This window comes from Paraburkholderia sp. J41 (assembly GCF_905220235.1).
GTDB lineage: Bacteria > Pseudomonadota > Gammaproteobacteria > Burkholderiales > Burkholderiaceae > Paraburkholderia.
Genome location: NZ_CAJMZE010000004.1, coordinates 115,344 through 170,977 on the forward strand (window position 1 = coordinate 115,344; position 55,634 = coordinate 170,977).

The 55,634-nt window shown below is 66.7% G+C and carries 52 protein-coding genes and 1 pseudogene (2 of these 53 cut by a window edge); 21 read left to right on the plus strand and 32 right to left on the minus strand.

Going from position 1 to position 55,634, the window contains the following annotated elements; genetic code table 11:
* Positions 1 to 248: the 5' portion of a hypothetical protein gene (locus U5805_RS05585; RefSeq protein ID WP_322102452.1), read on the minus strand. 112 nt of this gene lie to the left of the window's left edge; 248 of the gene's 360 nt are visible here — the first part of the coding sequence; the start codon lies at positions 246 to 248; its stop codon lies beyond the left edge, outside the window.
* A 407-nt stretch (positions 249 to 655) separates the two neighbouring features.
* Positions 656 to 1,411, minus strand: coding sequence for an NAD(P)-dependent oxidoreductase (locus U5805_RS05590; RefSeq protein ID WP_322102453.1), 756 nt, complete (start codon positions 1,409 to 1,411; stop codon positions 656 to 658).
* 105 nt (positions 1,412 to 1,516) lie between these two features.
* Between U5805_RS05590 and U5805_RS05595 the strand changes: the two genes are divergently transcribed.
* Positions 1,517 to 3,010, plus strand: a complete 1,494-nt coding sequence (locus U5805_RS05595) for a PLP-dependent aminotransferase family protein (RefSeq protein ID WP_322102454.1) — start codon at positions 1,517 to 1,519, stop codon at positions 3,008 to 3,010.
* 248 nt (positions 3,011 to 3,258) lie between these two features.
* On the opposite strand, the pseudogene U5805_RS05600 reads toward U5805_RS05595, so the two are convergent.
* Positions 3,259 to 3,638 (minus strand): annotated as a pseudogene (locus tag U5805_RS05600) (BON domain-containing protein).
* Positions 3,639 to 3,898: 260 nt separating this feature from the next.
* Here U5805_RS05600 and U5805_RS05605 point away from each other — a divergent pair.
* On the plus strand, positions 3,899 to 5,173 hold the full coding sequence (locus tag U5805_RS05605; protein ID WP_322102455.1) for a lactonase family protein: 1,275 nt from the start codon (positions 3,899 to 3,901) through the stop codon (positions 5,171 to 5,173).
* 100 nt (positions 5,174 to 5,273) lie between these two features.
* Here U5805_RS05605 and glgA read toward each other — a convergent pair whose 3' ends face one another.
* Together glgA and U5805_RS05615 are read right to left on the minus strand one after the other, a co-directional pair.
* Entirely contained in the window at positions 5,274 to 6,866 is a 1,593-nt protein-coding gene (gene glgA, locus U5805_RS05610; protein ID WP_322102456.1) for a glycogen synthase GlgA, read from the minus strand.
* 507 nt (positions 6,867 to 7,373) lie between these two features.
* Positions 7,374 to 7,565 (minus strand): hypothetical protein, encoded by a 192-nt coding sequence (locus U5805_RS05615; protein ID WP_322102457.1) that lies wholly within the window; start codon positions 7,563 to 7,565, stop codon positions 7,374 to 7,376.
* Between the two features lie 220 nt (positions 7,566 to 7,785).
* On the opposite strand from U5805_RS05615, the gene U5805_RS05620 reads away from it, so the two are divergent.
* Both U5805_RS05620 and U5805_RS05625 read left to right on the plus strand, forming a co-directional pair.
* Positions 7,786 to 8,343 (plus strand): phasin family protein, encoded by a 558-nt coding sequence (locus U5805_RS05620; RefSeq protein ID WP_322102458.1) that lies wholly within the window; start codon positions 7,786 to 7,788, stop codon positions 8,341 to 8,343.
* Positions 8,344 to 8,848: 505 nt separating this feature from the next.
* Positions 8,849 to 9,430, plus strand: a complete 582-nt coding sequence (locus U5805_RS05625; RefSeq protein WP_322102459.1) for a lipocalin family protein — start codon at positions 8,849 to 8,851, stop codon at positions 9,428 to 9,430.
* A 132-nt stretch (positions 9,431 to 9,562) separates the two neighbouring features.
* Here U5805_RS05625 and U5805_RS05630 read toward each other — a convergent pair whose 3' ends face one another.
* From U5805_RS05630 to U5805_RS05670, 9 genes are all read right to left on the minus strand, one after another.
* Positions 9,563 to 11,782 (minus strand): xanthine dehydrogenase family protein molybdopterin-binding subunit, encoded by a 2,220-nt coding sequence (locus tag U5805_RS05630; protein ID WP_322102630.1) that lies wholly within the window; start codon positions 11,780 to 11,782, stop codon positions 9,563 to 9,565.
* Between the two features lie 158 nt (positions 11,783 to 11,940).
* On the minus strand, positions 11,941 to 12,405 hold the full coding sequence (locus tag U5805_RS05635) for a (2Fe-2S)-binding protein (protein ID WP_322102460.1): 465 nt from the start codon (positions 12,403 to 12,405) through the stop codon (positions 11,941 to 11,943).
* The gene (locus U5805_RS05640) at positions 12,402 to 13,718 is read right to left on the minus strand and encodes a cytochrome c (RefSeq protein WP_322102461.1); all 1,317 of its coding nucleotides are present in this window, start codon (positions 13,716 to 13,718) and stop codon (positions 12,402 to 12,404) included. The genes U5805_RS05635 and U5805_RS05640 overlap by 4 nt, the downstream gene beginning before the upstream one ends.
* Before the next feature lie 174 nt (positions 13,719 to 13,892).
* Positions 13,893 to 14,111: a DUF2945 domain-containing protein gene (locus U5805_RS05645; protein ID WP_322102462.1), complete on the minus strand. Its 219-nt coding sequence runs from the start codon at positions 14,109 to 14,111 to the stop codon at positions 13,893 to 13,895.
* 65 nt (positions 14,112 to 14,176) lie between these two features.
* A complete protein-coding gene (locus U5805_RS05650; RefSeq protein WP_322102463.1) occupies positions 14,177 to 14,968 on the minus strand; it encodes a GGDEF domain-containing protein in 792 nt (263 codons plus the stop codon).
* 14 nt (positions 14,969 to 14,982) lie between these two features.
* Entirely contained in the window at positions 14,983 to 15,369 is a 387-nt protein-coding gene (locus U5805_RS05655) for a DUF1987 domain-containing protein (RefSeq protein ID WP_322102464.1), read from the minus strand.
* 20 nt (positions 15,370 to 15,389) lie between these two features.
* Positions 15,390 to 15,953, minus strand: a complete 564-nt coding sequence (locus U5805_RS05660; protein ID WP_322102465.1) for a SiaB family protein kinase — start codon at positions 15,951 to 15,953, stop codon at positions 15,390 to 15,392.
* Between the two features lie 14 nt (positions 15,954 to 15,967).
* Entirely contained in the window at positions 15,968 to 17,083 is a 1,116-nt protein-coding gene (locus tag U5805_RS05665) for a SpoIIE family protein phosphatase (RefSeq protein WP_322102631.1), read from the minus strand.
* Between the two features lie 191 nt (positions 17,084 to 17,274).
* A complete protein-coding gene (locus U5805_RS05670; protein ID WP_322102466.1) occupies positions 17,275 to 17,691 on the minus strand; it encodes a hypothetical protein in 417 nt (138 codons plus the stop codon).
* Between the two features lie 190 nt (positions 17,692 to 17,881).
* On the opposite strand from U5805_RS05670, the gene U5805_RS05675 reads away from it, so the two are divergent.
* From U5805_RS05675 to U5805_RS05705, 7 genes are all read left to right on the plus strand, one after another.
* On the plus strand, positions 17,882 to 19,303 hold the full coding sequence (locus U5805_RS05675) for an RAD55 family ATPase (protein ID WP_322102467.1): 1,422 nt from the start codon (positions 17,882 to 17,884) through the stop codon (positions 19,301 to 19,303).
* A 49-nt stretch (positions 19,304 to 19,352) separates the two neighbouring features.
* Complete coding sequence (locus tag U5805_RS05680; RefSeq protein WP_322102468.1) at positions 19,353 to 19,739, plus strand: response regulator; 387 nt, start codon at positions 19,353 to 19,355, stop codon at positions 19,737 to 19,739.
* Between the two features lie 204 nt (positions 19,740 to 19,943).
* Positions 19,944 to 20,813, plus strand: coding sequence for a hypothetical protein (locus U5805_RS05685; RefSeq protein ID WP_322102469.1), 870 nt, complete (start codon positions 19,944 to 19,946; stop codon positions 20,811 to 20,813).
* 170 nt (positions 20,814 to 20,983) lie between these two features.
* On the plus strand, positions 20,984 to 21,871 hold the full coding sequence (locus U5805_RS05690) for an SDR family oxidoreductase (RefSeq protein ID WP_322102470.1): 888 nt from the start codon (positions 20,984 to 20,986) through the stop codon (positions 21,869 to 21,871).
* Between the two features lie 477 nt (positions 21,872 to 22,348).
* Positions 22,349 to 23,599 carry an MFS transporter gene (locus U5805_RS05695; RefSeq protein WP_322102471.1) on the plus strand — a complete coding sequence of 417 codons (1,251 nt, stop codon included), beginning with the start codon at positions 22,349 to 22,351 and terminating at the stop codon, positions 23,597 to 23,599.
* Between the two features lie 210 nt (positions 23,600 to 23,809).
* A complete protein-coding gene (locus U5805_RS05700; RefSeq protein ID WP_322102472.1) occupies positions 23,810 to 24,679 on the plus strand; it encodes a hypothetical protein in 870 nt (289 codons plus the stop codon).
* A gap of 831 nt (positions 24,680 to 25,510) precedes the next feature.
* On the plus strand, positions 25,511 to 26,185 hold the full coding sequence (locus tag U5805_RS05705; RefSeq protein ID WP_322102473.1) for a helix-turn-helix transcriptional regulator: 675 nt from the start codon (positions 25,511 to 25,513) through the stop codon (positions 26,183 to 26,185).
* 266 nt (positions 26,186 to 26,451) lie between these two features.
* Here U5805_RS05705 and U5805_RS05710 read toward each other — a convergent pair whose 3' ends face one another.
* Positions 26,452 to 27,318, minus strand: a complete 867-nt coding sequence (locus tag U5805_RS05710; RefSeq protein ID WP_322102474.1) for a LysR family transcriptional regulator — start codon at positions 27,316 to 27,318, stop codon at positions 26,452 to 26,454.
* A gap of 129 nt (positions 27,319 to 27,447) precedes the next feature.
* On the opposite strand from U5805_RS05710, the gene U5805_RS05715 reads away from it, so the two are divergent.
* Entirely contained in the window at positions 27,448 to 28,326 is an 879-nt protein-coding gene (locus tag U5805_RS05715) for an NAD(P)-dependent oxidoreductase (RefSeq protein ID WP_322102475.1), read from the plus strand.
* Between the two features lie 215 nt (positions 28,327 to 28,541).
* On the opposite strand, the gene U5805_RS05720 is transcribed toward U5805_RS05715, so the two are convergent.
* Entirely contained in the window at positions 28,542 to 29,093 is a 552-nt protein-coding gene (locus U5805_RS05720; protein ID WP_322102476.1) for a winged helix DNA-binding protein, read from the minus strand.
* Positions 29,094 to 29,174: 81 nt separating this feature from the next.
* On the opposite strand from U5805_RS05720, the gene U5805_RS05725 reads away from it, so the two are divergent.
* On the plus strand, positions 29,175 to 30,290 hold the full coding sequence (locus U5805_RS05725) for an LLM class flavin-dependent oxidoreductase (RefSeq protein ID WP_322102477.1): 1,116 nt from the start codon (positions 29,175 to 29,177) through the stop codon (positions 30,288 to 30,290).
* Complete coding sequence (locus tag U5805_RS05730; protein WP_322102478.1) at positions 30,280 to 30,828, plus strand: flavin reductase family protein; 549 nt, start codon at positions 30,280 to 30,282, stop codon at positions 30,826 to 30,828. Before U5805_RS05725 ends, U5805_RS05730 begins: the two co-directional genes overlap by 11 nt.
* A gap of 7 nt (positions 30,829 to 30,835) precedes the next feature.
* Here the strand turns inward: U5805_RS05730 and U5805_RS05735 are convergent, their stop codons facing one another.
* Positions 30,836 to 31,204 (minus strand): DUF4148 domain-containing protein, encoded by a 369-nt coding sequence (locus tag U5805_RS05735; RefSeq protein ID WP_322102479.1) that lies wholly within the window; start codon positions 31,202 to 31,204, stop codon positions 30,836 to 30,838.
* 264 nt (positions 31,205 to 31,468) lie between these two features.
* Between U5805_RS05735 and U5805_RS05740 the strand changes: the two genes are divergently transcribed.
* Together U5805_RS05740 and U5805_RS05745 are read left to right on the plus strand one after the other, a co-directional pair.
* Complete coding sequence (locus tag U5805_RS05740; RefSeq protein ID WP_322102480.1) at positions 31,469 to 31,816, plus strand: non-heme iron oxygenase ferredoxin subunit; 348 nt, start codon at positions 31,469 to 31,471, stop codon at positions 31,814 to 31,816.
* Positions 31,816 to 32,817 (plus strand): 2Fe-2S iron-sulfur cluster-binding protein, encoded by a 1,002-nt coding sequence (locus U5805_RS05745; protein WP_322102481.1) that lies wholly within the window; start codon positions 31,816 to 31,818, stop codon positions 32,815 to 32,817. The genes U5805_RS05740 and U5805_RS05745 overlap by 1 nt, the downstream gene beginning before the upstream one ends.
* Here the strand turns inward: U5805_RS05745 and U5805_RS05750 are convergent.
* From U5805_RS05750 to U5805_RS05765, 4 genes are all read right to left on the minus strand, one after another.
* Complete coding sequence (locus U5805_RS05750; protein WP_322102482.1) at positions 32,814 to 33,422, minus strand: response regulator transcription factor; 609 nt, start codon at positions 33,420 to 33,422, stop codon at positions 32,814 to 32,816. The genes U5805_RS05745 and U5805_RS05750 overlap by 4 nt on opposite strands.
* Positions 33,423 to 33,576: 154 nt before the next feature.
* A complete protein-coding gene (locus U5805_RS05755; protein ID WP_322102483.1) occupies positions 33,577 to 33,918 on the minus strand; it encodes a hypothetical protein in 342 nt (113 codons plus the stop codon).
* 21 nt (positions 33,919 to 33,939) lie between these two features.
* Positions 33,940 to 35,142 (minus strand): aromatic ring-hydroxylating dioxygenase subunit alpha, encoded by a 1,203-nt coding sequence (locus tag U5805_RS05760; RefSeq protein WP_322102484.1) that lies wholly within the window; start codon positions 35,140 to 35,142, stop codon positions 33,940 to 33,942.
* Positions 35,143 to 35,184: 42 nt separating this feature from the next.
* Positions 35,185 to 36,528, minus strand: a complete 1,344-nt coding sequence (locus U5805_RS05765) for an acetamidase/formamidase family protein (RefSeq protein WP_322102485.1) — start codon at positions 36,526 to 36,528, stop codon at positions 35,185 to 35,187.
* Positions 36,529 to 36,701: 173 nt separating this feature from the next.
* Between U5805_RS05765 and U5805_RS05770 the strand changes: the two genes are divergently transcribed.
* The gene (locus U5805_RS05770; RefSeq protein WP_322102486.1) at positions 36,702 to 38,174 is read left to right on the plus strand and encodes a PAS domain S-box protein; all 1,473 of its coding nucleotides are present in this window, start codon (positions 36,702 to 36,704) and stop codon (positions 38,172 to 38,174) included.
* Between the two features lie 35 nt (positions 38,175 to 38,209).
* On the opposite strand, the gene U5805_RS05775 is transcribed toward U5805_RS05770, so the two are convergent.
* Positions 38,210 to 38,806, minus strand: coding sequence for a nuclear transport factor 2 family protein (locus U5805_RS05775; protein ID WP_322102487.1), 597 nt, complete (start codon positions 38,804 to 38,806; stop codon positions 38,210 to 38,212).
* 214 nt (positions 38,807 to 39,020) lie between these two features.
* Here U5805_RS05775 and U5805_RS05780 point away from each other — a divergent pair, with 214 nt between their 5' ends.
* From U5805_RS05780 to U5805_RS05790, 3 genes are read left to right on the plus strand one after another with little or no spacing between them, the layout of a single operon-like run.
* On the plus strand, positions 39,021 to 40,499 hold the full coding sequence (locus U5805_RS05780; protein ID WP_322102632.1) for an aldehyde dehydrogenase family protein: 1,479 nt from the start codon (positions 39,021 to 39,023) through the stop codon (positions 40,497 to 40,499).
* Positions 40,496 to 42,100 carry a GMC family oxidoreductase gene (locus U5805_RS05785; RefSeq protein WP_322102488.1) on the plus strand — a complete coding sequence of 535 codons (1,605 nt, stop codon included), beginning with the start codon at positions 40,496 to 40,498 and terminating at the stop codon, positions 42,098 to 42,100. Before U5805_RS05780 ends, U5805_RS05785 begins: the two co-directional genes overlap by 4 nt.
* A 28-nt stretch (positions 42,101 to 42,128) precedes the next feature.
* Positions 42,129 to 42,878, plus strand: coding sequence for an aspartate/glutamate racemase family protein (locus U5805_RS05790; protein ID WP_322102489.1), 750 nt, complete (start codon positions 42,129 to 42,131; stop codon positions 42,876 to 42,878).
* 71 nt (positions 42,879 to 42,949) lie between these two features.
* On the opposite strand, the gene U5805_RS05795 is transcribed toward U5805_RS05790, so the two are convergent.
* From U5805_RS05795 to U5805_RS05825, 7 genes are all read right to left on the minus strand, one after another.
* Positions 42,950 to 44,020 carry a porin gene (locus U5805_RS05795; protein WP_322102490.1) on the minus strand — a complete coding sequence of 357 codons (1,071 nt, stop codon included), beginning with the start codon at positions 44,018 to 44,020 and terminating at the stop codon, positions 42,950 to 42,952.
* Positions 44,021 to 44,214: 194 nt separating this feature from the next.
* Positions 44,215 to 45,630, minus strand: a complete 1,416-nt coding sequence (locus tag U5805_RS05800; RefSeq protein WP_322102491.1) for a purine-cytosine permease-like transporter — start codon at positions 45,628 to 45,630, stop codon at positions 44,215 to 44,217.
* 392 nt (positions 45,631 to 46,022) lie between these two features.
* Positions 46,023 to 46,559 (minus strand): flavin reductase family protein, encoded by a 537-nt coding sequence (locus tag U5805_RS05805; RefSeq protein WP_322102492.1) that lies wholly within the window; start codon positions 46,557 to 46,559, stop codon positions 46,023 to 46,025.
* A complete protein-coding gene (locus tag U5805_RS05810) occupies positions 46,556 to 47,701 on the minus strand; it encodes an LLM class flavin-dependent oxidoreductase (RefSeq protein WP_322102493.1) in 1,146 nt (381 codons plus the stop codon). Before U5805_RS05810 ends, U5805_RS05805 begins: the two co-directional genes overlap by 4 nt.
* Before the next feature lie 68 nt (positions 47,702 to 47,769).
* Positions 47,770 to 48,888: an Ldh family oxidoreductase gene (locus U5805_RS05815; protein ID WP_322102494.1), complete on the minus strand. Its 1,119-nt coding sequence runs from the start codon at positions 48,886 to 48,888 to the stop codon at positions 47,770 to 47,772.
* Positions 48,889 to 49,027: 139 nt separating this feature from the next.
* Entirely contained in the window at positions 49,028 to 50,503 is a 1,476-nt protein-coding gene (locus U5805_RS05820) for an NAD-dependent succinate-semialdehyde dehydrogenase (RefSeq protein WP_322102495.1), read from the minus strand.
* Between the two features lie 26 nt (positions 50,504 to 50,529).
* Positions 50,530 to 51,891 (minus strand): iron-containing alcohol dehydrogenase, encoded by a 1,362-nt coding sequence (locus U5805_RS05825; protein WP_322102496.1) that lies wholly within the window; start codon positions 51,889 to 51,891, stop codon positions 50,530 to 50,532.
* A gap of 382 nt (positions 51,892 to 52,273) precedes the next feature.
* Between U5805_RS05825 and U5805_RS05830 the strand changes: the two genes are divergently transcribed.
* Positions 52,274 to 52,987, plus strand: coding sequence for a GntR family transcriptional regulator (locus U5805_RS05830; protein ID WP_322102497.1), 714 nt, complete (start codon positions 52,274 to 52,276; stop codon positions 52,985 to 52,987).
* Between the two features lie 47 nt (positions 52,988 to 53,034).
* Here U5805_RS05830 and U5805_RS05835 read toward each other — a convergent pair whose 3' ends face one another.
* The 3 genes from U5805_RS05835 to U5805_RS05845 all read right to left on the minus strand — a co-directional run.
* Positions 53,035 to 53,955, minus strand: a complete 921-nt coding sequence (locus tag U5805_RS05835) for a LysR family transcriptional regulator (protein WP_322102498.1) — start codon at positions 53,953 to 53,955, stop codon at positions 53,035 to 53,037.
* Between the two features lie 171 nt (positions 53,956 to 54,126).
* The gene (locus U5805_RS05840; protein ID WP_322102499.1) at positions 54,127 to 54,657 is read right to left on the minus strand and encodes a flavin reductase; all 531 of its coding nucleotides are present in this window, start codon (positions 54,655 to 54,657) and stop codon (positions 54,127 to 54,129) included.
* A gap of 17 nt (positions 54,658 to 54,674) precedes the next feature.
* Positions 54,675 to 55,634 carry the 3' portion of an acyl-CoA dehydrogenase family protein gene (locus tag U5805_RS05845; protein WP_322102500.1) on the minus strand. The gene runs 234 nt beyond the window's last position, so only the last 960 of its 1,194 coding nucleotides appear in the window; its start codon lies beyond the right edge, outside the window — the gene reads right to left on this strand; the stop codon is at positions 54,675 to 54,677.

Here is a 55,634-nt window from a genome sequence, read left to right on the forward strand (position 1 = left end):
TTTTGCTTTCGTCCTTGCTTCGGGCGTTCAGTTTCGGCACGGCCGCGCTGCCGACGCTCGCCATGCTGATTGCGCAACGCGGTGCGCCGGTCTGGGCTCACGAACTCGTGTTCGCCTTGTTCCTTGCCGCCAATGCGGTGTTCGCCGTGCTGATCGTCAAGACGATCGCGCTGCTTGCCGAAGGCCGGTTGTTGCCGCTGAAAGTGGCCGCCCGTTGACGGCGACTCGGCGGCGAATCGGCGGCGCATCGACGGCGATTTCGCGAGTTACGGCGAGTTAGCCTGCACGAGATCAAATTGATGCTGCGGCCCGGACGCTAGCCGCCACAAGTTTTGACTTTTGTCACGGCCCAAATCGCCAAAATGAGAACAATGGGCAGTCAACACGTCGCGGGAGTGCCGGGCACCTTGCCTCTCCCGCGAATTCCACGCCGGGCTTCGCGCCCGGCGTTTTTTTTGGTGCGCTCCCTGCCCTCGACGCGTGCGTTTGCGCGTCGCGTTAGTGCGTCACGTAGTGCGTCGCGTTAGTGCGTATCCCCCGGCGAATCTTCCAGCCCGCGTAACCGTTTTTCGTCGATTCCCCAAGCCGGATTTGCCGCCTGAAACGCGGGATTTGCCTCGAACATGGGAATCGAGCGCGCCGCCTGCCGCGGCATTCACCGAAGCGCTCCATTCCGCAAACCCGGCGGCAGACGCAAATCCGGCGACCAGCCAAGTTCGCGCTTCGCCTTCAGGTTGCACGCTTCGCCGTGATCGTCGGCGATGTTGTAGAGGCCGGTCGCGCCGCGCTCAAGCGCCAACAGCGCCGCGAACGCGGCGGCTTCCACATGCACGGGACTCGTGCCGCCCGGCGCGCTCATCCCGGTGCGCGGCCCCCAGATTTGCCCATAGCGCAGCACCGTGCCCGTGAGGCCCGGCGTTGCCAGCGTCTGCCGTTCGAGCGAGGCGACGCCGCGCACGCTCATGCCGCGCGCGCTTTCGGCTTCCACGTCGAGCGGGCGGGTTTCGTCGTAAGGCTTGACGCCGGGCCGGTACGCCCACGCAATGCTCTGCGCGACGAACCGCGTGCTGCCCGCAGCCACGGCGGCCGCGACGAGATTGCGCGTGCCCTCGTCGCGAATGCGCGCGTTCGCGGCCGTGGCGGACGCCATTTTTGCGGGATCGAGCGCGTAAGGCAGGTCGGTGAGCTGGTGGATCACCGTGCGCGGCGCGGCCCGCACGAGCGCATCGCGCAGCGCGCGCGCATCGAACACGTCGACGATCACAGGCACGACGCCCGCCGCTTCCAGCGCTTGCGCCCGCTCCGGCCGCCGCGTGCTGCCGAACACCGCATAACCGGCGTCGATCAGCAACGGCACGAGCGCGCTGCCGACGGCGCCGCTCGCGCCGGCCAGCCAGAGGGTTTCCTTCATCGCCGCAACTCCCGCATGGAAAAAGATGAACGTGAGCTTAGCGCTGTAAATGGTCGGCAAAAAGATCCATTATGGCGATACTGATTGAGCCAATAAGGAGGCGCCATGCGCCGTGCCGGACACATCGAACTTGCGCTCGGGCCGCGGCCCGTGGGCGTGCCGCTGCAACGCTGGCTTTACGAAACGCTGCGCGCGGCGATTCTCGAAGGCAGTCTTGCGCCCGGCGCGCGGTTGCCCTCGTCGCGCGATCTGGCCGCGCGCGCGATGCTTTCGCGCGGCACCGTGCTTGGCGTGTTCGCGCAGCTTCAGGCCGAAGGCTATTTGACGGGCGCGGTCGGGCGCGGCAGCTACGTGACGCGCGAGCTGCCTGATCGGCGTATCGACAAAATGGCGGCTCGCGGTGCGGCGCCGCTTGCGCCCCTAAGCGAGCCGCACGCGGTCCAGGCAATCGCGCTTTCGGCGCGCGGCCGCTTGCTCGCGCGCAGCCCGTTCGCGCTCGGCGGGCGCGGCGCGCCTGCGCGCGCGTTTCGCGCGAGCCAGCCCGACCTCGACGCGTTTCCGTTCGACTTGTGGACGCGCATCGCCGCGCGCCGTGCGCGCCGCACGCGCCGCGATCTGCTCGGCGACGGCGAGGCGCTCGGCTACCGGCCGCTGCGCGAGGCGATTGCCGCGTATGTGGGCGTGTCGCGCGGCATTGCATGCACGGCGGAGCACGTGGCGGTTCTCGGCAGCGTGCAGCAGGCCATCGACCTGGGCGCGCGCCTCGTGCTCGACCCCGGCGATACCGCGTGGATCGAAGATCCCGGTTATCCGGGCGCGCGCCGGGTGCTGGAGGCGGCCGGCGCGCGCGTGGCGGGCGTGCCTGTGGATGCGCACGGGTTCGACGTCGAGTGGGCGCGGGCGCATGCGGGCGCCGCGCGGCTTGCGTACGTCACGGCGGGGCGTCAGGCGCCGCTCGGACCCGCGCTTTCGCTCGAGCGGCGGCTCGCGCTGCTCGAATGGGCGCGCGGCGCGGGCGCGCTCATCATCGAGGACGATTACGACAGCGAGTACCGCTTCGAGGGCAATCCGCTGGCGGCGATGAAAAGCCTCGACGGCGCGGGGCACGTGATCTATTGCGGCACCTTCAGCAAGCTGCTGTTTCCGGCGCTGCGGGTGGCCTACGCAGTCGTGCCGGATGCGCTCGTGGATGCGTTCGCCGCCGCGTGGTCGCTGACGGGCAGGCATGTGCCGCTCGACACGCAGTCGGTGTTGCACGCGTTCATCGCCGAAGGTCATTTCGGGCGGCACGTGAGGCGCATGCGCATGCTCTACGGCGAGCGCGCGCAAACGCTCGAAACGGCGGCGAAGCGGCATCTGGCCGGTCTGCTGCACGTGCCGCGCCCGATCGCGGGCCTGGACGCGCCCGCCTTCTTCCGGCCCGGCACCGACGACGCCGCGATGGCGCAACGCGCGGCGCGCGCCGGGCTGGAGACGCGCGCGCTCTCGTTCTATGCGGTCGATCGCGCGGCGGCGCCGGGGCTCGTGCTGGGTTTTGCGTCGATCGACTGCGCGGCGATCGAGGCGGGCGTGGTGACGTTGACGCGGGCGCTGGCATGAGCGCTGGCGTGAGCGCTGGCGTGACGCGATACGTATTCGACGGGCGCGCCATGCGCCCGCGAGGAGCGCGGCGCCGCCGGGGCTCGTGCTGGGATTTGCGTCGATCGACTGCGCGGCGATCGAGGCGGGCGTGGTGACGTTGGCGCGGGCGCTGGCATGACGCGATACGCATTCGACGGGCGCGCCATGCGCCCGTGAGGAGCGCGCGGCGCCGTCCGCAGCGCCGCGCGAGGAAAAGGCAGCGCCGCTTAGCCGTTGCCGCCGTGGAACAGCGTGAGCTTGTTCGACACCGAAGTCACGCCTTGCACCGACTTCGCCACGTCCTCGGCCTGATGGAGCTGGTCGCCGTTGCGCACCGAGCCGCTCAGCGTCACCCCGCGCCGCCGCGCGCGCGCACGAACACATTCGATACGTCGAAGCCGTTGGTCCTCGAAAGCGCGCGGCGCACGGCACGCGCGAGCGCGCGGTCGGCCTTGGTCGCCTTTTTGCCCGAACTCGCGGCGGGCGCGGATTGCGACATCGAGGCATCGTTGCCGGCGGAGGCATCGCTCGCCGTCTGCGCCTGGGCGGCGAGGGCAAAAGCCGAAAGAGACAGGAGACACACGGCACGCAGCAGGTTCTTCTTCATCACTCGCTCCTTGAATGGGCGACGTCGCGCACGCGCATGCTGGACGCGCATCGCCCTGGTTTTCATGTCGGATGCAGCGAACTGGAAGGCGGGGCCGGATGGACGCGCCAGCGTTCGCGCGGCCCTTGGGCACCATGGTAGCGCGCGGGCAAAACGGCTGTCGCCACGCCGCGCGAGGCATGGTCAGCGCGCCAATCCGCCGATCGCATTAGGATAGGCGCGCATCGAAACGACACGGCACACGACGAGGAGGCAGGCTGATGACGAAGGTATGGGAAGGGCCGGGTTCGCAGGCGCGGCGCGCGTGGCTCAGGAACGTGAGCGCGATGGCGGCGGTTTCGGCGATGGGCTCGCTCGGCAACGCGGCGAACGCAGCGAGCACGGCGAACGCGGGAGAACCTGCCGCGAAACGCACGGCGGCGCAAAACGGCAAGGCGTTGTTCGCGTACGTCGGCACTTATACGCCACATGGGCTCGGCATCCATCGTTTTCGTGTCGATCGCGCGACGGGCAAGCTCGACGCGCTCGATCCGGTCCAGGGCATCGAAAACCCGAGCGCGCTCGTCATCGACCCTCAGCAGCGCTTCCTGTTCAGCACGAGCGAGGTGAAGAACTACAACGGCACGAGCAACGGCTCGGTGAGTTCGTATGCGATCGAGGCGGGCACGGGCGCGCTGCATCCCGTCAGCACCGTGAATTCGCAGGGCGCGGGGCCGGTGTATCTGAGCCTGCATCCGAACGGGCGCTATCTGCTGGTGGCGAACTACAACAGCGGCAGCGTCGCGGTGCTGCCGGTGAGCGACGACGGCACGCTGCGCGACGCGGTTTCGATGCAGGCGCCGCAAGCGCCGGCGGGCGCGGGGCACGCCGCCGAAGGCGCGCCGGGCAGCTTCGCGATCAGCGATCACGACGGCCCGCATGCGCACACCATCGTGCCTTCGCCCGACGGCCGCTTCGCCATTTCGACCGATCTGGGCGTGGATCGCACCTATGTCTGGAAGTTCGACGAAAGTTCGGGCGCGCTCGCGCCGAACGAGCCGGCCTTCGTCGCGGCTTCGGCGGGCGCGGGGCCGCGCCACGTGGTGTTTCATCCGAACGGGCGCTGGCTTTACGAGGTCACGGAGGAAGCGTCCACGCTCGTGACTTACGGCTACGACGCACAGCACGGCACGCTCACGCGCATGCAGTCGGTTTCCACCTTGCCGCCCGGCTTTCAGGGCACGAGCTTCGCCTCGGAAATCATCCTCTCGCACGACGCGCGTTTCCTCTACGTGGCGAACCGGCTGCACGACACCATCGCGCAATTCGGCGTGGGCGCGAACGGCCAGGTACACTGGATCGGCGAAATTCATACGGGCGGCGATTATCCGCGCGTGATTCGCTTCGATCCTTCGGGGCGCTTTCTCTATTCGCTCAACCAGCGCAGCGATCACATCGCGATTTTTTCCGCCGATAAATCGAGCGGCAAGCTGCGCTTCACCGGCAATTACGTGGCCGTTGGGAGTCCTTCGGATATCGCGTTCGCGGCGGTGTGAAGCGTTGCCGCGCGTTCGCTGAAACGCGCGGCAGCGGCGTTGACGTCGAACGGCCTGACGGCCGGTTCGACGTCGGGCGGCAAACGTCGGGCGGCAAACGTCAGGCGCTGCGCCGCACTTCGGCGGCGTGCGCGCGGCGCGGGCGCGCGGCGTTGGCCTTGCGCGCGACGGCGGTGCCGTTCACGCGCGTCACGTGCGCGGACAGCACGGCCTGCGTTTGCGTGAGCGAGCGATAGAGATCGAGGTAACGCGTCGCGGGCACGCGCCAGCTCGAATCGCGCTTCATGGCGTTGCGCTGGAGCGCGCGCCAAAGCGTGGGTTGCGCGAACGCGCCCAGCGCGCGGCCGAGCGCATGGAACACGTCGCTCGCATGCTCGCCGGTAAAGAGGAAGCCGTTCGCGCGGCCCGCGTGCGCGCCGTCGGCGGCCGTGGCGGGGCAATCCTCGATGGTGTCGGCGAGGCCGCCCACGCGCGACGCCACGGGAATCGTGCCGTAGCGCATGGCGTAAAGCTGCGTGAGCCCGCACGGTTCGAAGCGGCTGCCGTGCAGCAGGATGTCGGCGCCCGCATGCAGCCGGTGCGCGCGGTCTTCGTCGTAACCGATATGCACGCCCAGCCGGCCCGGCCATTCCTGCGCGAGCTTGCGCAGCGCGTTTTCGATCTGCGCGTCGCCCTGACCGAGAATCGCGAACTGCACGCGCGGCCAGCGCGCGAGCGCGGCGGGCAGCGCTTCGCAGACGACGTCGGCAAGCTTCTGTTCGGTCAGGCGGCTGCCGATGGCCACGAGCGGCGCGAACGGATCGACCTGCAAGCCGTAACTCTGCTGCAATGCCTTTTTGCAGGCGTGCTTGCCCGCGAGATCGTCGATGCCGTAAGGCTGCGCGAGTGCGGGATCGTCGGCGGGATTCCAGGCTTCGTCGTCGATCCCGTTGATGATGCCAGTGAGTTTGTCCGCGTGCGCGGCCAGCACGCCTTCCATGCGATTGCCGAAGCGCGCCGTGAGGATTTCGCGCGCATAGCGCTCGCTCACCGTCGTCACGCGGTCCGCGTGGACAATGGCCGCTTTCATGAAGCTCAGCGACTGATAGAACTCGATGCTCTGCGCGTCGTCGGGCGAGGCGTTTAGCAATCCTGACGGAATGCCTGCATAGTGCGCGAGGCCGAGCGGATAGTTGCCCTGGAACGCGAGATTGTGGATCGTGAACACGCTTTTCGCCGAGGCGCCCGCGAGCTTCATGAACAGCGGCGTGAGGCCGGCGTGCCAGTCGTGCGCATGCACCACGCGCGGCCGCACCACGCCGCGCACGCCGGTGGCGATGCGCGCGGCGGCGGCGGAAAGCGAGGCGAAACGCGCGAAATTGTCGATGTATTCGCGCCCGCACGCATCTTGATAGAGACCGCTGCCGCGTCCGGCATACAGGTGGTCCATTTGCAGCAGTAGCACGGGCACGTCGGAATCAGGCATCGCGGCGCGCCACAAACGCGCATCGCCGCCGGGCAGATCGCGCAGATAGCCGAGCGGCGTGGCCGCGCGCGCGCGTTCGAACGCGCATTCGTAACCGGGCATGAGAATCGAAACATCGGCGCCGCGTTGACGCAGCGCCGCGGAGGAAGCACTAACCATGTCGCCGAGACCGCCGCTCTTGGCGAGCGGTGCGGCTTCTGCGGCGACCATCAGGACGTTGAGCGACAAGGGCGACTCCGCGTAGGTACAGGTATGGATCGAGCGTTGATCGAGATTCGCCGGAAGCTCTCGGCGCCGCTGAACGGCGCGTGTTCGGGCGAACCCTAACGCTCTAAGCAATCTCCGGGCCAGCCATTGCGGCAATGCAAAAACGCCGGTTTTCGAGCGGCGAAACCGCGCGAAACCGGCGCGGGACAAGGCGCCGTGTTCGATTCGATGCGCGCTGCGTAACGCGTCGATTTTTGCGAATGCACGTTCGTGTAGCTTTGGGCGTGACGCGAGTGCAGTTTTCACCTGGTTGCTGAAAAGCGGCGCTTCCAGGGCTGGCGTCAAACGGCTGGATTTTGGCGTGCGCACGCCTGGCGCGCGGTCGCGGCTTCGCTCGGATGCCTGGTTGATATCTGCCCGCGATGCCTGCTTGATGCCTGCTCGATGCCTTCTTTCCCCTGCCTTCTCGATGCCTTATTCGAGGCGTAATTTCGGGCGCGGTAAAGCCCGGCGTGATTCGAGCCCTTTTCAGCCGCCGCCGATGCCTTGCATCACCTTGCCGGTGCCGCCGCACACGGCGCAGCGCTGGCCTTCCACTAGCCCCGTGCCGTGACACGCGCCGCAGGTGTCCTCGCCGACGCCGGGTGCGTCGGGCGGGCCTTCGTCGCCGGGATTGAGCGGTTCGTCGGGCGATGCGGCAGAGAATGCGTTGCGTTGCATGGCGAGCCTCCATAAAAAGCGAATGCTTTACCGGCATCAGCGCAGCACTTGTGCCCACGCGGGCGCGCTCTGCGCTGCACCGCACGCAACGCGCGGCGGCACGGCCGTTGCGTACGGCCGTTGCGTGATACGCATCGGCATCGCGCGGAATCTGCCGCGCTGCAATGTATTTCGCTGCAACCTTCTTCCACCGGCGTCGAGCCGAAAAAGGAGTCACATCATGAGCGACTTTCACGCCAGCACGGCAAGCCTGAACCCCGGCGCCAGCACCGCCATCGACCCCGCCCTGGCTGCGAACGCGAGCTGGGTCGGCATCTGGAGCGGCGCGGCGGCGCGCCTTGGCGATCTCACGGCACAAGCCATTCGCACGAGCCTCGACGAGCAGCGCGCCATTGCGCTCGCCGCCGCCGAGGAAAGTTCGCCGCTCGGCGTCTGGCGTCTGCAAACGAGCTATTCGCTGACGGGCGCGGCCAAGACGGTGGCATATTTCCGCCATGCCGCCGAAATCGTGCTCGATACGATGACGCACGCCGTCGCCGACGCGGAGGGGCGCGTGAACCAGCATTTCCTCGCGATGACGGGCGCAATGACGCACACGGCGGAGCAGGCGGCGGCGCAAGGCGAATCGTCGCTCGTAAGCGCCGACGCTTCCGCGCAAGTCGCGGACAGCGCCGTGCGGATCGTGGATGCGGCGGGCAACGCGGTATCGTCGGCAACGAACGCCGCTACGAGCGCGGCGACGAATGCGGCCGCGAAAACGCCGAACGCCGGGCACTGAGCGATGCTCGCTTGCGCGGCGGTTACGACGATACCGGTTGCGGGCGGCGCGAATCCCGTTGAAGCGGGTTGAAGCCGGTTGAAGCTTGTTGAAGCCGGTTGAAGCATCAGGTGGCTGCGGCGCGCGCTTGATGCGGCGATCCGGTATTCATGCTGGGCCGCGACCGATGAAGAAGCGTCGCGAGCCGTTGCGCAAATGCGCGAAGCAAGTCTGCCTTGCCTGAGCGAAAACTTTGGCTCGCGAGCTGCGTTTTTTGCAGCGCAGCTCGTGAGCGCCGCGTTGGGCGCTTCGGCAAGAATGCGCAGCCGGATTCGATGAGTTCGTAATCATTCGGAATACGAACGAATGGCGCTGCGCATAAAAATGCACCGCATGTCGATGACGAAACCCGCCACGCGCGAGGCGCAGCATAAGGACACAAGCAAAGCACCGGCTTCGCCCAGGCACATCCAATGCAACGCACTCCGTTCCTCGCTACCATGACGAACAAGACCAAGGAGGCCGCATGAGAAGCCGTATTCATCCCGCGTGGCTCGCCGCGGGCACCCTCGGCGCATTCGCGGCGGGCGCGCTGTTGTGGCAGAAGTCCGGCGCGTTCGCGGGCGGGCCGCGCGGCAACCGGCGCGTGCCGCAACCGGCCCTGCCCGTCGATCTCGACCGCTACGTGGGGCGCTGGTTCGAATTCGCGCGCTATGAAAATCGTTTCGAGCGCGGCGGCGAAGCCGTGATCGCCGAGTACGCGCAGCGCGACGACGGTCTCGTGGACGTGCTGAACCTATGCCGCGTGGGCAGCACGAACGGGCCGATTCGCGTGGCGAAAGGGCGCGCGAAGGTGGTCGAAGGCAGCGGCAACGCCAAGCTCAAGGTCTCGTTTTTCGGGCCGTTTTACGTGGGCCATTACTGGGTGCTCGACCATGCCGACGACTACGCATGGTCGATCGTCGGCGAGCCGTCCGGGCGCTTCCTGTGGATACTCACGCGCGAACCGGAGCCGGGCCGCGATGCCGCGGCGGCGCTTGTCGCGCGCGTGCGCAAGCTTGGCTACGACACTTCGATGCTGCGCTTTACCGCTCAGCACCACGCTTGAGGATGCATGAGGATGCATTGAGCGTGCTCGACGACATTGCCCGATCGTGCTGACGAAGCGCGACCACGCGCGACCACGCGTAAAAACAGCGAAACGCGCGAGATCGCAAACGATCGCAAACGATCGCGCGCATCACGCTCTGAGCGCGGTCTTGCCCGCTTCGCCCAGCAGCGGCAAATCGCGAATCCGCACCCCTGTCGCGTCGAAAATGGCATTCGCGAGCGCGGCGGCAGCCGGTCCCTGCGCCGCCTCGCCCACGCCGAGAAACGGCAGGCCGGGCCGGTCGATCAACACGACCTCGACGGCCTTGGGCACGGATGCGAAGCGCAGAATGGGGTAGCTGCTCCAGTCGGCGCTCGTGATGCGTTGACGGTCGAAGCGCGTTTGCTCGAACAGCGTCCAACTGCTCGTTTGCACGATGCCGCCTTCGATCTGGTTGCGCACCCCGTCGGGATTCACGATCTGCCCGCAATCGACGGCGGCCACCACGCGCTCGACAAGCACGTCGCCCGTGTCGCGCGCGACGCTCACTTCCACGGCCACGGCGAGATATGCCATCAGGTTCTTGTACTTCGCGAAGGCGAAGCCCGTGCCGCGCGCCTGCGTCCTCACGGAAGGCAGTCGCGCCGTGCGCGGCCGCCAGCCGAACTGCTTCGCCGCCGCCCGGATCGCGTCGTGCGCGCGCGGGTCGTCCAGGTGCTTCAGGCGAAACGCCACGGGGTCGGCTTGCGCGGCGAGCGCGAGTTCGTCGACGAAGCTTTCTATCGCGAAGATGTTCATGTGCGCGCCGAGCGAGCGCATGGCCGACACGCGAATCGGCATGTCGGGCAGGAAATGATGCTGCACATGCAGGTTCGGCACGCGATAGAGCGGAATGCTGTTGCGGTCGCCGCCGCCCTCGGGCATGGGAATGGGTTTGGGCGGCGCGGGCGTGAACGGTTGCGCGAGCAATTGCGCGGGCAACAGGCGCCCCGCGTTGTCGATGCGATTGTTGTGCGTGTTGCTCCATAGTTCGTACTGCCAATCGACGATCGTGCCGCCCGCATCGAGCGACGCGCTTGCCTCGACCGTCATCGCCGGGCCGAACGGTTCCCACGTATGCTCCTGCTCGCGCATGAACTGCACGCGCACCGGGCGTCCCGGCAACTCGCGCGCGAGCAGGGCGGCGTCGGCGGCGGCGTCGTCGGCGCCGTTGTGGCCGTAGCAGCCCGCGCCTTCCACATGCACGCATCGCACGTTTGCGGGCGGCATCGCCAGCATTTCGGCAAGCCCGGCGCGCAGCGGATACACGCCTTGCGTGTGCGTCCACACCGTCATCGTGCCGTGCTCGAAATGCGCCAGCGCGCACGAAGGCCCGATCGAGCCATGCGTGAGATACGGCTTCGAATAGCGCGCGTGCAGCGTTTTTGCGGGCGCATTCGCGGCGTTTGCCGCGCTCGCATGCTGGTCGGCCACGACGATCTCTTGAGCGGGCAGACGCATCAGGTAAGCGTGGATCGTCGCCGGGTCGGGCAGCGGCGCGCCGGGTTGCCACCGCGCGGCCAGCGCGAGTTCGCGCATCGCGACGATGGCGCGCCATTCGTCGTCGGCGATCACGGCGAGATAGTTGCCGTTGCGCACGACCTTGATGACGCCGGGCAGCGCCTGCACGCGGGCGAGATCGACGCTCGCGAGCGTCGCGCCATAGGCGGGCGGGCGCACCACGCGTGCGTGCACCATGCCCGGCGGGCGCATGTCCTGCACGTAGCTCGCGCCTCCCGTCACCTTGCCCGGAATGTCCACGCGCGCGAGCGTGCGGCCGATCACCTCGTAGTGCGCGGGCGCTTTTCCCGCCGCGCCGGGCTGCGCGTCCTGATGCAGATTCGCATGCCGCACGGCGTCGCCGTAACTCACGCGGCGGCCGTCGCTCGCCACGATCGCGCCGTCGCGCGTGGCAAGCGTCGCGGCATCGGCTTGCAATTGCGCCGCCGCGCTTTCCACCAGCAGCGCGCGCACCTGCGCGGCCGCGTTGAGGATCGCGGTGCCGCTGTCGGCCATCGTGTGGCTGCCCGCCGTGTAGCCTTCGTTGGGTGTCGCGGCGGTGTCGGCGGTCACGATCTCGATGGCGTGCGGCGGCAAGTCGAGTTCCTCGGCCGCGAGTTGCAAAAGCGCCGTGCGCACGCCCGTGCCCAGTTCGACCTTGCCGGTGCAGACGGTCACGTGCCCGTCCGGGCCGACCTTGATCCACGCGTCGAGCAGCGGCGTGGTCTTGAGGCTGCCGGGCAGCTTCGGCGCGCTCGCGGTAAAGGTGCCCGCTTCGGTCGTGGTTTGCGCGAGCGCGGCGGCGCCCGGCACCAGCGCGAAGCTCACCATGAGCGAGCCGCCCACGAGAAAACGGCGGCGTCCGGCGTCGGCGGGGCCGTCGTGCGCTTTTTCGTGGGCTTTTTCGTGCGCTTCTACGTGCGCTTCTACGTGCGCTTCTACGTGGGCTTCGCTTACGCCTTCTCGCGCGGAATCGCTCATGCGTTCGCTCACGAGTTCGCTCCGCCGGCCGCTTCGCGGATCGCCGCGAGGATGCGCATATGCGTGCCGCAGCGGCACAGGTTCGGCTCCATGTGGCGGCGAATCGTGGCTTCGTCGGGATGCGGCGAGCGCTCCAGCAGCGTTTGCGCGCGCATGATCATGCCCGCGATGCAGTAGCCGCATTGCGCCGCCTGTTTGTCGATGAACGCCTGTTGCAGCCGCGACGGATGCTGCGCGCTGCCGAGCCCTTCGAGCGTGCGCACGGGCCGCTCGCCGATCGCGGCAACGGGCAGCAGGCACGAGAACACGGCTTCGCCGCCCACGTTCACGGTGCATGCGCCGCATTGGCCGAGGCCGCAGCCGAATTTCGCGCCGTCGAGCCGAAGCTGGTTGCGCAGCACGTAGAGCAGCGGCGTGGCGGGATCGACGTCGAGCGTATGCCGCGCGTCGTTGACGGTGAGCGTGATCGTCATGGCGTGCCTTCCTTTCGATAGCGCGCGACCGCGTCGGCGTCGAGCGCGGGCCACGCGCCCTGCGTGCTGAAACGCGCGCGCGTGTAGTTCGCGAGATCGGCGATTTGCGCGTTCGTGAACGTGTCCGCGAACGGCGGCATGAAATGCGCGGCGGCGCTGCCTTGCCAGGCGATGCCGTCGAGCAGGATGCGCACGACGTTGCGCGGGCTCGCCGCGTTGACGGCCGTGGAGAGCGCGAGCGAGGGGCGCTCCGAATTCGGCATCAGCGGGGCGGTTTCGCCGTGGCACGCGGCGCAGGCGGCCGCGAACAGCGTGGCGCCGTTGCCGTGGAGCGCGGGGTGGGAGACGGCCGCCGTTTTCAGCGGCGCGGGATTCGTTTCGGAGTCCAGACTAAGCAGATACGCGGCGATGGCGTCGACGTCGGCGGGTGATGCGTTGGCGAGCAGTTCGGTGACGGGGCGCATCGGGCCTGCCGCCGCGCCGTGTTCGCTCGCGAAGCCGGTGCGAAGATAGCTCGCGAGCTGCGCCTGCGTCCACGGTCTGGGCCGCTTCGCGAGATTGACGAGCGAGGGCGCGTCCCAGCCTTCGAGCGTGCCGCCTTGCAACGCATGCGCGTCGTCCTCCGCGCCCAGGCGCTTGAGCGGCGTGTGGCACGCGCCGCAATGGCCGACGCTCGTCACGAGATAGCGGCCGCGCGCGATGGCGTCGACGTCGGCATCGGCGTTTGCGTCGGCGTTTGCGTCGGCATTCGGCGCGGCTTGCGGTTCGGGGCCGGGATGCAGATAAAGCCAGTCCCAAACGGCCATCAGCGGGCGAAAGCCGAGCGGGAACGTCAGCGCATTGGCGGGCGCGCGTGCGTGAACCGCGTCGCGCGTCATGAGCCACGCGTAGAGCGAAGCGATGTCGGCATCGCTCATCTTCGTGAAATGCGGATACGGAAACGCGGGATAGAGCCGATGCCCGTCGCGCGACACGCCGTAACGCATCGCGCGCGTGAACGCTTCGAGCGGCCAGCCGCCGATGCCGGTGTCCTTGTCGGGCGTGATGTTGGACGAATAGATCACGCCGAAGGGCGTGGCGAGCGGCCGGCCGCCCGCGAACGGCGCGCCGCCTTGCGCGGTGTGGCACGTCATGCAGTCGCCGAGCGCCGCGAGCTTCGCGCCGCGCGCGATGGCGCCGGCGTCGCCTGCCGGCGCGGTTGCGGCCGCAACGGTGTAGATGGCGGGCCACGCATGCGCCGCGCGCATGCCGTACGAAACGGCGAGCGCGACGGCGAGGCACATGCCGACCGCGAACGACCTTCCACCTTTCATCCCGCCTCCAGTGCGCGCCGCGCGCGGGCGCGAACGCCAACTATACTGCGCCGGGTGCGATGCGTCGGAAAGCACATCGGGCAGCGCATCGGGCCATGCATCAGGCAGCGCATCGGGCCATGCGTCAGGCAGCGCATCGGGCCATGCGCCAGGCAGCGGGCGGGCAAGCGGCGTTCAATGGCGCGCGTCGGCACTGAGCGCGTCGCCGGTATGCACGGCCATCTTGCCGCTTTTTTCGCTTTGCACTTCGTAGCGCGGTTCGGCGGCGCTCGCGTTCACGTCGTGGCCGTGAACATGCGTGCGCTCGTGCAGCACGCGCGTGACGACGCCGTGCGTTTCGCCTTGCGGCGTTTGCCAGCGCACTTTGTCGCCGGCTTTCCAGGTGGGGCTCATTGCGTCTCCGTGCGCCCGCGCGCGGGGCGGCGCGGGCGGCCACGCATGCGCAAGCGCCGTGCCGCTCAGCGCGCCGGGCCGGCCGCGAGCGACGGCGACGTTGACGGCGACGTTGACAGCGCCGAAGCGCAAGCCGGAAGAGGCTGCGCCGCTTCCACGCGATTGCGCCCGCCGCGCTTGGCGCGATACAGCGCCGAATCGGCGAGACCGTAGGCGGTGTCGAATTCGGTGCCGGCCTCGTTCGCGCTGATGCCGAAGCTCGCGGTGATGCGGCGGTTCACCGGCGCGGCGAACTCGTGCTCGCCGATGGCGGCGCGCATGCGCTCCGCCATGACGAGCGCTTCGGCCAGATCGTGCCGCGGCAGCACGACCGTGAACTCCTCGCCGCCCACGCGCCCGATGAACCCCGTGTCGCCGACGATGCGGCGCAGGCAGCCGACAATGCCCAGAATCACGGCGTCGCCGGCCGGATGGCCGTAGTCGTCGTTGACCTTCTTGAACTCGTCGATGTCGAGCAGGATCATCACCGCGCGGCCCGCGCGCAACGCCTTCGAGGTGCGCTCGATCACGGCGCTGCGGTTGAACACGTCGGTGAGCGCGTCGTGCGTCGCGCGGTACTGAAGCTGCTGCGCGAGCGCCTGCATTTCGCGCTCCGCGCGGTCGCTGCGGCCGATCAGGCGGCGCGTTTCGCGCATCAGGCGCTCGAAATGCGCGATCAGTTCGCCGAGCGCGGCGCGCTGGTCGGCCTGCCCCGCGCCGCTCGCATGCGTCGCGCGCGCTTTCTCCAGCGCGTCGCTTTCGTTGCGAAAGAGATCGGGCGCGTCGTTCGACGAGGTATCCGCGTGGGAGTTCGGCACCTTGCTCTCCGTGTTCAAACCGAAACGGGACAATCGGTGAACTGGATCGCCGTGAAGTCGGTTTGCAATTCCTCGCCGAATTCGAAGATCGTTTCGTCTTCGTCGTCGCGATACCAGTTGACGTGTACGCGGTTGCCCGCGCCGGCGGTTTCGTTGAGCGAATCGAAAATGCTGAACAGCATCTTCGTGCTCGAACTGTTGAAATACGTGAGCGTGACGTCGACGGTGATGGCGGCGTCGGTGCAGCTTGCGAGGTATTCGTTCAGACGCTCGATGATCGGCGAATAGAATGCGGCCGCGTTCTCGGGATACGACTCGCCCCGGAGCGAAAGCAGGTTCTGGTCGAACCGGAAATCGATCTCGGGCGACGTCGCCGTGGCGGCAATGAAGAGATTTTCCATGGCGGGTTCGCGTACTTGGCTCAGATGATGGTCTTAAGGCAGAAAAGGGCGGTCTCGGGGTCGCCGGCGCGCGGATGAAAGGCGAATTCGAGCGGCGCGCTGGCGTCGCGCGCCATCGTCAGAAAGCCGAGTCCCGCGCCCTTGCTTTCCGGCGGGGTTTCCGCGCGCAACGAGGTCTTGTAGGCCGCCTTGATTTCATCGAGCGTCATGTTGCGCAGCGGTTCGAGTTTCTCGCGCAGATCGTCCACGACGCCCACGGCGACGGGATTCGCGCACATCATGAAATGGCGCTCGCCTTCGATGGTGATGCACACGGCGCCTTCGCGCACGGCGCCGCCCTTGTCCTGCCCGTCGAGCAGCGAATCGGCCGAATAATGGACGATATTCTGCGAAAGCTCGATAAACGACGAAAAGAGTTTGCGGCGCGTGGGCGCGCTCACGCCGGCCACTTCCAGTTGCAGCTTCACGACCTCGCTCATCGCCGCGACGATGTTATGCGAGAAATAGCCCTTGTGATAAAAGATCAGATTGCGGCGCTGTGCGAGTTCAAAAAACGCACTGTCCTGATCGATGAATTCCGGCATGTTCATGGGCTACCTTAAACGCGGGTGAAGAATAGCGTCACGTCGTCGCGACGCGATTGTTTTCCTTGCCAGGCGGCCAGCGCCTCGCGCAATGCTTCGCCGATTTCCGTGGGCGATTGCGCCCGCCGCTCGAATATCAGATCGAGCGCGCGGCGCTTGCCGAAGGCGATGTTCTTCGCGCCGCCGATCTGGTCGATCAGGCCGTCGGTGGAAACGAACAGCAGGCTTTCGCCGGGCATATCGACCGTGTGCAGCGTCCATTCGTGATCGGCGAGACTGTCCACGTAGCCCACGCCCATGCGCTCGCCGGCCACGGTTTCGAACCGGTCCGCCTGCGGGCGCAGCACATGGAGCGCGATGCGCGCGCCGGCAAACAGCAGTTGCCGCCTCGCGGTGTCGAACCAGAAGAACGCCGCGTCGAGACCGTCGTTCGACTGCGGGGATTCGCCCGCGCCATGCACCTGGCCGAGCAAACCCTTCACGTTGCGGTTGACGGCCGCGAGCAGCGCGCTCGGGTCGCGCGGGCCCAGTTGTTCGAGCGCCTGCGTGAGCGAGGCCGAAGCGAGCAGCGTCATGAACGCGCCGGGCACGCCGTGGCCCGTGCAGTCGGCCACCGCGCCGAACCAGCCGTCGGCGAACGCGGCGAAGTGATAGAAGTCGCCGCCCACCACGTCGCGCGGCTCCCAGAGCAGCGCCGCGCCGGGCAGCCTGGCCGCGAGCGCGTCGCGCGAAGCGCGCAGCATCGCCTGCTGGATCACGCTCGCGTATTCGATGCTCTGCATGACCTGGCGGTTGCGCTCGGCCTGCACTTCGGCCACGGCGCCCAGCAATTGCAGCCCGTTGCCGATGCCGGCAAAGCGGCCGTTGCGCGTCACGATGAAGCCGTCCACGAGCGCTTTCTCGCCCACTTCCACGGTCTTGAAGGTGAGCGCCTCGATGCTCATGTCGGCGTCGACGATGAGCGGCTCCTTGTCCATGAAGGCGATGCAGCTTTTCTTGTCGTACAGCTCGCGATGGAACGGCTTGCTCATCTGCGAGAGAAAGATGTCGCGATTGATGAGGCCAATGGGGCGATCGTGCTCGATTACCGCGAGACTCACCATGTCGCGCCGCGAATAAAAGATTTCCATCACGAGCGAATTGGCGTCCGAGGCGTCCACGGAAGGCACATCCTGGGACAGATCGCCTGCGCAACGTGGGCTCTGGGCAACACCGGGGCGACGAAACTGCGCAAGCGCTGGATGCATGATGAGGCGGCACCACGTATGAGGAAACCAGCACGCTAAAGCCCTTTTGTGTCGGTTTCGTTACAGGGGGCGATTCAAAATGAGTTAAACGTTTGCGTGTTGCGCGGCGGGTTCGCGCGCTGCAAAACGGTGCGCTCCGCCGGGCCGGAGCGCCGCTGGACGGGGCTTTCGGACGATCGGGCCAGGGCCGGCCGGGTCTCGCCGGCACTCCGGCGGCACTCCGGCGGCGATCCGGCGGCCGTATTGCGGCGGTTATCGGATTGAATGGCGGCTTTCTTTGTCTTACGAATTGCCGTCGGTTTAAACACCGCTGCGCGCATGGCAATTCGCCGTAATCCAGCCCGATAAATCAGCCGATAAAGCCCGATAAAGGAACCCGATAAAAGGCCGATAAAGCGCCGATGAAGGGCCGATAAAGCGCCATTGGCGAAAGGCCGGGGACAGATTGGTTTCCTTGCATGGCGATATCGCGGCGCATTCGCAACGGGCATTCGCGCATGGCTTTAAACGGCGCGCCATTCCTGTTTTAAGCGCCATTCGCCAGCGCGAGGCGTTTGCCGCATAATGATGACCGCGAGCGACGCGGCATGCGCGCAAGCTAAACGATTTCAAGGCACCGGCGCGCGGTCATTGCCGGGCTCCGGGGTTTCCGGTCATCTTCTCGCCGAATTGATACACGCGATGCAACAGACCCTGACGCGGTTGAACAGTCACGTACCCGGCCTCGACCCCATTCTCGGCGGCGGCATGATCGCGGGTTCCGCCTATATCTTTCAGGGGCGGCCGGGCGCGGGCAAGACCATCCTCGCGAACCAGATTGCGTTCGCGCAGGCGAGGCAGGGCGGCAAGGTGCTCTACATCACGCTGCTCGCCGAATCGCACGACCGGCTGTTCCAGTCGCTTTCGACGCTCGGGTTCTACGACGCTGCGGTTATCGGCAAGGAAGTCACGTATCTGAGCCTGTTCCGCACGCTGCGCGTGGAAGGGCTCACGGCGCTGGTCGAATTGCTGCGCAAGGAAATGGCGCGCCAGGGCACCACCATGCTCGTGCTCGACGGCCTGCTCAACGCGCGCGAAAGCACCCACAACTCGCTCGACGTAAAGACCTTCGTGGCCGAACTGCAAGGCCACGCGGCGTTCAGCGGCTGCACGGTGCTGTTTCTCACGAGCGCGCGCATCGACGAATCGAGCCCCGAGCACACCATGGTGGACGGCGTGCTGCAACTCGAAGAGGAACTGTTCGGCTCGAAAACGGTGCGGCGCCTGCGCGTGTCGAAGTCGCGCGGCAGCGGCTCGCTGAGCGGCCTGCATCATTACCGCATCAGCGACGACGGCATTACCGTTTACCCGCGGCTCGAAGCGCTGTACGCGCATCCGCTCGGGCGCGATCACGCGCCGGTCGAACGCGTGTCGAGCGGCTTCGAGGAACTCGACCAGCGCATCAAGGGCGGCTTGCCCGCGGTGTCGGCCACGGCCGTGGTCGGCCCCGGCGGCAGCGGCAAGACGAGCTTCGGCCTGAACTTCCTGCGCCTCGGCACGCCCGAAGCGCCCGCGCTGCATTTCGGCTTTTACGAAACGCCGGCGCGGCTCGCGAGCAAGGCGCGCGCGCTCGGCATCGACATGGAAGCGCTGGTGAAGTCGGGCGCGCTCACGGTGCTGTGGAATCCGCTCACGGAAAACGTGATCGACAGTCTCGCGTATCAATTGCTGGACGCGGTACAGGCACGCGGCGTGCGGCGACTGGTGATCGACGGTCTGGCGGGCTTCGAGCGCGCCACGGTGGACCCGCTGCGCTTCACGGAATTTCTTGCCGCGCTCACCAATCAGCTTCGCGTCATGGACGTCACGCTGATCTGCACGTGGGAAACGAAAGACCCGAGCGTGACGGGCCATAGTGCGGTTATACCCGAGGCGTTGAGCCTCTTCGACAACGTCATCGGCATGCAGCTCGAGGAAACGGAAGACGCGCTGTATCAAGGCATCAAGGTAATCAAGGTTCGAGACAGCGCGTTTGCGCCTTCCGTCACGAAGCTCACGATTCCCGACGTCGCCCCGCGCGCCGATATCAGCGTGACGGTTGCCGATAAACCGTCTCTACGATAGTGGCCCCGCGCCCCGGACGGCCAGCGGCAGCGCACGAGAGTGAGCCGGAATGACGACCATCGTTGTAGTCGATGACGAAACCCTGATCACAGACTTCCTCACCTTCTTTCTCGAGGACGCGGGGTATATCGTGCATGCCGCGCGCAATGGCGTGGACGCGCTCGAGCTGATCCTGCGCGTGTTGCCCGACGCCGTCATCACCGATTACATGATGCCGGCCATGTCGGGTCTCGAACTCGCGCGCGCCATGAAGGCCGACCGCACGCTCGCGCACATTCCCGTGATTCTTTCGAGCGCCGCGCAAGGCGCCGCGGCGCGCGCGCACCCCGATCTGTTCGCGGCGATTCTCGACAAGCCCTACGCGGCCGCGAAGCTGCTGCAAACGCTCGCGCTCGTGACGGCCGCGCGCGGCGGCGAAAGCGGCGCGGCTTCCTGATTCGGCGCTTGGATGGTGCGCTTGGGCGACGCCTGGTTGGCGTTTAGTTGGCGCTTGGTTGGCGCTTAGTTGGCGCCAGGCGGCGCTTAGACGGCGCGCGCCGTTGCTTCGCCGCTCGCGTGACGCGCGCGACGAGGCGGCCGCCGACGCAAGCCGGGCGTGGCGTTTGCTGGGCGAAACCGCGTCGTCATCGTCCGGGGTCCCATGCGCACACTCGACTTCACTTCGCTGCAAAGCCTGCTTTCGACCTTGCTCGGCCTCGCGGTCATCACGTTGATCGGCGTGGGCATACGCCTGCTGCTGATGCAGACGATGCAGCAGCGGCGCGAGCGCGAGAATCGTCAGATCAACGAACGGCTGCGCACGCTGATTGCCGCGTACAAGACGCTGGGCGGCTCGTTCACGGGCAATCTCGCCGTCGATCCCACGCACCTGCGCGATCTCAAGCGCGCTTCGATGGCGGTGCCGCCGGAGGCGCAAGCGGCGCTCGATGCGAAAGACCGCGCGAAAGACGGCGCGCTTGGCGCCATCGAAGGCGCAATTGAAGGCGCGAATCAAGACGCAATTGAAGGAGCGAATCAAGGCACGAACCAGGGCACGAACCATGGCACGAATCAGGCCGCGCATGCCATCGTTCCCGCGCCCGCCGAAACCGGCGAAACGGCCAGCAACGACCGCGCGCGGCGCATTCGGGATGCGGTGGAAGGCGCGCTCGCCGACATCATCCTGCTCGGCACGGAGGAGCAGGTGCGTCTCGCCGTCAAAGCCGCGCAGGAGATGACGCAAGGGCGGCCCGTACACACGGCGGCGCTCGTGGTGTCGCTGCGCACGTTCATTCGCTCGGTGCTCAATCTCGACGCCATGCCCGGCGATCTCGCCATACCGGAACAAGGCCCCGCGCGGCCGTCTTCAGGCGCGGCCAAGGCGAAGGACGGCGGCGGCGAGGGCAAGGGCGGCGGCAAAGACGGCGGCGGCATGGGCGCGGCTGGCGGCATGGGCGGCGCGGCCGGCATGGGCGGTACGGCGAGCGGCGCGAGCACGCATCACGACGATGAGGATGCGCATCACGCTTAACGCGGCGTTCGGTTTTCGGCTTTCGGCTTTCCGGCTTTCGGCGTTCGCGGCGCGCCTTGCCGTCGCGCGAAGGCGCGATCCTGTGAGCACGGTTCCTATGATAATGTCCCGGCTTCTATCGCCCGGCCGATAACCGCATAGTGAACGGCTTCCACTCAGGAGAGTTCACGATGCGTATTTTTGTTACCGGCGCGACGGGTTTTATCGGCTCCGCGCTCGTTCCCGAACTGATCGGCGCGGGGCATCAGGTGATCGGCGTCACGCGCTCGGAAGCGGGCGCGCAAGCGCTCGAAGCGGCCGGCGCGCAGGCGTATCGCGGCACGCTGGAAGCGCCCGCCGGTCTGCGCGAAGGCGCCGCGCAAGCCGACGCCGTCATCCATCTCGCGTTCGATCACGACTTCTCGCGCTTCGTCGACAACTGCCAGAAGGACGCGCGCGTGATCGCGGCGCTGGGCGAGGCGCTCGCGGGCTCGGCGCGCCCGCTGCTCATCACCTCGGGCACGGGCATCGGCGGCGGCGATCACGGCGAACCGGCGCGCGAGGACGTGTTCAACCCTCGCCATCCGAACCCGCGCATCGCCTCGGAAATCGCGGGGAACGCGCTGATCGAGCAAGGCGTCAACGTGTCGTTCGTGCGCTTGCCTCAGGTCCACAATCCGTATCGCCAGGGGCTGGTTTCGCCGCTCGTCGCCATTGCGCGCGAGAAGGGCAAGGTGGCTTACGTAGGCGATGGCGCGAACCGCTGGCCCGCCGGTCATCTCTCGGACGTCGTGACGCTGTACCGGCTCGCCGTCGAAAAAGGCGCGCGCGGCGCGCGTTATCACGCCGTGGGCGAGGAAGGCGTGACGAGCCGCGCGATTGCCGAATCGCTCGGGCGCGGCCTGAAACTGCCCGTCGTGTCGATCTCGCCCGAGGAAGCGCCCGCGCATTTCGGCTGGATGGGCCTCTTCGCCGGTCTCGACATGCCCGCTTCGAGCGCGCAAACGCAAGCCGCGCTGGGCTGGCGCCCGAGCGGCCCCACGCTGATCGCCGACCTCGACGAAGCGAAGTTCGCTTGAGTTCGCTTGAGTTCGTTTAAGTTCGCTTGAGGAGTTCGCGTCGAACGCGCGGCGCGCGCGGGCGGTGCGCGCATGCCGTCGCCGGATCTCGCGAACGCGAACGCGAGCGCGAGCTGCCGCCACGCGCGGCTCGGCAGGCGCGCGTGCGGCCGCTTGCGCACGCCTCGCGCATCGCGCGCCACCGCGCTACATCACGCCATACCGCGCCGCATCACGCGCCACGCGAAGCGCGTGAAATCCGCATGAGGGCGCACGAAGAAACGCGGAGAAACGCGGGACGCGACCCACGCGCCGCCGCGCTGGCGCGAAGTTTGCCGCGCATAGCTGCTATGCGCGGCGCGCAAGGCTAAGCTTCGCGCTTGCCACGCATAATCGGTGTGAACAAAGCCACGGATGCGCTGGGCTCGCCGGCGCCGCCGTCAATAACAGATCAATAAGCACATCGATAAGGCGCCGCACGCCTGCCGGAGATACTTCATGCAATCGTGGTACAGCAGCATGCCGCCCAACCAGCGTCGCACGTTTTGGGCTTGCTTTCTGGGCTGGGTTCTCGATGCGATGGACGTTCAGTTCTTCGCGTTCACCATTCCGACCTTGCTTGCCGCGTGGCACATGACCAAAGGCCAGGCGGGCATCATCGGCACGTCGGCGCTCGTGGCCTCCGCCGTCGGCGGCGTGATCGCGGGCGTGCTCGCCGACCGCATCGGCCGCGTGCAGGTGCTCAAGCTCGCGATCCTGTGGTTTTCGCTGTTCACGGGGCTTTCCGCCTTCACCAACGGCTTTCACGAACTGCTCATCACGCGCAGCCTGCAAGGGCTCGGCTTCGGCGGCGAATGGGCGGCGGGCGCGATCCTGATCGGCGAAGTGGTGGACAAGCGCATTCGCGGCCGTGCCGTGGGTTGCGTGCAGAGCGGCTGGCCGGTGGGCTATGCGCTCGCGGCGCTGTTCTACTGGGGCCTGTATAGCGTGCTGCCCGAGCATCTCGCATGGCGCGTGCTGTTTCTCGTCGGCATTCTGCCGGGCCTGCTCGTGCTGTGGATGCGCCGCAACGTGGACGAATCGGCGGCGTTCGAATCGGCCGCCGGCTTTCGCGAGAAAGCGGGCACGTTCGAAACCTTCGCGCGCATTTTCGCGCCCGGCGTGGTCTCGCGCACCTTGCTCGCCTCGGCGATGGCGGCGGGCGCGCTCGGCGGCAACTACACGATCCTCACGTGGCTCGTGACGTATCTGCGCGAAACGCAAAGCCTCACCGTCAACCTCACGACGATGTATCTGGCCGTCAACATCTTCGGCTCGTTTTGCGGCTACGTGGGCATGGCGTATCTGAGCGACGCGATCGGACGGCGCTGGACCTTCGCGCTTTCGGCGGCGGGCGCGACGCTTACGGTGCTCGTGTACACGCGCCTGCAATTGCCGCTTTCCGCGCTGCTCGTGCTCGGCTTTCCGCTCGGACTGTTCCAGTCGGGCATCGTATCGGGCATGGGCGCGTGCTTCACCGAATTGTTTCCGGTGCAGATTCGCGCGTCCGCGGGCGGCTTTTCGTATAACTTCGGGCGCGGTATCGGCTCGCTCGTGCCCGCTGCCGTGGGGCTCACGAGCGCTTCGGTCGGGCTCGCGAAGTCGATCGGCATGTGGGCGGCGGCTTCGTACGTCATCGTGTTCATCGTTGCCGTGTTCCTGCCGGAAACGCGCAACCTCGAACTGGAAGAAGCAAAAGTCGAGGCGTGATTCGGCACGGCGGCGGCACGGCGGCGGCGCGTCAAGGCCGCGATATCGCCACGCCGATGCTGCGCTGGCGCCCCAATATCGAAGCGCGCGATTGCGCCGACTTAAGCGCCAATCCCCGCCCAACGTGCGCTATCGCGCATAAACTTCGCGGCCCCTCGTGTGAGAATTCGCGCTCAGCCCTCGCTGCGCGAACAACACAGGGGAAGCGGAATGAAGTCGGTCACGTTCTGGGAATGCGTGAAAGGCGCGTGGCGCGATGGCTGGCGCTTCGCGAGTCGTCGGCCGTGGCTTGCGCTCGTCGTGCTGGCGATCGCATGGCTCGCGCCGTACGCCGAAGCCGCGCTGCTGCCCGACCCCGTGCCGCCGTTGCGCCTCGTGACTTACCTGCCGCTCGGCGTGTTCGAGCTGATTCGCGCGGCGGTCTTTCCCGCATTGGCGGTCGATGCGATTCGTTTCCTGCTGCTGGAACGCCGCCTTACGCCGGCCGGCGACGACGCGCCCGCCGGCGGCGCTGCCTGGCGTTACGGCGTGCTCGCGTACGGCATGATCGTGCTGTTTCTCGCCATCGTTGCCGCCGGAGTGAGCCTTGCCGTGGGCGCGGTGTTGCTCCAGGCGCATTACTGGCCCGCCGTGTCCGTCAACGTAACGGCGTTGATCGGCGGCTGCGCGATCGTGTCGATCGGCGTGGCGTTTTTCGTGTGCGGACGATTGAGTCTGGCGACCACGCACGTGGCGGCGGGCGGCGCGCTGCGGCTGCGCGATGCGTGGGCCGACACGCGCGGCCATTGCTGGAGCGTCTGGCTCACGCAACTTCTCGCGCTGTTGCCCGTGCTGGCCGCGGCGGGCGCGGTGTGCTATTTCGGCGGCGAGGCGCGCCGCCACGGCCTCGCGCCTCTCATGGAACCGGCGGGCGCGTTCGTGGCGGTGTGCGCAGCGTGCGTGAGCGCCGCGTGTTCGAGCTGGCTCTATGCACGCTACGCGGGCGCGCTCGCGGGCCGCGCGTTGCCTGCTTCGACGGCGTCCGGGCTGCATCGCAACGCCGCGTATGTTTTCGAACCGGAAGCGACGGCCTCGGCGTAGCGGCGTCGCGGGTTCTGCCCGGTCTGCCGGGTCTGATTCAAGCGGGTTCGCATAATCGGCCCGCGTCGTTCCCCCCTTATCCCTCTTCAAGCCGATGCCGGTCGATCCGGCATCGCGATCGCGCTGTTCGCTCGCCTTCTCCATTCCGATTCGCCGCCTGATTTTCTCCCGCCCATTTAAAGCTGCCGACACGCCGTCTTTAAATGGGCGATATCGGTGAAAACGCGCGTTTTTAGGGCGTCGAATTCGGAGTGAAAATATCGGACGGAAACGAAAAAAGCGCCGGGCGGGGGCGTCGGCGCAAACTCCCGGAGCAGGATGATGCCGGGAGCGTAGGTGAACGGTGGGTTCGTTGCGCGAGCGCGGTTTCGTCCCTGCCGGGCTCGCTGCGCCGCGCTACGGAATTTCAGTCCGGTTGCGCCCTGCAAAACCACGGTTTTCTGCTCCGCGGAATACGGGAACGGATGCCGATATCGTATGCACTGTGCTTTCTCTCAGGTTCTATGTTGCACGGCTCAAAAGTCCGTTTTTAAAACCAGCCGCAATGCGCGTTCGCGGATTTGCGTAATTCGCGGCGGAACGTTTCTCTGACTTTCCGCCGGCTTCGTAGCGAACATGGGCCGCGCTTCGTCGACCGCACTTCGCGCGTTGCCTCATTCCCCTTCAAGCGAAGCGGTAATGACAAAACACGGCGAAACACCGCGAAGCACGGCGCTATCCGGCGGCGCTCCGATGCCACTTATTAAGTTGTTTAATTACAACTTGATTCGTCCTTCATGTCAAGCGGTGGCATTGCCACTATTCGGGTCGTGTTATCGCGGAGATGCAAGCATGAAGAACAATGAAAAAGCGGTGGCGCGCACGATAGGAAAAGCCATCGCGCGGCGCCGCACGATGGCGGGTCTCACGCAGGAGGAGGTGGCGGAGCGGCTCGGCCTGGGTCAGGAAGCGGTTTCCCGCATGGAGCGCGGCGTGGCGAGCCTGACGGTGGCGCGGCTTGCGACGCTGGCGGAAATCTACCGGTGCAACGTGGCGCAGCTCGTGACCGAAAGCTCGGAGCGCGAGGACGATCAGGCGCGCGCGCTTTCCGCCGTGCTGAGCCGCTTGCCGCACGCCGACCGCGAATTGTTGATCGAGTGGATGAACGTGTTTGCCGCGCGCTTCCAGCCGCGCTTGCAACCACAGTTGCAGCCGCCGTTGCAGCCACAGTTGCAGCCACAGTTGCAGCCACAGTTGCAACCGCCGTTGCAGCGGCCGGCGCGCGCGAAGGACGGCGCGAACGCAATCGACGGGCATGCGGACGGTCACGCCGATGGCGCGGACGGACACGACGGACACGACGGACACGACGGACACGACGGACACGACGGACACGACGGACACGACGGACACGACGGCGCGCGCCGCAAGGAAAGCCGCCACGACGGCATCGACGTTTCGGCCAAACGCGGCAAGGCGCGCCAGCCGCAGCCGCGCGTGCGCAAGCCTCGCGCGCCGGCGCGCTGAGTTCTCGCCCGGCTTGCGGCTCGCCTTCCGGCTCGCCTTGCGGCGACGCTCTCTTCAAGTCGTTTGCGCGCGGCGCTTCGGCGAGTCGCCCAGTGCGTTGCGACAACGCCTGACCAGGTTGGGTTGCGCGGCGCGCCGGGCCAAATAGCGCCTCGGCGCCTTTTGCGGGCATCGTCACGAAACTGCCCGCGCTTCGGCGCGGCGTGGCATGTGCGTCGAGCGAGCGCGCTTCCCGAGCGATTGCCTTTGCAGCACGCCGCGCAAAATCAGCGTATTTCCTCGTTCGCCACGGCGGCGAGCACGTCGCGCAACTCCGCCGCCACGCCGCTCAAGTTGCTGCGTTCGAACAAGCGCAATTCAAGCGCGGGAAGCCTCGGCAAGCCCGCATCGCCCAGCCTCTGCACGCCGCGCGGCACGTTATGGCCCGTGCGCACCGTGATGCCGTGGCCCAATTTCAACGCCGCCCATACGCCCGCGAGGCTGGGCGTGGTGAGCGCAAGCCGCCACGCGCGACGCTTTTGATCGAGCGCGCGCATGGCGGCGTGCCGAAAGAGACACGGATGATCGAACAGCACGAGCGGCACGCGGGCCTTGCGGTCGGCCAGCACCGGTGCGCGTTTTCCCGCGAACCAGTACAGCGGCAAGGTGGCGAGCAGCGTGCCGGAGCGGCTCGCGCCGGGTTGCGCGAAGGCCAGCGCGAGATCGAGCTTGCCCGCGTGTACCTCCTCTTCGAGCGCATAGTTGCGCCCCGCGCGCACTTCGACATGCACGTCCGGGCGTTGCTTCGCGAACCGCGAAACCGCGCGCGGCATCACATCTTCGAAGAAGTCTTGCGGCAAGCCGATACGCACGGTGGAAGCGGAATGACTCGCGCCCAGCACGACCGCCGCTTCGTCGTGCAGCGCGACGATCTGGCGCGCGTACGCGAGCAGGGCGTCGCCCGCTTCGGTGAGCGCGAGGCCGCGCCCTTGCCGCTCGAACAGCGTTTGCCCCGCCTGTTCCTCGAGCCGCTTCAACTGCATGCTCACCGCCGATTGCGAGCGCCCGAGCTGAATGGCCGCGCGCGCGAAGCTGCCGGCGTCGACGCCCGCCACCATCGTGCGCAGTGCGTCGATATCGAATCGTGTACTCATGGAATGATCCGTTTTCTTGAAGTGTCAGTTCATCAACATTCGTTGGTCGAAAGTGTCATGCTGAACTATAGTCGCTGAGACGGCTTGCGACTCACCTCGCTCGCACCTTATTCGACGGGATTTTCGACCATGACGATCACGGAACCGATTGGCTTTATTGGGCTCGGCACGATGGGCGAGCCGATGGCGCTGAATTTGCGCGGCGCGGGCCGGGCGCTGGTGGTGTGGAATCGTTCGCCCGAGAAGTGCGCGCGGCTCGCGGCCGAAGGCGCCGCCGTTGCCGCCGGCGCGGGCGCGGTGTTCGCGCGCTGCGCGACCGTGATCCTGATGATGGCCGACGGCGCCGCCATGGACGCCGTGCTCGCGCGCGGCGAACCCGCGTTTGCCGAACGCGTGCGCGGCCATACGGTCATCAGCATGGCCACCGTCGAACCGGCGTATTCGCAGGCCCTGGCCGCCGACGTACATGCGGCCGGCGGCTGCTATGTGGAGGCGCCCGTTTCGGGTTCGCGCAAACCGGCCGAAGCGGGCGAACTCATCGCCATGCTCGCTGGCCCCGGCGAAGCCATGGCCGCGGTGAGCGCGTTGCTTGCGCCAATGTGCCGCGAGTGCGTGCCTTGCGGCCCAGTGCCGGGCGCGTTGCGCATGAAGCTCGCCGTCAATGTGTTTCTCATCACGATGGTGACGGGACTGGCCGAAGCCGCCCACTTCGCCGCGCGCCACGATCTCGACATGCATCGCTTCGCCGCGATCCTGAACGCGGGGCCGATGGCGAGCGCCGTTTCGCGCATCAAGCTCGACAAGCTCTGCGCCGGCGATTTCACGCGGCAAGCCGGCATCTCCGACGTGCTCAAGAACAGCCGGCTCGTGGTGGAAGCCGCGCACGAAGCCGGCATTGCCGCGCCGCTCATGGAGATTTGCCGCGCGCTCTATGCGCGCACCGAAACGATGGGTTATGCAAACGACGACATGATCGCGGTCGTCCACGCGTTTTCGTCGCAACACTGACGCCAGCCGCAACGCTTGCCTTGCGTTGCGGCGTTTCCTCGCCGGTGCCTGCCCGGGCATCGCGTCTTTTGTGCATGGGCATTCGTCACGCAATGCTCCGTGCTTTCCCCGAGTTTTGTTTTGTTGCAGTCAAAATTCGGCTGCACTACGATCAATTAAATTGAAATTCAATGTAAAGCGTGACCGACGCCGCGGCGGTGCCGCGACGCTCGCTTTCAGCGCTGCCGATGAAAGGTCGCCACTTCGCGCGTCGCGGTTTCGTACACGCGTTCGAGTTGTTCGAGGCAGGCGGTCGCGCGCGCGGCGGCGTTCTTGATGCCGGCGGTGGCCTCGGCCATCTTGAGCAGCACGCTTTCGCGCAGTTGCGCGTATTGCTCGCACACGCGCGCGCCTTCGGCCGTGGTGGTGTAGTACACGCCGGTGCGCGCCGAGCCGGATTTTTCGATCAGCCCGACCTTGATGAGCTTGCGCAGTTCGTACTGCATGTTGGCGACGTCTTGCCGGTTGGTGAGTTGCAGCAGGTCGCGCGTGGTCTTGGCGCGCTCGTGCATATGAATCACGTGGACGAGCGCGTTTTCCTGGCCGCTGAGCGCGGTGCCGGTCACGGCCGCCATGCACTCGGATTGCCAGCGCGAAAACGACTGGTCGAGCCGCATGACGGCGTATTCGAGGTCGGTGATTTCAACGCCGAAGTCGTTCACCGCCAGATGCCAGCGGTGCTTCGCCGTGGCGGCTTTTTTCGTGGTTTTGCGTGATGGCTCGGTCATTGCGCTTCGCTGTGCAGGAAGAAGGCGGCCCGCCGCGCGGCGGTCCATCGAGTGAATGAATTTTACTGCGCCAGGACTGACATGAGACGAATTCTGCAAACGAAGGACTTCATTCTCGGCACGTTCGCGACGAACTGCTCGGGCGGCATGTCGGTGACGAAAGTTGCCGAACGTTGGGACAATTCGTGGGACAACAATGAGCGGCTTGCCGTCATGCTCGACGAAGCGGGCATCGACTTCATGCTGCCGATCGCGCGCTGGATCGGCTACGGCGGCGACACCGACTTTCACGGCGACGTGCTGGAGACCATGACGTGGGCGGCGGCCCTGCTCGCGAAAACGCGCGATCTCACCGTGTTCGCCACCATTCACACGGCCGCCAATCATCCGGTCGTGGTGGCGAAGCAGATTGCCACGCTCGACCAGATCGGCAAGGGGCGCGTGGGGCTGAACATCGTCGCGGGCTGGAATCGTCCCGAATACGAAGCGCTGGGCCTGCCGCTCGCCGCGGGTCACGACAAGCGCTATGCCTATGCGCAGGAATGGTTCGACGTGGTGCAGAAACTGTGGACGCACGACGGTCCGTTCGACTGGCAGGGCGAGAACTTTCAACTGAAGAACGTATATGGCAAGCCGCGTCCGTGGCAGGGCGAGCGGCCGCCCATTCTCAACGCGGCGGGTTCGGGCGAAGGGCGCGATTTCGCGATCGGCAATGCGAACTTTCTCTTCACGCCCGCGATCGACCTCGAACGCTCGCGCACCGAAGTGGCCGAACTCAAGCAAAAGGCCGTGGCCGCGGGCAAGAGCGTGAACGTGCTGACGTTCTCGCATGTGGTGTGCCGGCCGAGCGAAGCCGAAGCGCGGCAGTATCTGGAATATTTCGGACAACAAAATGCCGACTGGCAAGCCGTGGACAACCTCGTGGCGTTGCAGTTCGCCAATGCGCGTTCGTTCCCGCACGATCTGCTCGCGTTGATTCGCGACCGCATGGCGGCCGGGCACGGCGGTTTTCCGCTTGTCGGCACGCCGGAGCAGGTGGCGGCGGGCATCATGTCGCTCGCCGAAGCGGGGTTCAAAGGCACGACGCTTTCGTTCGTCGATTACGTGGCGGAATTTCCGTACTTTCGCGACACGGTGCTGCCGATTCTCGAAGCGCACGGACTGCGCAGCCCGCGCGAGCAACGTCATGCAGCGTGACGCGCCGAACGTGCGCAGCGCGATGGAGAGCGCCGCGGTGCTGAGCTGCAACTTCGTTCAGGCGATGCGCGGCTTCGCGGGCGCGGTGTGCGTGATCACGGTGACTGACGGCGAGCAGCGCAGCGGATTCACGGCCACTTCGGTGTCGTCGTTTTCGGCGCAGCCGCCGATGCTCGTCGCTTCGATGAAAGCGACCAGCTCGTCGGCGGCGTTGCTCGTACGTTCGCGCCGCTTTGGCGTGAACCTGCTGCGCGCCGATCAACGCGCCATTGCCGAGCGCTTCACGGGCTTTCGCGGCGAAGAAGGCGAGGCGCGCTACGGCAACGACGAATGGGTGCGCATAGCGGCGCACGGCGCGCCGCTGCTCGTGGAAAGCGCCGTGGCGATGGATTGCGAAGCGGAAGAACTCATCGTGCGCCACGGCCACGTGCTCGTGATCGGGCGTGTGCGCGCCGTGCTGCGCGACGAGACGATGCCGCAGCCGCTGGTTTATTGGCAAGGGCGGTACACGGCGCCGTCCTTTCATTCGGATACCTAACTAAACCTCACGGCGCCGACGCGGGAGCCGCCGCCGAGGCCGCCGCGCCGTTCTTGTATTGACCGCTGAACACGCTTTGCGGCGCGACCGCGCCTTGATTGCCGTTGCGCGCGTCGTTCTTTTCGATGCCCTGCAATTCGGCGTTTTTCTTCGCGCGGCGCGCCTTGCGCTCGGCCTTGCGTTGCGCGCGCTTCGTGGCGCGTTCGGCCGCGCGCTGCTTCGCCGATGTTGCCGATGTCGCCGATGCGGCAAAGGCGTTCGCGGCCGGCGTGCTTGCACTCTCCTGCGCGAACGCATTACCGGTGGGTGCGCTCGTCAGCGCGAACATCGCAACGACGCAAGTGGCACGAACGACGGCGCAAGCTTGAAGCTTCATGGCGGCTCCGGGTTGAAAGGTTGGCACGGCTCGAAGCGCATCGTATTCACGCCGATTTTCCGCAGCCATTGGGGGCAGCGGGTAAGCGGGTAAGTGTTACCACCTGGCGCGCAGCGTGCCGCGCTAGGTGTTTGCCCGCATGGACCTAGCCCTTCGCACCAATAGGTGCGCGGCGCACCGCTCGCTAACATCGCCTCACGGTTCCCGCAGGTCGCGTGCTTCGCGCGCGGGCGCCGCGGAACATGAACAACCGAGGACCGATGGATGAAGACTAGCGAACTGATCGCCGCCGGCGAAACGTACTTGTGCGACGTGGCCGAAGTGCCCGAAGGCGGCGCGAAACGCGTCGAACTCGACGGCCGCCCGCCGATCGGCGTGTTCAATCTCAATGGCGCGCTGCATGCCATCGACGACACCTGTTCGCATGGCAACGCCTCGCTTTGCGAGGGCGAAATCGACACGGAAGAGGGCGTTGTCGCGTGCCCGTATCACGAAGGCTGCTTCGACATTCGCACGGGCGCCGCGGTGAGCGCGCCCTGCATCGTGCCCGTGCGCGCGTGGCCGATCTCGATCGTCGACGGCAAGGTGTATCTCGACGAGGAGTGCCGCTGATGCCGATCATCACCGTGAGCGGCACCGCGCTGCGCTTCGAGTCCGCACCGGGCGACACGGTGCTGCAAGCCGCGTTGCGCGCGGGCCTGCCCTGGCCTTACGAATGCTCCGTGGGTGCATGCGGCACCTGCCGCTTCACGATCGAGGCGGGCGAGGCGCGCGTGCTGCGCGAGAATCCGCCCGGACTGTCGGCCATGGACAGGCGCAAGAACCGCAAGCTTGCGTGCCAGTGCGTGGCCGAAACCGACTTGAGCGTGAGCGCGAAGATCGGCGTGGACGGCGCGTGCGTGCCCATTGCGCCGCGCCGCATGAGCGCCGTGTTGAGCGGTGCGCGCGCGGTGACGCACGACATGACCGAGTACCGCTTTCGCACGGCGCAGGCGGCGCGGTTCCTGCCGGGCCAATACGCGCTGCTTGCCTTGCCGGGCATGAACGAAGCGCGCGCGTATTCGATGTCGAACGTCGCGAACGAACAGGGCGACTGGATCTTCGTGATTCGCAACGTGCCGAACGGGCTCGGCTCGCGTGCGCTCGCCGCGCTCGAAGCCGGCGCGACGATTGCGCTGGACGGCCCGTATGGCGGCGCATGGCTGCGCACGGACGTGCCGCGCGAAATCGTCTGCATCGCGGGCGGCTCGGGCTTGGCGCCGATGTTGTCGATTGCGCGCGCGGCCGCGGCAACGGAGCGTCGTCTGCATTTTTACTACGGCGCGCGCACGGCCGCCGACGCCTGCGGCCGTGCCTTCGTCGCGGAACTGGACGGATTCGGCGCCCGCGTGCGCTGCGTGGAAGCCATCTCCGTTCACGACCATGCCGATGCCGCATGGCAAGGCGAAACGGGCCTGATTCACGACGTGGTGGCGCGCGATCTCGCGGGTGCGTTCGACGCCTACGAGTTCTATGTTTCAGGGCCGCCGCCGATGATCGCGGCCGTGCTCAATCTGCTCGCGGTGGAGCGTGGCGTGCCGACCGCGCAAATTCACTTCGACCGCTTCTTTTAAGTCCCCAGCACCATGCGCACGAGATCGGCCACCGAGCCGATCTTGAGCTTTTCGCGGATATTCGCGCGGTGTACTTCCACTGTCTTGAAGCTGATATCCAGTTCGCGCGCGATCAGCTTGCTCGACTTGCCTTCCACCATCTTGTTCACCACTTCGCGCTCGCGCGGCGAAAGGGTGGCGAGCAGCTGGTCCGCGTTGATGCGCGAATGGCGCGACTCGTAGGCGTCCAGGCTCACGCGCAATGCTTCGTTAACCTTATCAATCAGCGTCTGGTCGTTATACGGCTTTTCGAGGAATTCGTAAGCGCCGCTCTTGAGCGCGCGCACGGTCATGGGAATGTCGCCGTGCGCGGTGAGAAAGATGATGGGCAGCGAGAAGCGCATTTCGTTCAAACGCGCCTGCAATTCGAAGCCGCCGATCTGCGGCATGCGCACGTCGAGCAACAGGCAACCGGGCACGTCCGCATTGACGGCGGCGAGAAAGTCGCGGCCGCTCGCGAAGCTCGCCGTGCGATAACCGACGGACTGCAACAGCCATTCGAGCGAACTGCGCACCGATTGGTCGTCGTCGACGATATAAACAGTGGGGTGAAGTTCTTCGGTCATGACAGTGGGTATCGTGGGCACGGTGATGAGCAGAACGTGCCTGATTATATGACTATGGAAGCATTCAGGCGCGCCGATAAAAAAATGCCGGCAGAAAAAATTCTGCCGGCACCTGCGAGTCAGGCCAACGTGGAGAAAAGCGAAACGGCGCGCGTTACCCGGCGAGCGTGCCGTGATCGGCGATAAAGCGGCGTTCGTCGAAACTGTGCGGTACTTTCGGGTCGCCGCGATACAGTTCGACGTGCGGCGCGACTTCGGCCATGCTCAGCATCAGGCGAAACAGCACGGCGCTTTCCTCGGGCAATTGCCCGAGCGGGAACGTGTCCACGTGCGCGAGCGCGCTTTCCATATGGGGCAGCATGGCGTCGTAGAACGCGCGCAGGTCGGCGGCGCTCGCGTGCAGGCGCGTGGACTGGCGTTCGTTCTGGGTGGGCAGCGCCCATCTGGCCGCGAACGGCGCGAGCGATTCGAATGCGGCGGGGAGTGTGGCGGTCATGGCGAAAGACGTCATCAAGAGTCAGGATTCGATGTATTGATCGAGCACGTGGTAGCCGTGGCGCACGAGAATTTCCTCGTCTTGCAGCACCATGTATTTCTTCGAGCCCGAAGCGAGCGCTTCGTGCGTGTCTTCCATCGTGCCCGTGTCTTCGAGCCACGCGTTGCGTTGCAGGCATTGCGCGTATTCGATGGCCCAGCGCTCGCTGTTGGTCTTGGGCTCGCGCACGTAATACTTGCCTTCCCACAGCGTGCGGTCGTGCGAAAGCGGCCAGAACTGGTGCGTGAACCACGTGCCCTCGGCCACATGCACCAGAATGTTCGGGAAGCACACCGAAAGCTCGAACGCGAAGTCCTCGCGGCGCGAGGGATTCACCATCGGCGGCAGCGCGGAATTGCCGTGCGTGAACACCGTGGACGCAATCGTGCGTTCCGCCGACATGCGCGCGATCGGCAGCAGATTCGCCGTGCGCGTGAGGCACACGCCCGCGGTGCGGTGGTCGCCCATCAGTTTGACGTCGGCGAGGCCGGTCGTGAACGCGCCCGGGAACGAGCCCGCGTGAATGGTGGGCACGTGATATGCCTCGGCAAACGCGTCCAGCGCGATCTTCCAGTTGCAGTTGAGCGTGGTGTGATACGAGAACGTGCGCGTCATTTCGTTGAACGGAAAGCCCGCGAAATGCGCCGCGAATTCGCCCAGATAGTCGGCGAGCGGCGCCGGCGTGCCGCTGTCGAAATTCACGAAGATAAAGCCTTCCCACACTTCGGTATGCACGGGCGCGAGGCCGTGGTCGTCGCGCGCGAAGCAAGGCGCGAAGCGCTCGGCCTCCGGCACTTCCACGAGCGCGCCGCGCGCGTCGTACACCCAGCCGTGAAAGCGGCACGAGACCACGGCCGCCTTGCTGCGCCCGAAGGTTTCCTCGCCCGTTTCCACCACGACCTTGTTGCCGCGATGCGAGCAGGTGTTATGAAAGCCGCGAATCCGGCCGTCCTTGCCGTGGATGAGGATGACCGAGGTTTTCGCCACCGCGATCTTCTTCACCTTGTAGTCGCCGGGGTTGGCGATCTCTTCCACGCGGCCCACTTTGAGCCACGTTTTCATGAACACTTTTTCGCGTTCGAGTTCGAAATACGCGGGGTCGACGCAAGGCGCGGTGGGCAGCGGGTCCATGCCCAGGTCGGGGTATTTGCTGGCCCAGCGCAGCGGGCGAATGTCGTCTTTCATCGGTGGTCAGTGGGTCGGAGTAATCGAATAGGGGAACGGGCGTTATTGGCCGATGCCGTACTGCTCGCGCGCGATCTGGCCAAGCCCGATGCGGTCGAGCACCGCGAGCGGGCACATGAACGTCACGCGCACCACGCCGGGCAAGCGGCTGATTTCGATCGAGCCGGCGATGGTCGCGCGATTGAGAATTTCGTCGTAAGGCAGACCCGTGACGTCGGCGGCGCGTTGCAGGCCGACCTTGGTGGCGTCGTTGAGCGTCGGGCCGCTGCCGATGAACGTAATGGGCGCGTTGGCCTCGATGCTTTTCTGGCCGTATTTCGCGGCCAGCGCTTCCACGTGCGCGCGCTGCTCGCGCGTCATGGGGCGCGCCATCGGCGGCAGGTCGTCGGGGCGCTGGAACAGGATCGGCCCGTCGATGGGCAAATGCTTGAGCACGTTCACCTGCACTTCGACCATGCCGGAAATGTCGGTGGCGTGGCCCGCGATCTCGCCGTTGCCCTGCTGCGCGTGCATGTCGCCCATGTAGACGCCCGCGCCGTCCACCTTGACGGGGCAGACGAGAATGGCGCCTTCGCGCACCGTGTTGGTGTCCATGTGGCCGTCGGTTTTGGCGGCCTGCAAGGTTTCGGCGCTCATGGCGAAGCGGTGCGGCGCGTCCACCAGAAAGCCGCCGAAGTCGCCCGCGTTGTGCGAATCTGGCATGTCGACGGCGGGCATCGTGCCGATGTTGCCGAGGAACGGCTGCATGTGCGCGGCAAGCCCGGCGATGTCGGCGCGCGCGAGCGCGAGAATCGAATGCTGCTCGGAGTTCGGCGGAATCAACGCATGATCGTTGGGCATGCGGCCGAGCGTTTGCGCGATCGACGCATCCACGGTCAGCGAAACCTGGTTGGCCTTGTCGAGCACGATCACATAACCGTTGCTGAAGCGAAACGCGTTCACTTCGTTGCCGCACACGTCGCAGCGCACGGCTTCCTCGCCGACGCCTTCGAGGTGCGAGAGCGGCGCTTCGGTGCCGCACGCGGAGCACTTCTTGGCCACGAACGGGTCGCCGGTATAGCGGCCTTCCACGAAGCTCATCACGCCCGACGAGGTGGCGAGCGAGGTCGGCTCGCAGCGCCGGATGCGCAACGCCACGGCGTCGCCCACTTTCGCGCCTGCCACGTACACGGGCTGCGAGCACTCGTGACCGCCTTCGAAACGCGGCGTGATCATCGGGCCCCAGCAGCCGGGCGGCGTGCCCGCGACGATCGTGCCGCCGTCGGCGAGCGGGCCCGCCATCGGCGTGGACGGGCCGATGGTGCCGCGCGTGTAGCGATCCACCTCCACGCGCGAGGCCGGCGAAGTGGCAAGCGCGGACGCGGGCGTGTCGAGCATCGTTTCCATGCAATGTCCTCACTGGAATTTTGTCGGCGCAGAATCGCCGGCAGGATGGAAGCCATCGTAGAAGAGTGCCGCGCGCCTGCGTATCCGGCGGGTTATCTAGCGGCTAGGTACTACCACCTATCGCGCGCGCGCCGTGCGCGGTGCCATGCTCGGCGCACTTGAGGGAGCGGACCATGCCAGTGCAACTCGACTATCGCGAAGTGTTCCGGTACGCCAACGACGCGATGATCCTGCACGACGCGGACACGGGGGAAATACTCGAAGCGAACGACGCCGCGTGCCGTCTTTATGGCCGCAGCGCCGACGACTTGCGCGCGACGCCGGTGGGCGCGCTTTCGGTGAACACCGACAAGTACTGCCACGAAGTGGCGATCCGCTACATTCACATCGCGGCGCGCACGGGCCGGCTGTTCACGTTCGAATGGGTGATCCTGCGCAGCGACGGCGTCGAACTCACGGTGGAAGGCAACCTCAAGCGCATGATGGGCGGCGCGCGGCCGATGGTGCTCGCCATCACGCGCGACATCTCCGAGCGCAAGCTTGCCGAGCTGCGCCTGAAAGAGCGCAACCGCTATTTCAGCGAATTGCTGCGCAACTCTTCCGACGGCGTGGCGCTCATCGCGGGCAACGGCGTGGTGGAATACGTGGGCGAGTCGCTCGTCGGCATTCTGGGCGTGCATGCGCGCGTGGCGCGCGGCGTGAACGTGTTCAACTACATGCATCCCGACGACGCGCGCCGCATGTCCACGGTGCTTGCGAAAGCGCGGCGCCGCAGCGTGGCGACGGGCACGTTCACCTATCGCATCCGCCATCGCGACGGCACGTGGCGGCATCACGAAGCCGTGTTCAAGAACCTGCTGCACGACCCGGTATTTCGCGCGGTGCTGGTGAATTTTCGCGACGTCACGATTCGCGTGCGCCACGAAGAAGAGATGCGCGAGCGCGAACAGCAGCTCAATCACTATGCGCGTTTGTCGATTGCGGGCGAAACGGCTGCCGCGCTCGCGCACGAACTCAATCAGCCGCTCTGCGCGGCGGTCAACTTCTTCGCGGGTTGCCGGCGGCGCATCAATACGGGCAATGCGCAGCCCGCCGAAATCAGCGCGGCGCTCGATCTCGCGCAGCAGGAACTGGAGCGCGCGGGGCGCATCATTCAGTCGGTGCGGCAATTCACGGCCAATCATGAAACGTCGCGCAAGGTGCATTCGTTGTGCAGCGTGCTCAACGGCATTGCCAGCTTCCTCGAAATTCGCGCGCGCCAGGACGCCGTGGAGATTCGCATCGACGCGCATGAGGACGCCCTGGTCGAATGCGACGAAATCCTGATCCAGCAGGTCATCAGCAATCTGGTGGTGAACGGCATCGAGTCGATGGACGACCTGCCCGAGCATGCGCGGCGTCTCGCGATATCGACCAGCCTTGTCGGCAAGCAGATCGAAATCGCCGTGGAGGACAACGGCGCCGGTTTTCCCGCCGACAATCTGGAGTCGCTGCCCGCGTCTTTTTTCACGACGAAAAAGAATGGCGTGGGGCTCGGGCTTTCGCTATGCCGCGCGATTGTCGAATCGCACGGCAGCAAGCTCGATGTCGCGCGCGCCGCGCCCGGCGGCACGCGCTTTTCGTTCGCGCTCGCGGTGATCGCGTGACGAGCGCATGACCGAGAGGATGACTGCGCGTATGACTAGCGCGCGGGCGCATTCGCGTGAGGCGACAGCGTCCAGCCTTCGCGATAGGGGCTGATCAGCATCGGCCGCAATTCGACGCGGGAAAAACGCCAGCCGTCGTCGGCGCGCACGGCGCGCGCGATATAGTCGGCGGCGATCCAGTGCGAAAGCGGCGCGCCGTCGGTTTGAATCTGCGCCATTTCGAACAAATACCAATGGCAATCGGCGCTGCGCAGGTCGGCGCAAAGCGTGAACGTGGGGCTCACCATGTAATGCACGGTCCAGACGATGCTCTCCTGCGCGAGTTTCGCGACATACGAGGTGACGGTCTGCTTGCCTTCGTAGGTGCCGAAACCTTCTGCACTCCAAACGATATCGTCGGTATAGATGGCCGACATCATGACGGGGTCGTTGCGGCGGTCGGCGGCGGCGGCGTAGCGCGCGACCAGCGTGCGCAGCGCCTCTTGCGCTTCGAGCGCTTCCAGACGCTGGCGCAACGCGGCGAATTCGCCGTCGTGCATGGCGGCTTCCGTGGAAACCGGCCCGGGAGCGGTGGAAGGGGCGGAAGTGGCGGAAGTGGTGGAAGAGGTGGAAGTGGCGGCCTGCTGGTTCATCCGTATGCGCTCCGTGGCTCGTGAATCCCGAAGCTAACGCGAACGCCGCGCGAAAAAAATGCGTGCGCGCACCTGGCGCGCGTAAGTGTTCGCACCTGGTATGAGTACCGGATGTGCCGGATGCCGGTGCGCCGCGCGTGTCCCTACCATCGCAAGAGACAGCCGATGAAACGGGAGCACGAGATTGAACCTTGCCGCAGGCACCGATTTTTCCATGCTGGGCGCCGCGAGCCGCGCCTTTCTTGCCGCGCCGCACGCGTTGCGTATCGATGGTGAAGCGCGCAGCGGTTCGGGCGGCTGGCTCGATATCGTCGATCCCAGTTGCAACGAGATCGTCGCGCGCGTGCCCGACGCCACGCCCGCCGACGTGGATGCGGCCGTGGCCGCCGCGCGCCGCGCGTTCGACGATCCGGCGTGGCGCGCCATGCGTCCCGCGCAACGCGCCGACGCCATGCTCAATCTCGCGCTGCTGATCGAAACGCACGGCCGTGAACTCGCGGAACTGGAAACCATCAACAGCGGCCGCCTGATCGCGAACACCCAATTGTTCGACGTCGAATTTTCGGCGCACGTGCTGCGTTACATGTCGGGTTGGGCCACGCGGCTCGACGGGCGCACCGTCGATATTTCCGCGCCGTATCTACCCGAAGGCGAATTCTTTTCGTTCACCACGCGCGAGCCGCTAGGCGTGGTCGCGGGCATCGTGCCGTGGAACGTGCCGCTTTGCCAGGCCGTGTGGAAACTCGCGCCCGCGCTCGCGGCGGGCTGCACGGTGGTGCTCAAGCCCGCCGAGCAAACGCCGCTCACGGCGCTGCGCCTCGCCGATCTCGCGCTGGAAGCGGGCTTTCCGCCGGGCGTGGTCAACGTGGTGACGGGCACCGGCGCCGTGGCGGGCGCGGCGCTCGCGGCGCACCCCGATGTCGCGCGCATTTCGTTTACCGGCTCCACGGCCGTGGGGCGCAAGATCGCGCAGCAGGCGGCGGGCAGCTTTCGCCAGTACAACCTCGAACTCGGCGGCAAGTCGCCCGTGATCGTCATGGACGACGCCGATCTCGACGCCGCCATTGCGGGCGCGGCGTGGGCCATCTTCGGCAATCACGGCCAGAATTGCTGCGCGGGCTCGCGCCTCTACGTTCACGAGCGCGTGTTCGAGCGCGTGCTGGAAGGCGTGTGCGTGATCGCCGAGTCGCTCAGGCTCGGGCCGGGCCTCGATCCCGCGAGCCAGATGGGACCGCTCGTGAGCCGCGCGCAGCAGCGCCGCGTGCTGGCCTATATCGACGACGGCCGCGCCGCCGGCGCGCGCGTGCTGACCGGCGGCGGCGCGCCCGCGAGCGACGGTTGCTACGTGCAGCCGACCGTGCTCGCGAACGTCGACGAAAGCATGCGCGTGGTGCGCGAGGAAATCTTCGGGCCGGTCCTGGCGGCAATGCCGTTTCGCGACGAAGCCGAAGCGCTCGCGCGCGCCAATCGCAACGACTACGGCCTGGGCGCGAGCATCTGGACGCGTGACGTCTCGCGCGTGCATCGCTTCGTGAAGGGCTTGAACGTGGGCAACGTGTGGGTCAACGTGCATAACGTGCTCGACGTCGCGCTGCCGTTCGGCGGCGTGAAAGATTCGGGCGTGGGCCACGATCTCGGCGAGGAATCGGTGCTTGCGCACACGCGCATCAAGTCGGCGGTGATTCGCCTATGACGCTCGACGGCAAGACCTTCGACTATGTGATCGTGGGCGCGGGCGCGGCCGGTTGCGCGGTCGCGGCGCGGCTTTCAGAAGACCCGCGCACGAGCGTGCTGCTTCTCGAGGCGGGCGGCGAGGATCGCTCGTTCTGGCTCAGGATTCCCGTGGGCTACGGACGCACGATCGCGGACCCGCGCGTGAACTGGTGCTACCAGACCGATCCCGTGGAAGCGCTCGGCGGGCGGCGCATCTTCTGGCCGCGCGGCAAGGTGCTGGGCGGCTCGACCGCCATCAACGGCCTCATCTACATACGCGGCCAGGCCGCGGATTACGACGCGTGGCGCGCGCAAGGCAACGTCGGCTGGGGCTACGACGACGTGCTGCCGTACTTTCGCCGCGCCGAGGATCATGCCGACGGCGAGAGCGAATTCCACGGCGCGGGCGGCCCGTTGCACGTGAGTCATCTCGTGGAGCGCAACCCGCTTTGCGATGCGTTCATCGAGAGCGCGGGCGCCGTGGGTCTCGCGCGCAACGACGACTTCAACGGCGCGCAGCAAGCGGGCGCGGGCTACTATCAGGCGACGATCCGGCGCGGCGAGCGCGTTTCGGCGGCGCGCGCGTATCTGCGTCCGGCGTCGCGCCGGCCCAATCTGCATGTTGTCACTGGCGCGCTGGCGCGGCGCGTGCTGCTCGACGGTGCGCCCGCGGCAGGGCTCGAATTCGCGCGTGGGGGCGCGCTCGAACGCGTGCGGGCGCGTGCCGAAGTCGTGCTGTGCGGCGGCACCGTGAATTCGCCGCAATTGCTGATGCTTTCCGGCATCGGCGCGGCCGACGCGTTGCGCGAAGCGGGCGTGGCGCCGCAAGTCGACCTGCCCGGCGTCGGCCGGAACTTGCAGGATCACTACGGCGGCCAGATCACGTGGCGCTGCCGTTACCCCGTCACGATGAACGACATCATGGCGAGCCGCTGGCGCACCTACGCCACGGGCTTGCGCTGGCTGTTGCGCCGTGACGGGCCGTTCTCGGTGCCGGCGGGGCAGGCGGGCGTGTTCGCGAGTCTCGGCGACGAGGCCACGCGGCCCGACGTGCAATTCCTGTTTCAAACCTTCAGCGGCGGCTATTACGAAAACGGGCTGTACCGCTTTTCCGGCTTCGCGAATTTCATTTGCCCGGTCAGGCCGCGCAGCCGGGGCTGGCTCGGCCTGCGTTCGCCCGATCCGGCCGCGCCGCCGCAGATCCATCCGAATTATTTCGCCGATCCGCACGATCGCGAACTGCTCGTGCGCGGCCTCCGGCTCGCGCGCAAGCTCGCGGTGGCGAAACCGCTCGCCGGGTTCGTCGAATCGGAACACTTGCCCGGCATCGACGTCGATTCCGACCGCGACATCGAGCAGTACTTTCGCGAGAACGGCGGCTGCGTCTCGCATCAGGTCGGCACCTGCCGCATGGGCAACGACGCGCAAGCCGTGGTCGACGCGCAATTGCGCGTGCGCGGCGTGGCGGGCCTGCGCGTGGCCGACGCCTCGATCATGCCGACGCTGGTCTCCGGCAACACGAACGCCGCGACGATCATGATTGGCGAGAAGGCCGCCGATCTGATCCGCGCGAGCGCCTGACGTCATTTTCCCCGCGAGGCTCGTAGCCATGAAGCGTATCAAGATGATTCTTCCGGTGCCGTTGCCGGCGGCGGCGCTCGCGCATTTTGCCGCGCAAATTCCCGAGCGATTGCGCCGCGCCGACGTGCAGATCGACTTCGGCGGTTGCCGCGCGGGCGCGAGTTTGCTCGACAGTCCCTACGAATGGACGCTGGCGGACGCCTTCGTGCTCGACGCGGGCATTGCCGCGCAAGCCGAAGGCTACGACGGCGTGTGCAGTTTCTCGATGAGCGATTCGGGCGTGCCCGCCATGCGCTCGCGTTTGCGCATTCCGGTGATGGGCGCGGCGCAGGCCGCGTTCGCGCAGGCGAGCCTGCTCGGCAAACGCTTTTCGATCGTGACGATGTGGCAGCCGTGGCGCGCGCACATGCTGGAAATGGCGGCGCGTCATGGCATGCGGGAGCGGCTCGCTTCGGTGCGCCATATTGACGTGCGGCCCGACACGAGCGAACTGCTTTCGGGTAAGGAGGACTTCGTGTTCGCGAAGCTCGAGGCCGCCGCGCGGCGCTGTATCGACGAAGACGGCGCGGACACGATCGTGCTCGGCTCGACGACGATGTACCAGGCGCACGCGCATCTGGCTTCGGCGCTGCCGTGCCCGGTGGTGAATCCGGGCTGGTGCGCGTTCAAGGCGCTGGAGGCGTGGCTCGACATGGGATTGATGCAGAGCGAGCTGGGGTATGCGCAGCCGGAACGGGGGAACGATGGGGTATTTGCGAACGTGCCTCGCGTCTATTGAAAGATAATTCGGATACCGAAATAAAAAACGCCGCTTCGCGCGGCGTTTTTCATTTGCCGGGCCGGTTGCGATCAGAACAAATGGCGGATCGCCACCCGCACGATCGTCTGCGTGCCATTGCTCGACGCGCCCGACGAACCCGAAATCGACGCGAACACGTTCTCGTTGCCGCTCGCGTGCTGATAGATATAGTTCAGATACACGTCCGTGCGTTTCGAAAGCAGATAGTCGAACGTCACGCCGCCCTGGTTGACGTGATTGTTCGTGACCGCCTGATTGCCGTTCGCATAGATGTACTGCGCGTAGACGAAGAAGTCGGGCGCGAAGGTCACGAGTCCGCCCAGTTCGTACGTATCCACATGCGCGCCGTTGAACGTGTTGTGCGTATTCGTGTAGAGCGCGTCCAGCGCGAAGCGGCCGAAGTCGTAGCGTCCGCCGAAGCCGAAGTTGCGAATGCCGTCGGCGCCGTTGTTGATCGACGGATCGCGCGCGAACGTGTAGGCCGCGTTCAGCCGCAGCGGGCCGTGCTCGTAGTTCGCGCCGAAGCTCGACATGTTGCTGTTGCCGCCCGCGCCGGCGAGGTTGGAAAAGCCGTACATCGCGCCGAAATTCAGGCCCCGGAAGTCTTTCGAAACGAACTTGGCCGTGTTCGAAGTGGCCGCGCCGCCCGCGATGCGGCTGTAGTCGAACGTGCCGAGCGGCGAGCCGAGCGCCGAAAACGGACCGTCCGGCAACTGGTACAGGCTCACGTAAGGAATCTGGTGGCCCCAGCGCGCGAGCGAGAGGTTGTCGTACATGAAATCGAACTGATGCCCGAACGTGAGCGCGCCCCACGGCGAGGAGAGCCCCACGTACGATTCGCGGCCGAACACGCCGCCGCCGCTCATCGCACCCGTGTTGATCGAGTAGGAACCGTCCATCAGGAAGATCGCGGCATAGCCGCCGCCGAGGTCTTCGGTGCCGCGCACGCCGATCAGGTCGGGCGCCTGAATGCCGCTTTGTTCGGCGACCTGACTATGGCCGCCGACGTTGCTCGTGTAGGTGATGCCCGCGTCCAGCAGGCCGAACAGCGTGACCGAGCTTTGCGCGAATACCGGATAGGAAAGGCCCATGAGGGCGAGGGCTAAGGCGGTTTTTTTCATGTGTGGGCGAAGGGTCGGCAAAAACTGCGCAGGATAAAAACGGCGTGGTTTATCGAAGCTTGATCGAGGCGTGGCGCGCGCGTGCCTGGCGGCGCGCCGTGGCCACGCGGCGCGTCGTCATGGGCGGCGCGGCGGGCGCCGCGAGCCGTGCGGCAAGCCGCCCGGCGCGAGCGGGGCCGCGCCGGGCGCGAGACTCAGGACTGCGCCTGCAAGTCGAGCTGGCGGCGCGGCATGAGGCGGCAGAAGATCGGGTAGAGCACGAGCGCGCCGATCAGCGAGGTGAAGAATTCGATCGGCACGAGCGTGTTGAGCACGTAGTGCGCGAGCACGAAACTCACCACCGTGGCCGTCACGCCGGGCCAGTTGACGGCGGGCGGCGCGCTCGCGCTGCGGCCGCGCGACACCACGAAGTAATCGGCGAGAATGATGCCCGCGTAGCACGTCATCAGCACGCCCAGCACGGTGATGAACGCGTTGAACCAGTCGAGGATCGAGCCGATCAGGAACAGCGCCGAAATCACGTTGCCGAGCACCACGAAGGTGAAGCGGCCGGGGCGCCAGTTGATCGTCGAGTCGAAGAAGCTCGTGAGCGAGAGCGAGGAGCTATAGGTGTTGAGCACCTGCGCCTTGGATTGCGCGAGCACCATCAGCACGCCGCCCAGCACGCCGCCGAACACGATGAACGCGGAGGCCACGCTGTCGGGGCTGTGCAGCACGGCGGCGCTCGCGGCGGCCTGGCTCATGCCGTTGGCCACGTAATGCGCGACCAGTTGGCCCGTGCCCGCGTACATGACGATGCCGCCCACCGCGATCATGATGAAGTCGAGAAAGAGATTGCCGATCAGCGCCGAAATGCCCACGTCGCGCGAGGAAATCGCGTAGCGCCCGAGGTCCGCGTCGATCATCGCGAGCGCGCCCGCCGTGCCGATCAGCACGTTCACGCAGAACGTGAACTTGCCGAAGTCGCTGAGGGCGCCCATCGACTTGAGGACGTCGGCGGGCATTTGCGGGCCGAAGCTCATGGCTTGCGCCCAGCTCATGCCCGAGCCGTCCACCACGCGCAGCACGATGAACGCGAGCAGCGCGAGCATGGCGACGAGCGTGACGCTCGACACTTTCGACACGAGCTTGAAGCCGAACGCCGTGAGCAGAATCCACGCGAGGCTCAGCACGCCGTACACGACGACGCGGTTCGCGAGCGTGTCGTCGAAGTTGAACCAGAAGCGAAAGCCCTTGTAGAGCAGCACGTTTTCGAGCGCGGCGAGGCCCGTGATCATGAACGCGAACGAGAACGCCGTGATGGCCGAGCCGCGCGTGCCGAAGCCGTGCTTGCGCGTGAGCACGGTGCTGGAAAGGCCGGTGCGGTACGCGACGTGGCCCACGCCCCAGCCGAGCAGCGAGCCGACGATGGTCACGAACGCGCCCGCGAGCAGCGCGATCTTGAGCCCCGCGACAAAGCTGATGAGCGCGCCGATGAACATCTGCACGAGCGTGGTGACGATGCCCGCCGTGTTCCACGACAGCTTCACCCAGCCCTGGCGCGCGCCTTCCGGCACCGATTCGAGCGCGTGGTCTTCCATCTGGGTGGACAAGTCTTCGCTTTCTTTCACTCTCTTGCTCCTGGTTCCGTTTCGGGGGATGGGTTTTCTCGCGCCGATTTGCGCTCGATCATCGTTGTATCGGCGCTTTTGTGGCATGGGAGCAAGCGTATTGCGGAAAAAAATAGCGGCGAACTCGGTTGGCTATCTAAGCCGCTAGATGCAAACACCTAGCGCGCCCCAAGCGGGTTTTCCCGCGGTTTTCCCGCGGCCATGGCGGGTGGAGAAATCCATCGGATTCCTGATGATTGAAAGCCCCGCGAAACATGCGGAACGTGCAGGATCGGCGCGGTAGGCGAGGCACGCGAGGCACGCGAAGCGCCCGCCCGCGCCGAGCGAACGCGCGGCGGGAGCGGGCGTGCAGCGCGGTGCGACGCGCTTTTACGGGTTGTCGGGCGCGCGCTTTACGCGCGCGCAGGCGCTTGCGAAACCATGGGCAGCGTGGTGAGCGCACCGTCGAAATGGAGCAGCGGCGCGCGGCCCGGCGCCACATGAATGCGCGTCACGGCCGCCACGAAAATGCCGTGCGTGCCGACTTCGCTGAGCGAAAGCGTTGCGCACTCGAACGCGGCCGTCGCGGCGTGCAGCCGCGGCGCACCGTTCTCGCCCGCGTGCCAGGCGCCGTGCGCGAACTTGCTTTCGCCGTGCAGCGCGGCATCGGCGAAACGGGCGGCAACGTCCGAATGCTCGGCGGCGAGCAGATTCACGCAGAAGCGGCCCGCCTCGCGCATGAGCGGAAAGGTCTGGCTCGAACGGTTCACGCAGACGAGCAGCGTGGGCGGGTCGGCGCAAACGGAGGTGACGGCCGTGGCGGTCAGCCCCGCGCGCCGGCCCGCGCCCTGCTGCGCCGTGATGATGCTGACCGAGGCCGCGAGCTGGCGCATGCCGCGTTTGAAGTCGGCGGGGTCGGCCAGCGCCTGCGCAGCGGCGGGCGCGCTCATGCGGCCACCTCGAGCGCTTCGCGCACGCCCAGGCGCGCAAGCCGCGGCAGCACTTCGGCGGCGAAATACGGCAGTTCGGCGAGATAGTCGACGAACGAGAGCGTCACGCCGTCGAAGCCTGCTGCGCTGATGCGCGCGAGTTCGGCGGCCACGTCGTCGGGCGAGCCGATGAGCGGATACACGCCCGAGCCGCCCGCGAAGCGGATGCGAAAGCGCTCGTACACGTCGGGCGGAAACGACTGCGAATGCACGCCTTGCAGCGCCATCAAGCGCTCGACGGCCACGGTGTCCGCGTGGGTATCGGCATAGTGGCGGTGGTAATCCTGCGCGTGGGCGCGCGTGGGGCGGCACACCACGTAGCACGGCGTGAACACGCCCAACGCGCGGCCGGCGGCGGCGCCGGCCGCCTTGATCGCGGCCACGTCGGCGCGGCCTTTTTCGAGTTCGGTGAGCACGGTGAACAGCACGTCGGCGTTGCGCACGGCGAACTCGCGCCCCTGCGCGGAAGAGGCGGCGTTGAGCACGCGCACCGGCCGGTCCGCGCCGGGCCGCGGCAAACCGCCCACGCCGCGCAAGCGGTAGTGCGGCCCCGCGTGATCGAAATGGCCTTCGTTCGACCACAGGCGCGAGATCACGTCCCACCATTCCTGGCCGAGACCGTAGCGCGTGCCGTGATCGTCAGGCAGGCCGATGCCGAACATTTCGTACTCCTGCTTGTTCCAGCCGCACACGATGTTCAGGCCCGCGCGGCCCGCGCCGATTTCCTGCAACGTGGCAATCTGCTTGGCGACGGCCACGGGATGATGGAACGCCGTGTGGATCGTCGAAAAAACGGTGAGGTCGCGCGTGGCGGCGAGCACGCCCGCGGCCCACGTGACCGGATCGAGCACCGACTGCGCGTAGCGGCCCGCGCCGCCGTAACCGGTCCAGCGCGCCACGGGCAGCAAAAAGTCGATGCCGGCCTGGTCGGCCATGCGGGCGAGCGCGAGATTGTCGGCCCAGTTGCCGGACCAGCTTTCGGGCACGGTGGTCACGGCAAGCCCGCCCGAGAGATTGCTGGAAAAGAGGCCGATTTTCAGGCGATGCGGACTGTCGATGCCTGTGCGGCGTGGGGCATCGGTCGGGAAGGCGGGGGCGTTCATGGCGATGGCTTGAGTCCGGTTGGGAAAATACGGTCGATGACGATGCGGCCCGGCGTGCGCCCGAGCGCTCAGGCAACCCCTTGCGCGGCGGCGAGCGTTTCGAGCGTGTGCCAGAGCCGCGCGTCCACGTTCAGGCCGTGCGCGAGCGCGTGTGCGCGGCTGGCCGCCGAGCGGTCGCCGGGCACGCTGACGGGGCGGCGCGCGTCGGCGGGCTCGCATTCGCGCACGGCGTCGAGATACGCGGCGATGCGCGCGTGCAGGGCCGCCTCGCGTTGCGGCGCGATAACAATGAACACGTCGCCCTTGTTGCAGGCCGTGTGCGAATCGAGCGTGCCGGTAATTTCCGTGCCGATCGCGCCGCCGGTGAGCGCCGTTACGAGCACTTCGAACGCGAGCCCGAGCGCGTAGCCCTTCGCGCCGCCGAACGGCGCGATCGAGCCGTGCTTGGCGGCTTGCGCGTCGAGCGTCGGTTCGCCCGCGGCGTCGAGCGCCCAGCCCGCTTCGAGCGGTTCGCCGCGATTCGCGTAATCGTGAATCTTGCCCATCGCGACGAGACTCGTCGCCATGTCCATCACGAGCGCGCGCGGCGCGACGCGGCTGTTCGCGCCGCCGTTCATATCGGCATCGGCATCGGCATCGGCATCGGCATCGGCATCGGCATCGGCATCGGCATCGGCATCGGCATCGAACCCGACGGGCACGCCTATCGCGATGGGATTCGTGCCGAGCATCGCGCGCCGGCCGCCCCACGGATGCACGAGCGCCTCGCTCGTGGAAAGCGCGACGAGCGTATAGCCGCGTTCGGCCACGGTTTGCGCGTACCACGCGAGCATGCCCAGATGATTGTTGTTACGAATGCACGCGACGGCCACGCCGCCTTGCGCCGCGCGCTCGCACACGGCGTCGAGCGCGCGCATGGCGACCACGGGGCCGAGGCCGTGCTGGCCGTCCACGTCGAGCAGGTGCGAAGCGCGCCACCGATGCGCGCCTTCGGCGTGGGGCGCGCACACGCCGTTGCGAATGCGCTCGACGATGCGCGGCAAACGCAGCAGGCCATGCGATGCGAGCCCGCGCATTTCCGCTTCGATCAGCAGCGAGGCTTGCAACGCCGCGTTCTCGCGGCCGACGCCCGCGCCGCGCAGCGCCGCTTCGAGCGCGGCGCGAACGGTTTCGATCGACACGATCATTGCGACCTCGGTTTGGCGGTTCGACGTGAATTCGAGTCTACGGGCGCCGAAATGGCCGTCGATGCCGAATAGGTGTTTGCACTGAACGTCATAGTCCGTTGTCCCGATGCGTGGCGGCGCGGCGTGCGCCGCGCGCGCCTCACCAGTTGGTCGAAAGGTATTTCGCTTCCATGAATTCGAGCAGGCCGTGATGCGCGCCTTCGCGCCCGAGCCCGCTTTGCTTGACGCCGCCGAACGGCGCGGCGGGGTCGGAAACGAGGCCGCGATTGAGCGCGATCATGCCGCTTTCGATGCGCTCGGCCACGCGCAGGCCGCGCGCGAGATCGCGCGTGTAGACATACGCGACGAGCCCGTATTCGGTGTCGTTGGCGAGGCGCACGGCTTCGTCCTCGTCGTCGAATGCGACGATGGGCGCGACCGGCCCGAAGATTTCCTCGCGCAGCAGCGCGGCGTTCGCGGGCACGTCCACGAGCACCGTGGGCGCGTAAAAGAAGCCCGCGCGCGCAAGCTTCGCACCGCCCGCGAGCACGCGCGCGCCTTTTTCGCGTGCGTCGTCCACGAGCGCGGCCACCTTGTTCAGCGCGGCGCGATTGACGAGCGGCCCGCACTGCGTGCTCGCATTCGCACCTTCGCCCACCACGAGCGCGCCCATGCGCCGTGCGAGCTTTTCGCTGAATTCGCCGATCACGCCGCGATGCACGTACAGGCGGTTCGCCGCCGTGCATGCCTCGCCGCCGTTGCGCATCTTGGCGATCATCGCGCCTTCCACGGCGGCTTCGATGTCGGCGTCCTCGAACACCACGAAGGGCGCGTTGCCGCCCAGTTCCATCGAGCAGTTGACGATCGAATCGGCGGCCTTGCGCAGCAGCACGCGGCCCACTTCGGTCGAGCCGGTGAACGAGAGCTTGCGCACGCGCGGGTCGTCGAGCATCGCATTGGTGAGCTTGCCTGCCGTGGACGTGGTGAGCACGTTGACCACGCCGCCGGGCACGCCCGCTTCGGCCAGCAATTGCGCGATCACGAACGCCGTGAGCGGCGTTTCGGTTGCGGGCTTGAGCACGCAGGTGCAACCGGCCGCGAGCGCCGGGGCGATCTTGCGCGTGGCCATCGCGGCCGGAAAATTCCACGGCGTGATCAGGAGCGCGATGCCGATGGGCTGGTACTGCACGAGCGTGCGCGCCTGGCCGCTCGGCGCGATGCTGATTTCGCCGTTGATGCGCACGGCTTCCTCCGCGTACCAGCGAAAGAATTCGGCGGCATAGGCCGCTTCGCCGCGCGCGTCGGCGAGCGCCTTGCCGTTTTCGCGCGAGATCAGCACGGCAATGGCTTCGGCGTCGCGCGTCATCAGTTCGTAGGCGCGGCGCAGGATTTCGCTGCGCGCGCGCGGCGGCGTGGCGGCCCAGGCGGGCGCGGCGGCGTGCGCCGCATCGAGCGCGGCGGCGGCGTCCTCCAGCGTGGCGTCGGGCACGGTGGCAATGAGCGCTTCCGTGGCGGGATCGACTACGTCGATACGCTTGCCCGAAGCGGAAGGCAGCCAGTTTCCGCCGATAAAAAGCGCATTGGGCGCTTCGTGAGGTTCGCCGGTGGGCGTGAGTCGTTGCGTGGTGGTGAGCACGAGAGCAATCTCCTTCGATCAATGAATCAGGCGAGCGCGCGCGTATTGCTCGCGACGCCTTCGAACGCGTGGCGCACGAGCGTTTTTACGTCGTCGAGCGCGAGCGGGCGCGGGTTGTTGTTGATGAGGCGTGCGGCCAGCATCGACTGCTCCGCGACCCAGTCGAGCTGATCGCGGCGCAGGCCGAGGTCGGCGAGCGTGCGTGGAATGCCGATGCTCGCGCACAGCGCTTGCGTGCGCTCGATGGCGGCTTGCGCAAGTTCGCTTTGCGTTGCGCTCGCGTCGCTTACGCGACGGACGCCGCTTGCTTCACGTACTTCGCCGGGTTCACGTACTTCGCGGGGTTCGCTTGCGTCGTGCGCGCCATGGGCAGCGATGGCCGCGCCGATGCTCGCGAGTTCCGCCTCGCATGCGCTCGCGTTGAAGCGCATCACATAAGGCAGCAGCGCGGCCACGCCCAGACCGTGCGGCGTGTGCGTGAGCGCGCCCACGGGATACTGGATCGCGTGCGCGGCCGCGGTGCCCGCCGTGCCGAACGCGAGGCCCGCGCATACCGAGCCGTACATCAGCATGCTGCGCGCGTGCGCGTCGCCGGGGCGATCGACGGCGCGTTCGAGATGGCCGAAGATCGCGCGGATCGCTTCGAGCGCGTGATGATCGCTGAAGCGATTGCGGCCCACGAACACGCGCCTGTGCGAAATCAGCGGGTCGGCGGGATGGCGGATCGCGGTGAACGCTTCCACCGCGTGCGTGAGCGCGTCCGCGCCCGAGAGCGCCGTGAGCGCGGGCGGACAGGTGTGCGTGAGTTCCGGATCGCAGATCGCCGCGTAAGGAATCAGCCACGGCGTGGAGATGCCGACCTTGAGATCGCGCGCGCTGTCGGCGAGCACGGCCACGGGCGTGACCTCCGAGCCGGTGCCGGCGGTAGTGGGCAGCGCGATCACGGGCAGCACCGGGCCGGGCACCTTGAATTCGCCGTAATAGCGTTCGAGCGGGCCGCCGTGCGTGAGCAGCAGCGCGGCGAGCTTCGCCATGTCCATGCAACTGCCGCCGCCCACGCCGATCACCATTTCGGGCGCGAAGTCGCGGCACTGTTCGACGCAGGCGTGGACGCTCTGCGAAGGCAGTTCCGCGAGCGTGCCGTCGAACACGCGCACGGCAATGCCTTTGTCGGCGAGATTGGCGCAAAGGCCGTCCATCGCGGGCGAGGCCGCGAAGCGCTGGTCCGTGCATACGAGCGCCTTGCGGCCGAGCGGCGCGGCTACCTCGCCGAGCACGGCGCGATGACCATCGCCGAAAATCAGTTCGCGCGGCGCGCGCATCACGCCGAAAGGACTTTCTGGCGATGGCGCCGGCGTGAAAGGCGACGAGCGAGCGGTATCGTTCATTTCGGAATCCTGATAGATGATCCTGTTGACGGCAAAGCGTTTTGCGTCGGGATGCCGTGCTTCTGGCGGGCGATGGACGAAAGGCGCGATGCGTGCGCAATGCTTGAGCGAAGCGTGCTTGAAGCGCGAGTGAGGCGTGCTTCAAGCGTGAATGAAACGCGAATGAAGCGTGAATGAAGCGTGAGTCAGGCGTGCGTGAAGCGGCCGCGATCAGGGTGGCGATGGCGCGTGAGAACGTCGCCCACGCTCGCGGATACGGAACGGGGGCGAAAATTTCACTCGGCTTTCTTTTGTAAAATCCGATACGATCGGATATACGATTGGAAGGATACTAGCTTGGCGGTATGATCGCCGTCAACACGAACTTAGGCAGACGGCTCACTTGAATTCCAGCACCGAATCGCTTTTTCCCATGCCCGCACAGGCGGCAACGGCCGATTTCGCACGCGCCGCTTCGATGGGCGACCGCGTTTACGACACGCTGCTCGCGCAGTTGATTTCGCTGAAAATCGCGCCGGGCACGCGTATCGCCGTGGATGCGCTCGTGCGCGAACTGGGCGTTTCGCAAACGCCGATCCGCGCCGCGCTCATCCGCCTGGAAGGCGAAGGGCTCGTGGTGAAAACGCACAACGTGGGCTTTAGCGCCGCGCCGATGCCGAGCCGTCAGCGTTTCGAGGACACCTACGACATGCGGCTGATGCTGGAGCCGTATATGGCGGCGCGCGCGGCAAAGCAGCTTGCGCCCGGCATGCGCGAGGAGCTGGCGCGGCTCGCGGCGGACATGAGCGCGCTCGCGAAAGACAACTCGAAGCTCGCATACGGCAAGTTTGCCGTGCAGGACGCGAATTTCCACCAGTGGATCGCGAAGCAAAGCGGCAACGAACTGGCCGCCGAAGCGCTCGCGCGTCTCTACGCGCACACGCATCTGTTCCGTCTGCGCTTTCATACGACCGTGACGGAAGAGGCGATCAAGGAGCACGCGGCCATCGTCAAGGCGCTTTCGGACGGCAACGGCAAGAAGGCCGCGGCGGCAATGACGTTTCACATCGAGCAGTCGCGCGCGCGCATGGCGCCGTTCTTTGCCATCATCGAATAGCCCCAGAATCAAGGCTTATTCGTTATCGAGCGCGTGAGCCGTGCAAGTCATTCGTGCGGCTGGCCGAACATCTCGCAGATCGTCGCGCGCAGCCACGCAATGCCGGGATCGGACGCGAAATGCGCGTGCCAGTGAACCTGGATGTCGATGGGCGGCAGCGCGAACGGCAAGGGCAGAATGCGAAACGCCTTGCCGCGATTGAAGCGGCGCGCGATGCTGCGCGGAAAGATCACGGCAAGGTCGGTATTCGCGACGATCTCGGGCGCGACCACGAAATGCGGCACGCGCAGCGCCACGTCGCGCTTGAGATTGAGGTCTTTGAGCCAGCGCTCCACCATGCGATGCCCGGATGCGTTCGTGCTCGCATACACGTAGCGCAGCGCGGCAAGGTCGTCGCGCGTGGGCCTGGCCGCGCGAAACGGATGACCCGCGCGCACGATGCATACGTGTTCGTCCACGAAGAGTTTTTGTGCGAAGCAGTCGGCGTCGAGTCCCGGCACGTAGCCGAGCGCGAGATCGACTTCGCCCGCGCGCATGGCCGCGCTCACCGAATCCACGGGCAAATTCGCCACTTCGATGCGAATGCCGCGCGCTTCCTTGTCGAGTTTCGCGAGCAGCGGCGGCAAAAAATAGAACTCCGACATGTCGGACATCGACAGACGAAACACACGCTGCGCCGTGGCCGGATCGAACTGGCCCAGTTGCTGCACGGCCTCGTGGATCATCGCGAATGCCTGCGCGAGCGGCGGATAAAGCCGGTACGCGGCCTCCGTGGGCACCATGCCGCCCGGCGTGCGCACGAACAGCGGGTCGTCGAAACGCGTACGCAGGCGGCGCAGCGCGTGGCTCACGGCGGGCTGCGTGAGGCCGAGGCGCTCGCCGGCGGCGGTGAGGCTGCGCAAGTCCCAGATGGCGATGAACACGCGCAGCAGGTTCAGGTCGGCAACGGCGAGATGGGTTTGGCTCATGCGCTTCGTGTCGGGCGGCGGTTTCGCCAATGTAGCGCGAAAAGACGCTTGAGATGAATCGCGAATGAATGACGAAACACCGCGAAACACCGCGAAACACGGCGAGGTGCCGTCGCGCGGGCGGCGCATGAGCCGGTCGCCGGCGCGCATTTTCGATTCGGCGCTATGACGTCATGGCGTTTCGTGCGTCAACGCGCCGTGCGAAAGCGCGTGAAAGCGCCGCCGGAAATACACGAGGCTGTCGCCTTCGGCGCCCGAGGCAATGTGCGCGATACGCGCGATGCGCACGAACAATACCGAATGCGAACCCATTTCCTTGCTCTCGCACACCGTGCCTTCGAGGCTCGTCACGGCTTCGGCGAGCACGGGCACGCCGTGCTCGCCGGGCGTCCACGCGCAGCGCGCGAAGCGCTCCTCCATGGTGCAGCCCGTCATGCCCGCGAACACGCGCGCGAGTTCCTGGCCGCGCGCGCCCAGCACGTTGATGCAGACGTTGCGGTTCGCTTGCAACACGTCATGGGCGTGGCTCGCGCGATTGATGCACACGAGCATGGTGGGCGGCGCGTCGGTCACGGAGCACACGGCGCTCGCGGTGATGCCGCAGCGCCCGCGCGGGCCGGCCGTGGTGACGACGTTGACGGCGGCCGCGAGCGAGGCCATCGCTTCGCGAAAGCGCAGCTTCGCCTCGTCGTCGCGATTCATGGGGGCGGCTTCGCGCATCACGGATACGGCGTAATGACGGGCTCGATGCCGACGAACACCGCGCCCGCCGCATCGTACGAGCCTTCGCCGAGAAAGCCGTGCTGCGTGACCACGATCGAGTCGCGCACGAGCCGCTGCATGCGTCCTTCGCGATAGATCGCGCCGATGCCGGCCATCTTGTACGCGTTCATCACGACCTCGGCGCAGGCGTGCGCGGCGTGCGTGGCGCTCAAGCGCAGCAGGTTGGCCTGTTCGATGGAAACGGGGTCGCCCGCGAGGATCGTGTCCCACGCCGCTTCGGCGGCTTCGAAGAAGAACGCGCGCGCGCTGCGCAGGCTCGCTTCGGCTTGCGCGAGGCCCGCGCGGTAATACGCGCGGTCGGCAAGACGCGGCGCGCCCGTGGTGGTGGCCGTGACGCCCGAAAGGCCGGCGAGCAGGTCGAGCGCCGCGCGCGCGAGCCCGAGATTGACGGCCGCGTGGACCTGCGCCTGATACGAAACGGCGGGATAGCGGTACAACGGCTCGTCGATCACGGCGGTGCTGCCGCGCAGAAAGGTCCAGCGCTCGTCGACGAACTTGTCTTTGAGGCGCAAATCGTGGCTGCCCGTGCCCTGCATGCCCACGACGTTCCAGTTTTCGACGATCTCGACTTCGTGCGCCGGAAACACGGCGGTGAACGGTTTGCCCGCGTTCGGCGCGCCGGGATTGCCGGGCGCGCCGCCGATGCCCACGCCGATCCAGTCCGCGCCCTTGCAGCCGCTCGCGAAGCGCCATTGGCCGCTAACGCGAAAGCCGCCCGGCGCGCGCACGCCTTTTTGCGGCGGATAGAGGCCGCCCGCGAAGACCTGGTCGGGGCCGCTCGCGTAGATTTGCGCCTGGGTTTCGAGCGGCAGCGCGGCGAGATAGGTGTTCGCGGAACCGAACGCGGCGACCCAGGCGGCCGAGCCGTCGGCAATGCCGATGCGCTCCAGCATGGC

What these genes read in the sequence shown, in the direction of transcription:
- U5805_RS05780 (WP_322102632.1), top strand. Translation starts at nt 39,021, where the DNA reads ATGCTGGGCGCCGCGAGCCGCGCCTTTCTTGCCGCGCCGCACGCGTTG.
- U5805_RS05825 (WP_322102496.1), bottom strand. Translation starts at nt 51,891, where the DNA reads ATGAACGATACCGCTCGCTCGTCGCCTTTCACGCCGGCGCCATCGCCA.
- U5805_RS05655 (WP_322102464.1), bottom strand. Translation starts at nt 15,369, where the DNA reads ATGGAAAATCTCTTCATTGCCGCCACGGCGACGTCGCCCGAGATCGAT.
- U5805_RS05615 (WP_322102457.1), bottom strand. Translation starts at nt 7,565, where the DNA reads ATGCAACGCAACGCATTCTCTGCCGCATCGCCCGACGAACCGCTCAAT.
- U5805_RS05805 (WP_322102492.1), bottom strand. Translation starts at nt 46,559, where the DNA reads ATGAGCGCGCCCGCCGCTGCGCAGGCGCTGGCCGACCCCGCCGACTTC.
- U5805_RS05750 (WP_322102482.1), bottom strand. Translation starts at nt 33,422, where the DNA reads ATGACCGAAGAACTTCACCCCACTGTTTATATCGTCGACGACGACCAA.
- U5805_RS05630 (WP_322102630.1), bottom strand. Translation starts at nt 11,782, where the DNA reads ATGGTGAGCTTCGCGCTGGTGCCGGGCGCCGCCGCGCTCGCGCAAACC.
- U5805_RS05595 (WP_322102454.1), top strand. Translation starts at nt 1,517, where the DNA reads ATGCGCCGTGCCGGACACATCGAACTTGCGCTCGGGCCGCGGCCCGTG.
- U5805_RS05675 (WP_322102467.1), top strand. Translation starts at nt 17,882, where the DNA reads ATGCAACAGACCCTGACGCGGTTGAACAGTCACGTACCCGGCCTCGAC.
- U5805_RS05685 (WP_322102469.1), top strand. Translation starts at nt 19,944, where the DNA reads ATGCGCACACTCGACTTCACTTCGCTGCAAAGCCTGCTTTCGACCTTG.
- U5805_RS05680 (WP_322102468.1), top strand. Translation starts at nt 19,353, where the DNA reads ATGACGACCATCGTTGTAGTCGATGACGAAACCCTGATCACAGACTTC.
- U5805_RS05835 (WP_322102498.1), bottom strand. Translation starts at nt 53,955, where the DNA reads ATGAGCCAAACCCATCTCGCCGTTGCCGACCTGAACCTGCTGCGCGTG.
- U5805_RS05785 (WP_322102488.1), top strand. Translation starts at nt 40,496, where the DNA reads ATGACGCTCGACGGCAAGACCTTCGACTATGTGATCGTGGGCGCGGGC.
- U5805_RS05620 (WP_322102458.1), top strand. Translation starts at nt 7,786, where the DNA reads ATGAGCGACTTTCACGCCAGCACGGCAAGCCTGAACCCCGGCGCCAGC.
- U5805_RS05720 (WP_322102476.1), bottom strand. Translation starts at nt 29,093, where the DNA reads ATGACCGAGCCATCACGCAAAACCACGAAAAAAGCCGCCACGGCGAAG.
- U5805_RS05790 (WP_322102489.1), top strand. Translation starts at nt 42,129, where the DNA reads ATGAAGCGTATCAAGATGATTCTTCCGGTGCCGTTGCCGGCGGCGGCG.
- U5805_RS05640 (WP_322102461.1), bottom strand. Translation starts at nt 13,718, where the DNA reads ATGAAAGGTGGAAGGTCGTTCGCGGTCGGCATGTGCCTCGCCGTCGCG.
- U5805_RS05670 (WP_322102466.1), bottom strand. Translation starts at nt 17,691, where the DNA reads ATGCCCGTTGCGAATGCGCCGCGATATCGCCATGCAAGGAAACCAATC.
- U5805_RS05665 (WP_322102631.1), bottom strand. Translation starts at nt 17,083, where the DNA reads ATGGAAATCTTTTATTCGCGGCGCGACATGGTGAGTCTCGCGGTAATC.
- U5805_RS05770 (WP_322102486.1), top strand. Translation starts at nt 36,702, where the DNA reads ATGCCAGTGCAACTCGACTATCGCGAAGTGTTCCGGTACGCCAACGAC.
- U5805_RS05605 (WP_322102455.1), top strand. Translation starts at nt 3,899, where the DNA reads ATGACGAAGGTATGGGAAGGGCCGGGTTCGCAGGCGCGGCGCGCGTGG.
- U5805_RS05690 (WP_322102470.1), top strand. Translation starts at nt 20,984, where the DNA reads ATGCGTATTTTTGTTACCGGCGCGACGGGTTTTATCGGCTCCGCGCTC.
- U5805_RS05735 (WP_322102479.1), bottom strand. Translation starts at nt 31,204, where the DNA reads ATGAAGCTTCAAGCTTGCGCCGTCGTTCGTGCCACTTGCGTCGTTGCG.
- U5805_RS05700 (WP_322102472.1), top strand. Translation starts at nt 23,810, where the DNA reads ATGAAGTCGGTCACGTTCTGGGAATGCGTGAAAGGCGCGTGGCGCGAT.
- U5805_RS05590 (WP_322102453.1), bottom strand. Translation starts at nt 1,411, where the DNA reads ATGAAGGAAACCCTCTGGCTGGCCGGCGCGAGCGGCGCCGTCGGCAGC.
- U5805_RS05755 (WP_322102483.1), bottom strand. Translation starts at nt 33,918, where the DNA reads ATGACCGCCACACTCCCCGCCGCATTCGAATCGCTCGCGCCGTTCGCG.
- U5805_RS05795 (WP_322102490.1), bottom strand. Translation starts at nt 44,020, where the DNA reads ATGAAAAAAACCGCCTTAGCCCTCGCCCTCATGGGCCTTTCCTATCCG.
- U5805_RS05715 (WP_322102475.1), top strand. Translation starts at nt 27,448, where the DNA reads ATGACGATCACGGAACCGATTGGCTTTATTGGGCTCGGCACGATGGGC.
- U5805_RS05840 (WP_322102499.1), bottom strand. Translation starts at nt 54,657, where the DNA reads ATGAATCGCGACGACGAGGCGAAGCTGCGCTTTCGCGAAGCGATGGCC.
- U5805_RS05635 (WP_322102460.1), bottom strand. Translation starts at nt 12,405, where the DNA reads ATGACGATCACGCTCACCGTCAACGACGCGCGGCATACGCTCGACGTC.
- U5805_RS05695 (WP_322102471.1), top strand. Translation starts at nt 22,349, where the DNA reads ATGCAATCGTGGTACAGCAGCATGCCGCCCAACCAGCGTCGCACGTTT.
- U5805_RS05740 (WP_322102480.1), top strand. Translation starts at nt 31,469, where the DNA reads ATGAAGACTAGCGAACTGATCGCCGCCGGCGAAACGTACTTGTGCGAC.
- U5805_RS05625 (WP_322102459.1), top strand. Translation starts at nt 8,849, where the DNA reads ATGAGAAGCCGTATTCATCCCGCGTGGCTCGCCGCGGGCACCCTCGGC.
- U5805_RS05725 (WP_322102477.1), top strand. Translation starts at nt 29,175, where the DNA reads ATGAGACGAATTCTGCAAACGAAGGACTTCATTCTCGGCACGTTCGCG.
- U5805_RS05760 (WP_322102484.1), bottom strand. Translation starts at nt 35,142, where the DNA reads ATGAAAGACGACATTCGCCCGCTGCGCTGGGCCAGCAAATACCCCGAC.
- U5805_RS05810 (WP_322102493.1), bottom strand. Translation starts at nt 47,701, where the DNA reads ATGAACGCCCCCGCCTTCCCGACCGATGCCCCACGCCGCACAGGCATC.
- U5805_RS05705 (WP_322102473.1), top strand. Translation starts at nt 25,511, where the DNA reads ATGAAGAACAATGAAAAAGCGGTGGCGCGCACGATAGGAAAAGCCATC.
- U5805_RS05745 (WP_322102481.1), top strand. Translation starts at nt 31,816, where the DNA reads ATGCCGATCATCACCGTGAGCGGCACCGCGCTGCGCTTCGAGTCCGCA.
- U5805_RS05645 (WP_322102462.1), bottom strand. Translation starts at nt 14,111, where the DNA reads ATGAGCCCCACCTGGAAAGCCGGCGACAAAGTGCGCTGGCAAACGCCG.
- U5805_RS05765 (WP_322102485.1), bottom strand. Translation starts at nt 36,528, where the DNA reads ATGGAAACGATGCTCGACACGCCCGCGTCCGCGCTTGCCACTTCGCCG.
- U5805_RS05710 (WP_322102474.1), bottom strand. Translation starts at nt 27,318, where the DNA reads ATGAGTACACGATTCGATATCGACGCACTGCGCACGATGGTGGCGGGC.
- U5805_RS05660 (WP_322102465.1), bottom strand. Translation starts at nt 15,953, where the DNA reads ATGCCGGAATTCATCGATCAGGACAGTGCGTTTTTTGAACTCGCACAG.
- U5805_RS05815 (WP_322102494.1), bottom strand. Translation starts at nt 48,888, where the DNA reads ATGATCGTGTCGATCGAAACCGTTCGCGCCGCGCTCGAAGCGGCGCTG.
- U5805_RS05775 (WP_322102487.1), bottom strand. Translation starts at nt 38,806, where the DNA reads ATGAACCAGCAGGCCGCCACTTCCACCTCTTCCACCACTTCCGCCACT.
- U5805_RS05730 (WP_322102478.1), top strand. Translation starts at nt 30,280, where the DNA reads ATGCAGCGTGACGCGCCGAACGTGCGCAGCGCGATGGAGAGCGCCGCG.